Origin of the sequence: Drancourtella massiliensis (assembly GCF_016900655.1) — a bacterium.
Classification (GTDB): Bacteria; Bacillota; Clostridia; order Lachnospirales; family Lachnospiraceae; genus Sellimonas; species Sellimonas catena.
In genome coordinates, this window is record NZ_JACJKH010000012.1 from 1 (window position 1) to 57,671 (window position 57,671).

Annotated in this window: 53 protein-coding genes, 1 tRNA gene, 1 other RNA gene, 1 pseudogene and 2 other annotated features (1 of these 58 running past the window's edge); of the genes and pseudogenes, 11 read left to right on the forward strand and 45 right to left on the reverse strand. The window is 45.7% G+C overall.

The genetic code is table 11. From position 1 onward, the window contains the following. The first annotated feature begins 101 nt into the window (after window positions 1-101). The gene (locus H6A32_RS07895) at window positions 102-1,229 is read left to right on the forward strand and encodes a site-specific integrase (RefSeq protein ID WP_243424879.1); all 1,128 of its coding nucleotides are present in this window, start codon (window positions 102-104) and stop codon (window positions 1,227-1,229) included. A gap of 185 nt (window positions 1,230-1,414) precedes the next feature. On the opposite strand, the gene H6A32_RS07900 is transcribed toward H6A32_RS07895, so the two are convergent. The 10 genes from H6A32_RS07900 to H6A32_RS07950 form a co-directional block, all read right to left on the reverse strand. Next, window positions 1,415-2,266: an RNA-guided endonuclease TnpB family protein gene (locus H6A32_RS07900; protein ID WP_204864077.1), complete on the reverse strand. Its 852-nt coding sequence runs from the start codon at window positions 2,264-2,266 to the stop codon at window positions 1,415-1,417. 362 nt (window positions 2,267-2,628) lie between these two features. Further along, window positions 2,629-2,919, reverse strand: a complete 291-nt coding sequence (locus H6A32_RS07905; RefSeq protein ID WP_204864078.1) for an RDAC family protein — start codon at window positions 2,917-2,919, stop codon at window positions 2,629-2,631. Window positions 2,920-2,986: 67 nt separating this feature from the next. Further along, the gene (locus tag H6A32_RS07910; RefSeq protein WP_204864079.1) at window positions 2,987-3,487 is read right to left on the reverse strand and encodes a DNA-3-methyladenine glycosylase I; all 501 of its coding nucleotides are present in this window, start codon (window positions 3,485-3,487) and stop codon (window positions 2,987-2,989) included. A 32-nt stretch (window positions 3,488-3,519) separates the two neighbouring features. Continuing rightward, entirely contained in the window at window positions 3,520-4,527 is a 1,008-nt protein-coding gene (locus H6A32_RS07915) for a type II toxin-antitoxin system antitoxin SocA domain-containing protein (protein ID WP_087167418.1), read from the reverse strand. Window positions 4,528-4,552: 25 nt separating this feature from the next. Beyond that, window positions 4,553-4,939, reverse strand: a complete 387-nt coding sequence (locus H6A32_RS07920; RefSeq protein WP_087167419.1) for a type II toxin-antitoxin system MqsR family toxin — start codon at window positions 4,937-4,939, stop codon at window positions 4,553-4,555. 129 nt (window positions 4,940-5,068) lie between these two features. Then, window positions 5,069-5,530 (reverse strand): GNAT family N-acetyltransferase, encoded by a 462-nt coding sequence (locus tag H6A32_RS07925; RefSeq protein ID WP_204864080.1) that lies wholly within the window; start codon window positions 5,528-5,530, stop codon window positions 5,069-5,071. A 30-nt stretch (window positions 5,531-5,560) separates the two neighbouring features. Next, the gene (locus tag H6A32_RS07930; RefSeq protein WP_204864081.1) at window positions 5,561-6,244 is read right to left on the reverse strand and encodes a 4Fe-4S double cluster binding domain-containing protein; all 684 of its coding nucleotides are present in this window, start codon (window positions 6,242-6,244) and stop codon (window positions 5,561-5,563) included. A gap of 27 nt (window positions 6,245-6,271) precedes the next feature. Then, window positions 6,272-6,457, reverse strand: a complete 186-nt coding sequence (locus H6A32_RS07935; protein WP_118635766.1) for a hypothetical protein — start codon at window positions 6,455-6,457, stop codon at window positions 6,272-6,274. Between the two features lie 126 nt (window positions 6,458-6,583). Then, window positions 6,584-7,117 (reverse strand): putative ABC transporter permease, encoded by a 534-nt coding sequence (locus tag H6A32_RS07945; RefSeq protein ID WP_204864082.1) that lies wholly within the window; start codon window positions 7,115-7,117, stop codon window positions 6,584-6,586. A gap of 50 nt (window positions 7,118-7,167) precedes the next feature. After that, entirely contained in the window at window positions 7,168-7,356 is a 189-nt protein-coding gene (locus tag H6A32_RS07950) for a DUF6472 family protein (protein WP_087167423.1), read from the reverse strand. 165 nt (window positions 7,357-7,521) lie between these two features. Here H6A32_RS07950 and H6A32_RS07955 point away from each other — a divergent pair, with 165 nt between their 5' ends. Next, on the forward strand, window positions 7,522-7,974 hold the full coding sequence (locus H6A32_RS07955; protein WP_087167424.1) for a GNAT family N-acetyltransferase: 453 nt from the start codon (window positions 7,522-7,524) through the stop codon (window positions 7,972-7,974). Between the two features lie 63 nt (window positions 7,975-8,037). Here the strand turns inward: H6A32_RS07955 and H6A32_RS07960 are convergent, their stop codons facing one another. The 11 genes and pseudogenes from H6A32_RS07960 to H6A32_RS08015 form a co-directional block, all read right to left on the reverse strand. Continuing rightward, complete coding sequence (locus H6A32_RS07960; protein WP_087167522.1) at window positions 8,038-9,141, reverse strand: 5-methyltetrahydropteroyltriglutamate--homocysteine S-methyltransferase; 1,104 nt, start codon at window positions 9,139-9,141, stop codon at window positions 8,038-8,040. A gap of 108 nt (window positions 9,142-9,249) precedes the next feature. After that, window positions 9,250-10,167, reverse strand: coding sequence for a LysR family transcriptional regulator (locus tag H6A32_RS07965; protein WP_087253049.1), 918 nt, complete (start codon window positions 10,165-10,167; stop codon window positions 9,250-9,252). 123 nt (window positions 10,168-10,290) lie between these two features. Next, window positions 10,291-10,881, reverse strand: coding sequence for an alpha/beta hydrolase (locus H6A32_RS07970; RefSeq protein ID WP_204864083.1), 591 nt, complete (start codon window positions 10,879-10,881; stop codon window positions 10,291-10,293). Next, the gene (locus H6A32_RS07975) at window positions 10,854-11,039 is read right to left on the reverse strand and encodes a hypothetical protein (RefSeq protein WP_087167427.1); all 186 of its coding nucleotides are present in this window, start codon (window positions 11,037-11,039) and stop codon (window positions 10,854-10,856) included. Before H6A32_RS07975 ends, H6A32_RS07970 begins: the two co-directional genes overlap by 28 nt. A gap of 52 nt (window positions 11,040-11,091) precedes the next feature. Beyond that, window positions 11,092-11,832 (reverse strand): annotated as a pseudogene (locus H6A32_RS16345) (aldo/keto reductase). A gap of 44 nt (window positions 11,833-11,876) precedes the next feature. Next, a complete protein-coding gene (locus tag H6A32_RS07990) occupies window positions 11,877-12,776 on the reverse strand; it encodes an NAD-dependent epimerase/dehydratase family protein (RefSeq protein ID WP_204864085.1) in 900 nt (299 codons plus the stop codon). 31 nt (window positions 12,777-12,807) lie between these two features. After that, on the reverse strand, window positions 12,808-12,963 hold the full coding sequence (locus tag H6A32_RS16860) for a hypothetical protein (RefSeq protein WP_330677587.1): 156 nt from the start codon (window positions 12,961-12,963) through the stop codon (window positions 12,808-12,810). A 272-nt stretch (window positions 12,964-13,235) separates the two neighbouring features. Continuing rightward, window positions 13,236-14,126 carry a proline iminopeptidase gene (pepI, locus tag H6A32_RS08000; protein WP_087167430.1) on the reverse strand — a complete coding sequence of 297 codons (891 nt, stop codon included), beginning with the start codon at window positions 14,124-14,126 and terminating at the stop codon, window positions 13,236-13,238. 278 nt (window positions 14,127-14,404) lie between these two features. Next, window positions 14,405-15,055 carry a sugar O-acetyltransferase gene (locus tag H6A32_RS08005; protein ID WP_087167431.1) on the reverse strand — a complete coding sequence of 217 codons (651 nt, stop codon included), beginning with the start codon at window positions 15,053-15,055 and terminating at the stop codon, window positions 14,405-14,407. 251 nt (window positions 15,056-15,306) lie between these two features. Further along, window positions 15,307-17,730, reverse strand: coding sequence for a leucine--tRNA ligase (gene leuS / locus H6A32_RS08010; protein WP_204864086.1), 2,424 nt, complete (start codon window positions 17,728-17,730; stop codon window positions 15,307-15,309). 121 nt (window positions 17,731-17,851) lie between these two features. Further along, window positions 17,852-18,072 (reverse strand) — a binding site (T-box leader). Beyond that, window positions 18,049-18,201 (reverse strand): hypothetical protein, encoded by a 153-nt coding sequence (locus H6A32_RS08015; protein ID WP_204864087.1) that lies wholly within the window; start codon window positions 18,199-18,201, stop codon window positions 18,049-18,051. Its footprint overlaps the feature before it by 24 nt. A gap of 120 nt (window positions 18,202-18,321) precedes the next feature. Between H6A32_RS08015 and H6A32_RS08020 the strand changes: the two genes are divergently transcribed. Next, window positions 18,322-18,744, forward strand: coding sequence for a hypothetical protein (locus H6A32_RS08020; protein WP_087253060.1), 423 nt, complete (start codon window positions 18,322-18,324; stop codon window positions 18,742-18,744). A gap of 106 nt (window positions 18,745-18,850) precedes the next feature. Here H6A32_RS08020 and H6A32_RS08025 read toward each other — a convergent pair whose 3' ends face one another. The 5 genes from H6A32_RS08025 to H6A32_RS08045 form a co-directional block, all read right to left on the reverse strand. Beyond that, a complete protein-coding gene (locus H6A32_RS08025; RefSeq protein ID WP_204864104.1) occupies window positions 18,851-19,573 on the reverse strand; it encodes an ATP-binding cassette domain-containing protein in 723 nt (240 codons plus the stop codon). A gap of 10 nt (window positions 19,574-19,583) precedes the next feature. Then, entirely contained in the window at window positions 19,584-20,297 is a 714-nt protein-coding gene (locus tag H6A32_RS08030; RefSeq protein WP_087253064.1) for an amino acid ABC transporter permease, read from the reverse strand. 75 nt (window positions 20,298-20,372) lie between these two features. Further along, window positions 20,373-21,161 (reverse strand): transporter substrate-binding domain-containing protein, encoded by a 789-nt coding sequence (locus tag H6A32_RS08035; RefSeq protein WP_087253068.1) that lies wholly within the window; start codon window positions 21,159-21,161, stop codon window positions 20,373-20,375. A 244-nt stretch (window positions 21,162-21,405) separates the two neighbouring features. Next, window positions 21,406-23,088: a hypothetical protein gene (locus tag H6A32_RS08040; RefSeq protein ID WP_087253071.1), complete on the reverse strand. Its 1,683-nt coding sequence runs from the start codon at window positions 23,086-23,088 to the stop codon at window positions 21,406-21,408. Window positions 23,089-23,227: 139 nt separating this feature from the next. Further along, on the reverse strand, window positions 23,228-25,303 hold the full coding sequence (locus H6A32_RS08045) for an elongation factor G (RefSeq protein ID WP_087167436.1): 2,076 nt from the start codon (window positions 25,301-25,303) through the stop codon (window positions 23,228-23,230). A 409-nt stretch (window positions 25,304-25,712) separates the two neighbouring features. Between H6A32_RS08045 and H6A32_RS08050 the strand changes: the two genes are divergently transcribed. From H6A32_RS08050 to H6A32_RS08065, 4 genes are read left to right on the forward strand one after another with little or no spacing between them, the layout of a single operon-like run. Further along, window positions 25,713-26,804, forward strand: coding sequence for a prephenate dehydrogenase (locus H6A32_RS08050; protein ID WP_204864088.1), 1,092 nt, complete (start codon window positions 25,713-25,715; stop codon window positions 26,802-26,804). A gap of 30 nt (window positions 26,805-26,834) precedes the next feature. Then, window positions 26,835-28,136: a 3-phosphoshikimate 1-carboxyvinyltransferase gene (gene aroA, locus H6A32_RS08055; RefSeq protein WP_204864089.1), complete on the forward strand. Its 1,302-nt coding sequence runs from the start codon at window positions 26,835-26,837 to the stop codon at window positions 28,134-28,136. A gap of 25 nt (window positions 28,137-28,161) precedes the next feature. Then, window positions 28,162-29,031, forward strand: coding sequence for a radical SAM protein (locus tag H6A32_RS08060; RefSeq protein ID WP_242960090.1), 870 nt, complete (start codon window positions 28,162-28,164; stop codon window positions 29,029-29,031). Window positions 29,032-29,063: 32 nt separating this feature from the next. Beyond that, on the forward strand, window positions 29,064-29,768 hold the full coding sequence (locus H6A32_RS08065; RefSeq protein ID WP_191427645.1) for a DUF5714 domain-containing protein: 705 nt from the start codon (window positions 29,064-29,066) through the stop codon (window positions 29,766-29,768). 7 nt (window positions 29,769-29,775) lie between these two features. Here the strand turns inward: H6A32_RS08065 and H6A32_RS08070 are convergent, their stop codons facing one another. The 4 genes from H6A32_RS08070 to tdh all read right to left on the reverse strand — a co-directional run bounded on the left by H6A32_RS08070 (window position 29,776) and on the right by tdh (window position 35,085). Then, window positions 29,776-31,215 carry a TrkH family potassium uptake protein gene (locus H6A32_RS08070; protein ID WP_087167441.1) on the reverse strand — a complete coding sequence of 480 codons (1,440 nt, stop codon included), beginning with the start codon at window positions 31,213-31,215 and terminating at the stop codon, window positions 29,776-29,778. 33 nt (window positions 31,216-31,248) lie between these two features. Further along, window positions 31,249-32,607: a Trk system potassium transporter TrkA gene (gene trkA, locus H6A32_RS08075; RefSeq protein WP_204864090.1), complete on the reverse strand. Its 1,359-nt coding sequence runs from the start codon at window positions 32,605-32,607 to the stop codon at window positions 31,249-31,251. Window positions 32,608-32,792: 185 nt separating this feature from the next. Further along, window positions 32,793-33,995: a glycine C-acetyltransferase gene (locus H6A32_RS08080; RefSeq protein WP_087167443.1), complete on the reverse strand. Its 1,203-nt coding sequence runs from the start codon at window positions 33,993-33,995 to the stop codon at window positions 32,793-32,795. 37 nt (window positions 33,996-34,032) lie between these two features. After that, on the reverse strand, window positions 34,033-35,085 hold the full coding sequence (tdh, locus tag H6A32_RS08085; RefSeq protein ID WP_087167444.1) for an L-threonine 3-dehydrogenase: 1,053 nt from the start codon (window positions 35,083-35,085) through the stop codon (window positions 34,033-34,035). Window positions 35,086-35,326: 241 nt separating this feature from the next. Here tdh and H6A32_RS08090 point away from each other — a divergent pair. Together H6A32_RS08090 and H6A32_RS08095 are read left to right on the forward strand one after the other, a co-directional pair. Beyond that, window positions 35,327-35,413 (forward strand) — tRNA-Ser (locus tag H6A32_RS08090). A 139-nt stretch (window positions 35,414-35,552) separates the two neighbouring features. Next, window positions 35,553-36,395, forward strand: a complete 843-nt coding sequence (locus H6A32_RS08095; protein ID WP_087167445.1) for a YitT family protein — start codon at window positions 35,553-35,555, stop codon at window positions 36,393-36,395. A 225-nt stretch (window positions 36,396-36,620) separates the two neighbouring features. Here H6A32_RS08095 and queA read toward each other — a convergent pair whose 3' ends face one another. The 15 genes from queA to leuC form a co-directional block, all read right to left on the reverse strand. Further along, window positions 36,621-37,646: a tRNA preQ1(34) S-adenosylmethionine ribosyltransferase-isomerase QueA gene (gene queA, locus H6A32_RS08100; RefSeq protein ID WP_087167523.1), complete on the reverse strand. Its 1,026-nt coding sequence runs from the start codon at window positions 37,644-37,646 to the stop codon at window positions 36,621-36,623. Between the two features lie 18 nt (window positions 37,647-37,664). Further along, a complete protein-coding gene (gene pheT, locus H6A32_RS08105; protein ID WP_204864091.1) occupies window positions 37,665-40,082 on the reverse strand; it encodes a phenylalanine--tRNA ligase subunit beta in 2,418 nt (805 codons plus the stop codon). A 21-nt stretch (window positions 40,083-40,103) separates the two neighbouring features. Further along, complete coding sequence (gene pheS, locus H6A32_RS08110) at window positions 40,104-41,123, reverse strand: phenylalanine--tRNA ligase subunit alpha (RefSeq protein ID WP_087167447.1); 1,020 nt, start codon at window positions 41,121-41,123, stop codon at window positions 40,104-40,106. A 107-nt stretch (window positions 41,124-41,230) separates the two neighbouring features. After that, window positions 41,231-41,457, reverse strand: a binding site (T-box leader). A 15-nt stretch (window positions 41,458-41,472) separates the two neighbouring features. Then, a complete protein-coding gene (gene abc-f / locus H6A32_RS08115) occupies window positions 41,473-43,026 on the reverse strand; it encodes a ribosomal protection-like ABC-F family protein (protein WP_204864092.1) in 1,554 nt (517 codons plus the stop codon). Between the two features lie 353 nt (window positions 43,027-43,379). Beyond that, on the reverse strand, window positions 43,380-44,210 hold the full coding sequence (locus tag H6A32_RS08120; RefSeq protein ID WP_087167449.1) for a YihY/virulence factor BrkB family protein: 831 nt from the start codon (window positions 44,208-44,210) through the stop codon (window positions 43,380-43,382). Between the two features lie 40 nt (window positions 44,211-44,250). Continuing rightward, on the reverse strand, window positions 44,251-45,510 hold the full coding sequence (locus H6A32_RS08125; RefSeq protein ID WP_243424880.1) for a SpoIID/LytB domain-containing protein: 1,260 nt from the start codon (window positions 45,508-45,510) through the stop codon (window positions 44,251-44,253). 272 nt (window positions 45,511-45,782) lie between these two features. After that, a non-coding RNA gene (ssrS, locus tag H6A32_RS08130) (6S RNA) lies at window positions 45,783-45,965 on the reverse strand. A 39-nt stretch (window positions 45,966-46,004) separates the two neighbouring features. Beyond that, window positions 46,005-48,236: a transglutaminase-like domain-containing protein gene (locus tag H6A32_RS08135; protein ID WP_204864093.1), complete on the reverse strand. Its 2,232-nt coding sequence runs from the start codon at window positions 48,234-48,236 to the stop codon at window positions 46,005-46,007. Window positions 48,237-48,249: 13 nt separating this feature from the next. Beyond that, window positions 48,250-49,317 carry a DUF58 domain-containing protein gene (locus H6A32_RS08140; RefSeq protein WP_204864094.1) on the reverse strand — a complete coding sequence of 356 codons (1,068 nt, stop codon included), beginning with the start codon at window positions 49,315-49,317 and terminating at the stop codon, window positions 48,250-48,252. Next, a complete protein-coding gene (locus H6A32_RS08145) occupies window positions 49,314-50,276 on the reverse strand; it encodes an AAA family ATPase (RefSeq protein ID WP_242960092.1) in 963 nt (320 codons plus the stop codon). The genes H6A32_RS08140 and H6A32_RS08145 overlap by 4 nt, the downstream gene beginning before the upstream one ends. A 123-nt stretch (window positions 50,277-50,399) precedes the next feature. Then, window positions 50,400-50,741, reverse strand: a complete 342-nt coding sequence (locus H6A32_RS08150; RefSeq protein ID WP_138372741.1) for a hypothetical protein — start codon at window positions 50,739-50,741, stop codon at window positions 50,400-50,402. Window positions 50,742-50,746: 5 nt separating this feature from the next. After that, the gene (gene thrC, locus H6A32_RS08155) at window positions 50,747-52,240 is read right to left on the reverse strand and encodes a threonine synthase (protein ID WP_087254512.1); all 1,494 of its coding nucleotides are present in this window, start codon (window positions 52,238-52,240) and stop codon (window positions 50,747-50,749) included. A 67-nt stretch (window positions 52,241-52,307) separates the two neighbouring features. Further along, the gene (locus H6A32_RS08160) at window positions 52,308-53,615 is read right to left on the reverse strand and encodes a Na+/H+ antiporter NhaC family protein (RefSeq protein WP_087167455.1); all 1,308 of its coding nucleotides are present in this window, start codon (window positions 53,613-53,615) and stop codon (window positions 52,308-52,310) included. A gap of 119 nt (window positions 53,616-53,734) precedes the next feature. Next, window positions 53,735-54,229: a 3-isopropylmalate dehydratase small subunit gene (leuD, locus tag H6A32_RS08165; protein WP_087167456.1), complete on the reverse strand. Its 495-nt coding sequence runs from the start codon at window positions 54,227-54,229 to the stop codon at window positions 53,735-53,737. Between the two features lie 3 nt (window positions 54,230-54,232). After that, the gene (leuC, locus tag H6A32_RS08170; RefSeq protein WP_138372738.1) at window positions 54,233-55,504 is read right to left on the reverse strand and encodes a 3-isopropylmalate dehydratase large subunit; all 1,272 of its coding nucleotides are present in this window, start codon (window positions 55,502-55,504) and stop codon (window positions 54,233-54,235) included. A 246-nt stretch (window positions 55,505-55,750) separates the two neighbouring features. Between leuC and H6A32_RS08175 the strand changes: the two genes are divergently transcribed. Together H6A32_RS08175 and feoB are read left to right on the forward strand one after the other, a co-directional pair. After that, window positions 55,751-55,975, forward strand: a complete 225-nt coding sequence (locus tag H6A32_RS08175; protein WP_087254519.1) for a FeoA family protein — start codon at window positions 55,751-55,753, stop codon at window positions 55,973-55,975. Next, window positions 55,975-57,671: the 5' portion of a ferrous iron transport protein B gene (feoB, locus tag H6A32_RS08180; protein ID WP_087167459.1), read on the forward strand. 352 nt of this gene lie beyond the right edge of the window; the window shows 1,697 of its 2,049 coding nt (coding positions 1-1,697); it begins with the start codon at window positions 55,975-55,977; the stop codon falls past the right edge of the window. The genes H6A32_RS08175 and feoB overlap by 1 nt, the downstream gene beginning before the upstream one ends.

Below are 57,671 nucleotides of genomic sequence, written 5' to 3' on the forward strand. Positions count from 1 at the left end.
ATGGCGGCCTTCCTCCCATGGTAAAACGCAGGCAGTACTATGAGGCTTTGGAGGTGGCTGCATAGTCAGTGATATCCTTGAGAAAAATGTGTCAACTAATCTTGACAATATCACTCCGCAATCCGGGGCAAATCGCTTCCATTACCACGCAGAGAAAACAGACCGTCGCTGCCTATCTCAATGATTGGGTGGAGAGCTATGCAAGAGTGAACTTGCGCCCCTCTACTTATAATGGGTATAAACAGACCATTAAAAACTATATCAATCCGTATATCGGCGGCGTTGCCCTTAATCAGCTTACCCCCGCAATGGTAGACAAGATGTTTCAGCAGATTATCGACAAAGGCTTGAAGCCGTCTACCGCAGCCGGGGCAAAGCGTGTTTTAAGCGTGGCGTTGAGCCATGCACGAAAATACCGCTATATTGAAACCAACGCGGCAAAGGACACGCTTACAAAGTTTGGAAAGAGCGACAAGACCCCCGACCCGTACACGCCGGAACAGGTAAAAGCCCTCATGCAGCGCGTCGAGGGTACGGTTTGGGAAATGCCCGTCATTTTAGGCGGGCTTTACGGTATGCGCCGTTCTGAAATCCTGGGCTTGCGTTGGCGTAACGTGGATTTGGAAAACAACACCTTTGACGTTACCGAGCAGCTACCTTTCAAAGTGCCACCGAAAACAAAAGTCATTGAAGAAATGGCACCGCCGAAATCCAACGGCAGGAAGCTACCCATTACCGAGCTTGCCCGTCCGTTCTTCCTCAAACAGTTTGCCATGCAGGAAGCGCAGCGCGAACAGGCAGAGAAAGACGGCAAGCCCTATTATGACAATGACCTTGTTGTGGCAAAACCGGACGGCGCGCCTATCTCCGCTGCTTGGGTATCTTCACAGTTTGGAAAGCTGCTTGAAGATTTGGATATGCCGCATATCCGCTTTCACGATTTGCGCCATACCGCAGCTACCAATATGCACCAACTGACGGGAGACTTCTACACCGTAGGCGAAATATTAGGACATACGCTTGCGGGTATCGGCGTATCGCTTGGGCTGTCTATGAACTTTGAAGCCGTTACCGCCCGTTATGTGGACGTGCGGCTTGAACGCAAAAAGGAAGTTTTAGACGCTTATCATGGAGCGGTCAAACAGGCAGACCCGGCAAAGGCAGAGAAAGCCGAGCCGAAGAAAGCAAAGAGCGCGGCAAAGAAAAAAAGCAGCGATTTAGAGCTTTAACCGCTGTATCTCTTTACCGCTTCTTATATCGTCTTATAGCCCCGTGTGGGATTTGGGCACCATTTGGGCACCATTTACCGAAAAAGCACCACCAACAGAGGCGACAAAAGAAACGCCGAGAACGCGCAAAAACATAGAGTTTATGCGGGTTTCCGGCGTTTTCTAATCCCTCAACCGACCTAAAATCATCTTACGGCAGAGAGAAAAATTCTACTATTTTTTATCTGTAAGTTTTCAGAGACTATCACTTGATTTTCGCTGATAATCTCATGCGACAGCTTATGCAGATAATCTTTTCTGGCATTTACTATTTTCTCATAACATAACGCAATCTGCCTTTTTGCCTTATAATAGTTACTACTTTCCTTTTCTTTATGCTTTAACTGCCTTTGTAGTTTTACCAGTTTTCTTTCCATCTTCGACAGTATTTTAGGATTCCTGTATTTCCGTCCATCTGACGTAACACATATGTCTTTAATCCCTAAATCCAAACCAATTTTCCCTTCTGTTTCCGGAAATGGTTCATGGTACGTCTCTACTAAAACTGATACATAATATTTGCCGCTTGGAACCTGCGACACCGTTGCTGATTTTATCTGACCTGTAAATTTTCTGTGCAACTCCGCCCTCACTTGTTTTAGTTTTGGCAGTTTTATTTTTCTGGCATCAAAATCTACGCTGATATTTCCATTTGTATAATTTGTCGTATAAGATTTACGGCTGTTATGTTTGCTTTTGAATCTGGGATATCCGGCATGTTCTTTGAAAAATTTCCGGTAGGCCGAATCCATGTGATATATTGCGTTTGTAAGCGCAAATTTATCCACTTCCTTTAACCATTCATATTCCTCTTTTAATTGTCTGTTGCAGTAATTATTGCAGTCAGTTCTGCTCATAGATTTCTTATCTTTCTCATATTTTTCTTTTCGGTATGCCAAGGTCTGATTGTAAACAAAACGGCAGCAGCCAAACGTCTTTTCCAGAACTTCTTCCTGCACTTTATTTGGATAAATCCTATATTTATATGCCTTTAACATTAACCATCACCTCCCCATCAGCCCTAATTTTCTATGTATTTCCTCAGCATTTTTTCTAAAGCATTTCCAATGTTGCCCGGAAATATCTATCCGCCCAAAGTATGTGTTCTTTCAAAAAAGTTTCCCTAAGTCTATCGGATACCGTTCTCATATGTGATGCATCGTGTAATTTTTATCATATTTACAATTTTGCTGACAGACATTGTTAACTCTGTTTCTATCACGTAATAAATACTTGCATCTGTTTTCGATTTCCAGGCTTCCACGAAGCAAGTATATCACGCCTCGCTACTTTTTGCTACCTTGCCCAACAAAACTAATTGTTATTCAAAACAACCGTTTAAAGATCACTTATTTTGTACTCAATCTTTGGAAACACAAGAAAAATAATATCCATCTTCTGAAAAACGGACTTCTTCTCCTTTTGATGCATAATATTCCTGAATACATTTTATCGCAGTCTCTCTTGCTTCCTCTGTCAGACAGCATTCTCCCGGCGGAATGACGCAGGCGGTCTCCTCATTTTTATACCCCACATGAAATCGTGTACCGCTCTCTTCCAATATACCATTTAACAAAACAATATCCTGATACTTGATCATTTTATCCGCCCCGTTTCTATTACTCTTTATCTCTTCTTTTATGTACTGCATCCGACATTTCTAACAGTTCCTGATACCGGAAACACGTTTCCTTATGGTCATTGACGATGCCGCATGCCTACAGATGGGAGTAAACGGTCACCGAACCCATATATTTTAATCCCCGCTTTTTCAGATCTTTACTGATCCTGTCAGATAAGCCGTTTCTGGCTGGAACCTCTCCTTTCTGATGCCCGGTATACAGATATGTTTTCCCTTTTGTGAAACTCCAGATATAATCAGAAAAAGTACCGAACTCTTCCCTGATCTTCTGAAAGCACCTGGCATTATGGATCACCGCCTCAATCTTTCTCCGGGAGCGGATCATACCTTCGGTTTCCATAATCCGCTCAATGTCGTCCTCCCCGTATGCTGCCACTTTATCAAAATCAAAGGAATCAAAGCAGGCACGGAAAATTTCCCTCTTCTGAATCATCATATTCCAGTTCAGTCCGCACTGCATGACTTCCATCATCAAAAACTCAAACTGCTTCTGGTCATCCCGGAGCGGGACACCCCATTCTTCATCGTGATACTTCATCATTTTTTCATTGCACATACACCAGCCGCAACGCTCCATGGCATTCACCTCTCATTCGTTTTCTTCTGTCATTAAACATTCATCAGAATATCCTGAATATATCTTTTCAATCCAATCTCTGAGGAAATCGGATATTTGCTATTTATGAATTCATAATATTTTTTCATACGTTCTTTTGACATCGTTTCTTGAGACTGAATCTGCTCCTCGTATCCTTTACGGGCATCTTTCCATGGCTCTTCACTATGCGTGATCTGTTCCAACACTTTCCCCCCATATAAGCCAAATGTATTAACCACAAGATCGATCACATGCTTTTCATTCTCTGCAAGATCATCTGATATACCATTAAGGACTGCAAATCGTACATCATCAACCGGATTATATTTAAAATCTCTAAACAGATTATAAACTTCCGGATATACCGGGCCGTGTGCCCATGCTTCGCAGTCTTCCTCGAATAATGGATCTCCGAAGAGCACATAGTAAATACTCTGAATGAAATAAAGAAGCTTTTGAAGCATCAAAGGTGTAACCTCTTCCAAACTTTCAAAAATATATGCAATTGCCTGAAGCATTTTATCCGATACAGAAAACAGATTTTCCAGAGAATCCGCTGCCACAACGGCCTTATTATAAGCAGTTGACGCAATTTTCGAACGATTTTCTTTCAAACGGTTCTTCATATATGAGGGTGAAGTTAAAGCAGCTCTGATGATATCTGAGTATTCTTTTGATGGAATCTGTCCTGAAAGATACCTCGTTATTGTCACCTCGCCAAACCCCAATGCAAGAGATAGCGGCGCCTTTCCAAGATTATAAAGCTGCATCAGCTTCTTAATTTCCTCTGTTGACACAATTCCTTCTGTCTTTCGATACTGCTCATCCATCTCCTGTATATTCCTATCAAGAAGCCCCGGAATACTCATTTCTTTTCCACACTCGCTGCAAATCGCTGTCGTAATCGTAAACTGATATTCTTTATCTCTGATTTTCCTTACAACAGTTTTTTTACATAAAACATACTCTGTTTCTCTTCTGCATTCAACGCAGAAATCGATTCTACCCTTCTTTGACATATTCTTACCTCCTGACCCGGAATCTTTATTTGAAGTAATATTTAATCGGATAGCGTTGCTCATGAAATGAAACCACAATCACAAAACAATTCTCCAGCTTATTAAACTTGATATACAAAGATACTGTTTTTTCTCTGCTCCCAAACCGTTCTAATAGAGTAACATCTTTTCCAAAAACATAAAGTCTCTCATATTCATATCCTTTATGTTTATTTTGGAGAACCTCCGAAAAATCTTCCACTGATAAATCCAGTATAATCTTCCTGACTTTCTGTTCATCTAACACATAGTTAAAAAACAAATCCTGATTATCCTGTCTTCTATCATTTCTTTCCAGTCGGTATTTCCCGTTTTTGACTGCCTTTTTTACCTCGGAAAGATAACAATCTATTTCCTTTCTCCCTATATTCAATCTAAAACTCCCCTCATTTTAATGATTGATTTTTTCATTTATTCTATCATTAGATTACATCTATAATCGGTTTTTGTCAATATCCCATCACCGAAAAAGGACTCTGAAGTCCAGAATCCTTTTCGTTTCCTATCTCTCCCGATGTACATACATCCTCGTCATTTCTTCTTCCCCGTCTCCCTGCACCATACAGTAGAATTCCCAGCCATATCGTTCGTAAAAGGAGTCATGGTCTGTGATGAGATAGAGCGTATCAATACCTTTTTCTTTCATGTCCCGGCAGACAATCTCCAGCATCTTTCCTGCAATCCCGCGGCATCGAAATTCTTCTTCCACGTATACCGCGCAGACATTTGGGGTCAGATCTTTTCTATCATGGAAATCATTTTCAATCACTCCGATTCCACCGATGATCTGTTCTTCTTTTACAGCCAGATACCACTGCGGCACCGGATTTTCACTGTTCAGACTTTCTTCTATGCTTTCCAGATATGCATCCACCGGAACATTCCATTTTTCATGAAACCACTGTACTGCTTTCTGCTTCCACTGCGGTTTCTCTCTTAAATTCATGATATGGTACTCACACATCGTTTTTCTCTCCCATGTTTCACTTTACTTCTATTGTTTTTTCGGATAGTTTTGCGTGTATGCACAAACGGCAAAGCATTTCCCGCACAGGTCTGTATCAATTCCGGTGCTGGCGTACATAATCTCTTTCTGCTTCTGATAGCATCGGTTGACATCGACAATCTCTTCCCGCTCCATTCCTGCACTCCAGAGGGTTCCTTTCAGTGCTCCTGCCGGACAGTGCTGAACACAAAGTGAACATCCGCCGCATCTGGATTTCTCCATCGGCTGTGCACATTCTAAAGGCGCATCCGTCAAAAGGGAGGAAATCCTGATAGCTGAACCATATTGCGGCGTCACCAGCAGGCAGTTTTTCCCAATCCATCCAAGCCCCGCCCGGACGGCCACTGTTTTATGCGGAATCTCAGAACGGTTTTCTTCATCTACTTTTACCCGGTCTGTTGTCTGCGCCCAGGCATTGTACCCCTGTTCTTTCAGAAATGTTTCCCCCGCCGTTACAATCGTATTTAATTTCGCATTTAAGCTTCCATACAGCTCATAATATTCTTTTGTCGGAGCTGTTTTTAAATCCTCAATGACATGCTTCGGGATGGGAACCGCAACTGAAATCCCTGCCGGAAAACGGCACAACTGAACCGGGCGCATATCCCCGATTCCGACCAGCGCTGCTCCCTGTTCATAAAGCACCTGTTTCACCTGTTCTGTGATATTCATAGCTCTCACCTTCCTGTGCCGGATCAGTTAGTTTAGGGTAGAATTACTGATTATATAAAATGCCTCCTGGCTTGGCTGAACTTTTTTCTCTTTCGGCTCAAACATCTGATCAAACTCTTCGATTTTATCCATATCGATTTCAAAAGCCGGACTTTCTCTGTAGTACCATGTTCTTCCATCCAGCACTCCCGGTTTTAACTCTTTTACCATCATTCCGGTCGGGAAGATCCCGGAACATACACATTCCAGAATGCTTCCCGGATCAGATTTTCCACCTCTTTATAGTCCTGTTTTTCCTCTTTTCTGATTTTCAACATTTCCATCGTTTTCACCTCGAACTTATTTTAAAATCAATGCCGCAACATCGATGATAAACAGCACTGCCAGAACTCCGGTCAGCACAGAAAATGCCTTCTCCGGAATTTTCTTTGTCAGCCTGACAAACAGCGGCTGCAGCACATACAGAAAAATCATTCCTCCAATACCAAAACGGATACTTGGATTCAGCGCGATCCGCCCCTGAAAGTTAAAGGCAAACCGGGTATAATCCCACATCCAGCCGCCGGAAGTAAATTCCATAATATAACTTCCGATCAATTCTACCACCGTGGTAATCACAACAATTCCCACAAATACCAGAAGCGGCGTCGCCAGAATCTTCCCCAGATAAATCTTCTTTTTCTGAAGACCTCCCAGTGTAAAAATCAAAATCAGTGCTCCGAAGCCGTAGATCACACAATACGGGCCAAACAGCACTCCTCTGTTGGAGAAGCCCCAGCGGTACACAACGACTTCCAAAAACACCTCATAAATCCATCCAATCATAGAATAAAGCATAAAATAGAAAAAATATTCCTGTACTTTTCTTTTCATAACCGTCCCCTTTCGTTTTTTCCTTTTGTCATCTTTTACGGTCTCTTTCTTTACATCTGCTTTCGCACAACCCGGTATTCATCCCCGTTCCGATAATACGGACAGGAATAATGCGGCTCCATACGCAGCCGGACATAATCGTCTTCATCCATCGCGGCATCACAGACATATTCGTCATACTCTTCATCATAAATATAGTAAGCACAGCTGCTACAGCTCTGTGCAGATTGATTTCCCATTGACGTTCCCTCCTCTTCTCTGTCATTTCTGCTATCAGTGTATCATATCAGGGCTTTTAAGAAAAGCAAGGAAACATTCCGTTTCTCATTTTCTTCCATATCTCTTTCTTTTTTCTCTGACTCCTTGTAAAATAGAAAAAAACAGGCGGAGATCAGGAGGGAACAATGGAAATCAAAGAATATTTCAGCACAAAATATCAGGCACACTGGCTTGAGGAAATCAGGCAAAGCGACTGGAGCGCAGGTCAGTTTCTCTATGAACTGTTGAGCAAGAATGAGATCCATGAATTCTGCGGTAATCATGTGAGACTTTTTCTTCTGACAGAAGGCAAAAAGCTGGTCTCATTCTGCACCTTATCAGACATCGATGACATCAAAAATACAGACCTTGGTCCCTGGATCGGATTTGTCTATACCTTCCCGCAGTACAGAGGCCACCGGTATATGGGACTTCTTCTGGATCATGCGTGCAGGACTGCAAAAGAGGACGGCGCAGGAGAAGTGTTCATCGCTACCGGAGAAACCGGGCTGTATGAAACATACGGATATTCCTTTTATCAGATGATGGAAAATGCTGTTGGTGTCATGTCCAGAGTCTACCGAAAAGATCTGTCATGAGAAACAATCTTCATGCATAAAAAAACAGAGCCTGTCCCAAAACAGACCCTGTTTTTTCTTTTTTTACCCCCATACTTCTTCCGCGATCTCTTTTACAAGCGCAAGTTTTGCCCACTGTTCTTCCTCAGTCAGCTTATTCCCGATCTCGCAGGAAGCGAATCCACACTGCGGGCTTAAATACAGCCGGTCAAGGGGAATGTATTTTGCTGCCTCATAAATCCGTTTTTTCACTTCTTCTTTCTCTTCCAGAACCGGTGACTTTGTTGTAATCAGTCCAAGTACTACCTTTTTCTCTCCGGTCACTTCCGCAAGCGGTGCAAAGCTTCCGGAACGCTCATCGTCATATTCCAGATAGAATGCGTCTACCTGTTCTTCTCCGAACAGCGGTTTTGCAATCGGATCGTAAGCTCCGCTGCTGAAGTATGCGGAATGATAATTCCCCCTGCAGACATGTGTTGTAATCACCAGATCCTCCGGCTGATTCTGGATGGCCAGATTGTTGACTTTTACAAATTTCTCTGCACTTTCCTGGATTTCTTCCCTGCTTCCGGCAAATCCTTCCGCCACAAGAAGTCCCCAGGTACAGTCGTCAAGCTGAAGATTCCGGCATCCCGCATCATACAGATCCCTGATCACTTTCCGGTAACCTTCTGCGATATCCTCCATCAGTTCCTCGTCCGTCTTATAAACCTTTCTTGTCTGTTCCAGATTTCCCGGAATCAGCATCTGGGCAAAAAACTGGGCCGGTGCCGGAATCGTCTGTTTTGCCACGGTATGCTCATCTTCCAGCGCTTTGACAAACCGGAAATGCTCTACAAACGGATGTGTGCCCACCCGGATTTTTCCGGTCAGCCAGGTATCATCGAGCATTGCATCTTCTCCCTGAAAAGCGATGCCCTGTTCTGTCTTTTTATGAGCCACTCCCTCAAATCCCCACATAAAGTCCAGATGCCATGTGGATCGGCGGAATTCTCCATCTGTAATCACATGATATCCTGCCTCTTTCTGCTTCTTTACCAGATCCCGGATCGCCTCATCCTCCACAGCCTTTAATTCTTCTGCTGTAATTTTTCCTTCTTCCAGTGCTTTCCTTGCCTCCTTTAATTTTTCCGGGCGTAAAAAGCTTCCTACATAATCATATCGAAACGGTGCATGTTGTTTTGCCATGATGTCTTCCTCCATTCTTTTCCTGTCAGTTTTCTGATGGGTTTCAGTATACCGCTTCTCCGTCCATTTGAAAAATACAAAAAAACAGCGTTCCGCCATAGCGTAAAACTATGACAGACGCTGTCTGTGTGGAATATGCTGTTTTAAAGCTTCCATATATGCTTTCCCGTAACGGCTCAGCGGCATGTTTTTCTGCGTGATGGTGCCGATCCGCATCTTCTCATCCACATCCAGAGGCCGTGCAATGATATTTTCCCCGTTCAGCTCTTTACTGATCACTCCGGAACTGACCGTATATCCGTTAAGTCCGATCACCAGATTAAACAATGTTGCCCGGTCCCGGACTTTGATGTTTTTCCTGCGGTCCAGCGTGCTTAAAATCTCTTCCGAAAAATAGAAGGAATTGTATTCTCCCTGCTCAAAGGAAAGATACGGATAGTCCGCCAGATCGTCAAGCGTTACCATCTCCTCCCCTGCCAGCGGGTGCTCTGCTGACAGAAACACATGGGGTTTTGCCACAAATAGTTCACGGAATACCAGTCCGTTCATCCGGAGCATCTTCTGAATGATTTCTTCATTTTTGGAGGAAGTATAGAGTATTCCGATCTCACTTTTCAGCCGGCTGACATCCTCGATAATCTCGTAGGTCTGGGTTTCTCTCAGCGTAAAATCGTACTTTTTCCCGCCAAATTCACGTATCACATCCACAAAGGCGTTGACCGCGAAAGAATAATGCTGACAGGAGACGGAAAATCTGGAACGCCGTTCTTTCTTGTTCAAAAAGCGCTCTTCCAGAAGGCTGGTCTGCTCCAGAACCTGTCTTGCATATGCGAGAAATTCATCACCCTCATTGGAAATCGTCACGCCCTTGTTGGTGCGGTGAAAAATCGTGATCTGCATCTCCTTTTCCAGTTCCCGGATGGCATTGGTGAGACTTGGCTGTGAAACAAAAAGCTGCCTTGCCGCCTCTGTAATATTTCCTGTCTCCGCCACGGTCACAATATATCTTAACTGCTGTAATGTCATCTTCCGTTACCTGCTTTCTGTCCGGGTACATTTCCCTGATTAAAAGGGCAGCGTCAATCGCTGCCCCTAGCTTAAAAGTATATAGGAAAGATAAGATTTTGTCAATTTGCCTTCTCTGGATTCTTACTTCCAGATCCAGCACAATCCGTTATAAAAATATTCCATCGCATACTCCCCGTTATGAGTGCCGCCTTCCTGTTCGAGGAAATAAAGGTTGCCCTCCCCTTCATTGTCCGCATAACGGAATGTTCCGCTATTTTCGCCTGCCATTGCCTCAATCTGGTTTTTGAAAGAGGAATAGGCAAAATCATCCGTACCGGATGCCGCAAAAATAAAGAAATCATCCCAGTCATGTCCAGAATCCTGTACCATCGACGCCATAACTTCTCCATCGTTCGTAAGGCTTCCGCTGGACGGCATGAAGTAGCGGAAATAATCCAGACAGTACTCAAATGTCCTCCATGTTGCTACAGATCCCATGGAGAATCCACAGAATGCCCGGTGGTCTCTCGATGCCCGCAGCCCTTCCGGCGAAGTTTCCTCCGCATAAGTACTGTAAGTCCCCTCGACAGCCGGAATCAGATCGTTAACCAGCTCATTGTGATAATTCTCGGTCAGCTGAAGTGCCAGAGAATAATCGGCACTGTCCTCTTCACTTTCATTATTGTAAGTCGGGCAGACCACAATCATCGGCTCGATTTTCCCGTCTGCCATGGCATTGTCCAGCACATTTTTAAAATCATTCGGCCGGTCCGGCGTTCCCAGATAGGTCGTCTCGTTGCTCCATCCACCGTATCGCTTTGTTCCTGCTCACATCCTGCCAGAAGCATCAGCGCTGCCAGAAGTCCGACCAGTACTTTGCTCTTTTTCATCGCAATTTCAGCCTCCTGCCTCTTTTTGATTCACTATTTTTGTTCTCAAAAATCAATCGTGAATCTTATAGTTTGCAAGCAGCATCTCTGCAATTCCAGGTGCTTCCGGATCGTGTTTTCCCTTTCCGGTATCCATTGCACGGATTGCGTTCATCTCTTCTTCTGTCAGTTCAAAATCAAAAAGATCGATATTTCCCGCAATTCGTTCCGGATTTGTGGATCTCGGAAGAATAATCAGACCTTCCTGAAGTTCAAAACGAAGAACAATCTGTCCGGCATTTTTGCCGTATTTTTCTGCAATCTTTGTCACTGCCGGATGAGAAAGCATTGCAGCATTTCCACTTCCCAACGGCTGATATGCTTCAATTTTCACATCATGTTCTGCAAGTAATGCTTTTAATTCTTTCTGCTGGAAAAACGGGTTGCATTCCACCTGATTAACTGCCGGAATGGTGGATGCCTGCGGCAGAAATTCTTTCCAGATCTTTGGAGTCATGTTGCTTACGCCGATGGATTTCAGGACACCATCTTCCTTTGCTTCCTCAAGAGCCTTCTATACTCCTGCCACGTCTCCGTACGGCTGGTGCAGAAGATACAGGTCAATATAGTCCATACCCAGTTTTTCCAGAGAAGTCTCCAATCCTTTCTTTGCTGCTTCATATCCATAATCCTGAAGCCAGAGCTTGCTTGTGATAAAAATTTCTTCTCTCGGAATTCCGCTGTCCCTTACTGCCTTTTGTGCTGAGATCAATCTGTTGCTTTCGATTTTATTATAAATCCCGGATCTCCACATCAGAAGTATCTTTTGGTTTGGCAGTATATACCGAAAGGTTTCTTCTATTTCAGATACATGTCAATGTAATCAAAAAACGGCTTCTTCTCCACCTGATCCTGATTCTGTCTGTACCACGCAAAGGCTTCCGAAAGTCCTTCCTCCAATGGTTTTGCATCCGGCATGAGTGCACACTGTCTGGTCACATCCAGCTGGTATTCATACTCGCAGAAACTGAAATAATTTCTCTGTTCAACCGCTTCCTGAACATTTACAAATTCAGCCGTTTTTCCCGCAGCACGGTAACAGAGCCCGGCCCAGTCCCGGACAGAAATCATTTCCGGATTTCCCACATTAAAAATATGCTGTTCCGGTTTTCTCTCCAGTAGAATATCCAGAAATCTGCACAGATCCTGAATGTGGAAAAACTGCAGTTTCAGACTGCCGTCTCCCGGCAGATAAAACGGCCGGTCTGCCATCGCACAGTCAAATACAAAGGCTTCCCGGTAGATATCATTCATCGGCCCGTATAAATACGGCGGCCTTATAATAAATGCATCCGGATCTCTCTTTTGCAGCACTGTCTCTGCCTCGATCTTGTCCGTGCCATATTTTCTCCAGTATGTATTCTCAGCAAGCGGCGTTTCTTCCGCAAACGGCTGCGGGAGATTGTCCGGATAAACTGCGCTGGAACTGATGAAAACATAATTTTCATAACTTCCAAGCGCATCCAGAAGCAGCTCCACTTCTTTTGCCGTATAGCCTGTATCAATCACAACATCAAAATGAAGATCACGAAGACGATCCCCCAGATGATACCGGTCCGCCTCGATCAGCCGCACGCCGTCAGACTGTTTCTTCGTGTTTCTGTTCAGTACACTGACATCATATCCTTTCCCAACATAGTACTCTGCAATGTATCTGCTTACAAATGCGGTTCCCCCTGTTACAAGTACTTTTTTCATACATCCTCCATTTTTCTTATGTAAAGCCGGGTTAAATCCGGCTGCAAAATTCTATAATTTCCTCTTTCCTTTTCTTCGCATCCTCTTTACATTCTACGGAGCATAGTCCAAGGCTTCCGCAGCACTCAATTTCCAGATGTCCATAGAAGTGTTCGAGTGTTTTAATAATCCGTTCGCATTCCTTCATATTTGGTCCCGTTCTTAATACAACAGCATAGCCTTTTTTTCCCGCCCGGACAGACGCATGAGGTTCGTGTGTATTACACCATGGCGTACATCTGTCGATAAAGACTTTAAACTGCCCCGGAACATCCGCCCAGTAGGAAAGTGATTATTTTTACTATCCTATCACAGGCATGTTCTGGACACAAGAGTATTATTTATAAGACAAGGGCACCGCCCTGTCACTTTTCAGATGATAGAGCAGCGCCCTTTATTTACTTCATACATTCAACCAGATTAGTCGTACTGATTCATCCATTTGATGAGTTCTACGCAGTAATCATCATGTCTGTCAACAAAACATGTATGTCTTGCACGTTCCCAAAGGATCCATTTAGAATTCGGGATTCTGTCTGCCATGGTCTTAGCTACAAGTGGAGAACAAAGATCTGAAATACCACTGCAGATCAGAGAAGGAATCTTGATCTGGTCAAGTTTGTCAATGTATTCAAAGTCTTTCAGTGTTCCTGTAGGTGCGAATTCGTTTGGTCCCCATCCTTCAACATAAGACTCAGAACCTGATTTTTTCGGTCTTGTACAGCACTCCGGAGCATCTTCTCCAATCCAGTAGTTGCAATATCTATCCATGTATTCTGCAACTGCAGCATCGTAAGCTTCTCCTGTGAAATCACCTGTTTCAAGAGCATGGTTAATTGCATCCTGCATATCCTGCGGCATCATTTTGATACGGCGAAGACCTTCTCTTTCCCAAAGAGAACTGCTTGGATGGCCGCTTGAAATGATGAAACTCTTAACACCCTTCGGATCATAGTCAACTGCATATGCGATCTGCATCATTCCGCCCCAGGACTGTCCAATGATGTGGCATACATCTAAGTCAAGGTGTTTTCTCAAAGCTTCCAGCTCGTCTAACCATACTTTCTGGTTCCACAGTTCCGGATGTCCGTCCAGATAAGAATTTCCGCATCCGATCTGGTCGTACATAACGATCATACGATCATCATCGTCTGCAACATTGTCCAGTACTTCGAAATAGTTATGAGTAGACCCCGGTCCTCCGTGAAGACAAATCAATGGTGCCTTTCCATTATCTTTTCTTTCCCCAACAATTCTGTAATAAGTCTGATAACCTAAGTACGGCATGTAGCCTTCTGTAATTTTTGCCATGATTATCCCCTTTCTGACATTTTTTTCACTATCTTTAAGTATAATACATTTTGCGAAAAAATGAACCCTTTTTTGTAATTTTTTTCAATTTTGTTAATATTATCCAAAATCATATCCCTGTACCATACAAGATAACCGAATATGAATTGGTATATTTATAGGTGATTTCTATAAAACAAATATCTTTTTCTGCTTTATGCTACCCTGATGGATATTTTTTTGTCAAGTGAAACATTAAGACTGCCTGATTATTTTTCACTCAATAGAACCACCTCTGATCAGATTATACAGTTCAAATTGTACGAAAAATGCTCTCTATCTTCCGGAAGAATCAACTCCTTCTTGCTGTCCTTTTCTGTAATTGGCCTTACCGGTCTGCACGGATTACCAAATGCAAGATAATTATCCGGAATATCTTTTGTCACAACACTGCCTGCGCCAATCACGACATTATTTCCTATATGCACGCCCCCAATTACAACCGTATTACATGCAATCCAGACATTATTACCGATATGAATTTCGTCCGCATATTCTGCCATCGTTGTCTTTCCATCTTCGTCCAGCCCCATCCTCTCCTGAGCAATAAGAGGATGAGAAGTAGCCATCAAAGAAACATTCGGGCCAAAACAGACATTGTCACCAATGAAAATTTTTCCATCATCCATAACCGTCAGATTAAAATTAGCAAAAAAATTTTCCCCGATAAAAGTATGACATCCATAATTAAACTGCACAGGGCCCTGAAAATAAAACACATTTCCCACTTTTCCCAAAATATCGCGAATCACTTCATTTCTGTCGGAATCAAACTCGTCCATCATATTATATTTCTGACATGCAGCATGAGCTTTGTGCTTGATATCCTTCAGCTCCTGTTTTCTTGGATCAAACATTTTCCCCGCAAAAATTTTCTCTTCCTCTTTCATATACCTTCCTCATTTCTTTTTTACTAATTCTTATATTAGCAGAAAGTTCTCCAAACTTCTACAATATTACATCCGCTGATTTTCTCTCCTACAATTCCTGTCTTTGATGTAAGATTCCTTAACCGCTTCTCTCGTCTCCCGGTCTCAACGTTTTAAATGGCCGGTAAAGAATTTCGGCATTTTCTCCCATATTCCGTCAAGCGAGAGAAGAGCCAGGCCCCTGTCTGCAAGGGTTCCTGGCTCTTTCCTGCTTATTTCATTACAATATTGATGATTCTTCCCGGTACATAGATTTCTTTTACGATATTTCCGGTCAGTTTTTCTTTAATTGCTTCCTTGCCGGCAGCAATCGCTTCGTCTTTTCCTGCTTCTGCGGAGATTGTTACAACAGCTCTTGTCTTTCCGTTGATCTGTACAGCCACTTCGATTTCGTCATCTTTCATAGCTTCTTCATCGTAGGTCGGCCATCCCGCATGGAATACGCTTCCTTCGTGTCCCAGCTGCTCCCAGAGTTCTTCGCCCATGTGCGGTGCGAACGGTGCAAGCAGTACTGCGATCGTGGAAAGTGTCTCTTTATCAATTCCGCCTTCTTTCTTGGCAAGATCGATAAACTTGTTGTTGTATTCCATGAATCCGGAAATTACCGTATTCAGGCTGAAGCTTTCCAGACGTGTTGTAATATCGTATACCATCTTGTTGCGGAGTTTGAGCATCTCCTTGGATGGTGTTACGTCTTTGTCTTTGTTGTCCATTACAAGATTCCAGAGCTTGTTCAGGAAACGGTATACCCCGTCGATTCCTCTGTCATCCCACTCTGCATCCAGTTCCGGCGGTCCAACGAAGAGTTCATACATTCTCAGAGAGTCGCATCCGTAATCTCTTACAAGATCGTCCGGAGATACGACATTTCCTTTGGACTTACTCATCTTGATTCCGTTCTTTCCGGTAATCATACCCTGATTGAAGAGCTTGATAAACGGCTCATCAAAATCGATCACGCCGATATCGCACAGGAACTTCGTGTAGAAACGGGAATACAGAAGGTGAAGTACTGCATGTTCCACACCTCCGATATACATATCAACCGGAAGCATCGCGTCCGCTTTTTCTCTGGAAACCAGTTCTTTATCATTATGCGGATCTACGTAACGCAGGAAATACCAGGAGGAACCTGCCCACTGAGGCATGGTGTTGGTCTCTCTCTTGGCCGGCTTTCCACAGACCGGACAGCTTGTGTTAACCCAGGAATCAATCGCAGCAAGCGGAGATTCTCCTGTTCCTGTCGGCTCGTAAGAATCTACATCCGGCAGTGTCAATGGAAGTTCTTCTTCCGGTACCGGTACAGCGCCGCAGTCCGGGCAGTGTACAATCGGGATCGGTTCTCCCCAGTATCTCTGGCGGGAGAATACCCAGTCACGCAGTTTGTAGTTGACGGTCTTTCTTCCGATACCGCGCTCTTCGATCATCACCGGAGCTTCCTTTTTCAGAACAGCGGATTCCATGCCGTTCCATTCTCCGGAATTGATCATGGTTCCGGATGCCTCTGTGTAGGCTTCTGTCATATTTTCAATTTCTTTTCCGTCTTTGGCGATAACCTGAATGATCGGAATGTTAAACTTGGTTGCAAATGCAAAGTCACGGTCATCATGTGCCGGTACGCACATGATTGCTCCGGTACCGTAGTCAGCCAGTACATAGTCGGACAGCCAGATCGGCACTTTTGCCCCGTTGATCGGATTGATCGCGTAGCTTCCTGTGAAAACTCCGGTTTTTTCCTTATCCTGAAGGCGGTCAACATTAGACTTCATGGAAGCGTCGTAGATATATTTCTCCACTGCTTCTCTTGTCTCATCGGTTGCAAGTTCTTTTGCAAGAGCATGCTCTGGAGCCAGTACCATAAATGTTGCGCCGTAAAGTGTATCCGGTCTTGTTGTGTAGACAGTGATCTTTTCATCTCTTCCATCCACCGGGAACTCTACCTCGGCACCGTAGGATTTACCGATCCAGTCTGTCTGCATCTTCTTAACCTTCTCCGGCCAGTCCAGTTTGTCCAGGTCGTTCAGAAGTCTCTCTGCATATTTGGTAATCTTGAGCATCCACTGACGGAGGTTCTTCTTTGTTACTTCCGTACCGCAGCGCTCACATTTTCCATTGACAACTTCCTCGTTTGCAAGTCCGGTCTTACAGGACGGGCACCAGTTGATCGGGAACTCCTTCTCGTAAGCAAGGCCGGCCTTAAACATCTTTACAAAAATCCACTGAGTCCATTTGTAGAAGTTCGGGTCTGTCGTGTTGACCTCTCTGTCCCAGTCGTAAAGAGCCGCGATCTCATTGATCTGTCTCTTGATATTCTTTACATTTTCCGCTGTGGACTTTGCCGGATGAACGCCCATTTTGATCGCGTAGTTTTCTGCCGGAAGTCCGAATGCATCCCATCCCATCGGATGAATGATATAGTATCCCTGAAGCAGTTTGTAACGACTCCATACATCGGAGATGACATATCCTCTCCAGTGTCCGACATGCAGACCGTTTCCTGACGGATACGGGAACATATCGAGGCAGTAATATTTCTCATGTTTTCCTCTCTCATCTTCCTGCACATTCACCGGATGCTCTTCCCAGTGTGCACGCCACTTTTTCTCGATTGCCTTGTGATTATAAGGTGTCGGCATCTTTGATTTCCTCCTTACATAATATAGTAACCATTTTATGCTTTCTTTTATACCCGCAAAAGCTTCCTGACGATCCATTGGATTATCTATAGAATAAAAAAACTTCCGTCTCTGAACATATCCAAGAGACGAAAGCCATGAAAGCCCACGCGGTACCACTCTTCTTCGCCCGTCCGCAGACCGGCGCACTCTCATCTGTAACGGGAATACCCGCTTCCGGCTACTAGAGTTCACCAGAAGAACTCCGAGGCGAGTTGGGAGTGTCTGTCCTGCTGCCTCGCACCATACGGCAGCTCTCTGAAAAAACATCGGCTCTTACTATTCCTCATCTGACGTTTTTCTCTGTACTTTTTTATACCTGTTCATTTTACTCATATCATCTCTCTTTGTCAAGATTTCCACCTTTTTTCCTATAATTTTTCCATATTTGATTTTTTCTGGATTTATTGGAATGTTTTTCGTTATTTTCATTCTTTTCGAGTTTCTTTTGTGGAATTTGACAAAAAAGGATTGTTTAAAATCCCTGATAGGTGTATAATAATCACAAGTCATTTCAGTACGAAAAATATATAGCTAAAGGAGATAATGCATATGGTTAATTTATTGACAGGCCCGAAAGGGAGCGGAAAAACACAGCAGATGATTGAACTTGCCAACAAAGCGGCAAAGGAGTCCGACGGACACGTATTCTTTATCAAAAAAAGCCACCGCGATACATACAGCTTATCTTTTGATATCCGTGCGATCTGCATGGATGACTATGAAGCGATCGACAATATTGATGCCTATCTTGGATTTATTTATGGCATGACAAGTGCAGATCACGATATTAAGGCGATTTTTATCGACGCTATTTTGAAACATGCACATATCTCTCTTGATGATATCCCGGAATTTGTTGAAAAGCTGAAGAAAATTTCAAAAGAGTGTGATCTGGATTTTTACGTAAGCATCAGTGCTGCCAAAGAAGACTTAAAGCTTACTAATACAGATGACTGTGCGTATCTGAATTAATGATGCCGACTGGCGGAACTGCTGCCACCTAGAGTCCTTACCTGATCCGGCAGCATTCCGTTTCAAAAAAAATAAGGAGGCGGTTGATATCCCGCCTCCTTATTTTTTAGAGAACTTTTCTTAAAAAGTCCTGCAGTCTTGAATCTTTCGGCTCATCAAAAAACTGCTTCGGACTGTTTTCTTCTTTGATAATTCCTTCATCTATAAACATGACTCTTGTTCCTACTTCTCTTGCGAAGCCCATTTCATGTGTAACGACAACCATTGTCATTCCATCCTTGGCAAGTTCCTTCATTAAATCAAGAACTTCTCCCACCATTTCCGGATCCAATGCCGAAGTCGGTTCATCAAATAAAAGTACGTCCGGATCCATAGCGAGTGCTCTTACAATGGCAATACGTTGCTTTTGTCCGCCGGAAAGCTGTTCTGGATAGGTATTTGCCTTATCAAGAAGACCTACCCTGTTCAGCAGTTCTTTCGCCTTGGCATCTGCCTCTGACGAACTTAATTTTCCAAGGGCCACAGGAGCAAGTGTAATATTTTCCAAAATCGTTTTATGCGGAAACAAGTTGAAATGCTGGAAAACCATCCCGATTTTTTGTCTGTGATTATCAATATTAACTTTTGGGTCCGTAATATCCGTTCCTTCAAAGAAAATTTTTCCTCCGGTCGGCTTTTCAAGCAGGTTTAGAGAACGAAGAAATGTAGATTTCCCCGAACCGGACGGCCCGATGATGACTACTACTTCTCCCTTATGGATCTCTGTCGTAATTCCTTTTAGAACTTTTGTTTTTCCGAATGCTTTTTCCAGATTTTCTACCTGGATCAAAGTTTCTCCTTTAACGCTCATTGTTCCTTAGTCTCCTTTCCAGCTTATTCATAAAGAATGTCAGAAGGCAGATCAAAGCGAGATAAATCACCGCTGCCGCAAGTAATGGTAAAAGTGCGTCAAATGTCCGGCTTTGGATTACCATAGCTGCTTTTGTAAGATCCTGTTCACCAATATATCCAATAATAGCGGTTTCTTTGATCAAAACAATCATTTCATTTACAAGCGCAGGAAGCACATTTTTAAATGCCTGCGGCATGATAATCAGCCGCATTGTTTGTGCATAACTAAGTCCAAGACTTCTTCCGGCTTCTGTCTGGCCTTCTGGTATGGACATAATTCCTGATCGAACAATTTCTGCTACATATGCACCTGAATTTATTCCAAATGCTATTCCTCCAATAATGATCGAGTTCAAAGAGGAAGATCCGAATACAACCAGATACATGATAAGGATCTGAATCATAGACGGGGTTCCTCGGATGACCGTCAGATAAACTTTGCAGACTGCATTTAAAATCGTAAACTTTCCTGTTTTATCATGATAGGATCGAATGATCGCCACAATAAATCCAATGATAATACCTATCAGCAAAGCCTCCAGCGTAACGATGACTGTAACTTTCAGACCGTTCAAAAGCATCAGCCACCTGTTATCTTCTATAAAGTTTTGATAAAAACGGTCTGCAAATGAATTAGAGGCCAGAAGCGCTCCATAAATCATGGTAAATCCCTCCATATTTTCACTTTTCTCTCGTAAAAACAGGGCTGTTCTCACCAGCCCTGTCTTTGTTGCTCTTTATTTTCTTACAATAACGACCTGACTTGCATTTGCATATGTGTCTGTAAAGTCCACATTTTGTTTTCTTTCTTCTGTCACAGTCATGCCGGCTGCACCGAAATCAGCCTTTCCCGCTTCGATAGACGGAAGGATGGAATCGAATTCCATATCTTCTACCTTTAAGCTGTATCCCATTTTGTCACAGATTGCTGTCGCGATGTCCACGTCGATTCCTACGATTGAGTCTCCATCGTGATATTCATATGGTTCAAATTCAGCGTTGGTTGCCATCACAAGCTCACCTTTGGAATGATCTACATTTTCCGGACTTTCATACTGATAGGATCCAACCTCACCAATGTAGTTGTTGATGATTTTATCCAAAGTGCCTTCTGATTTCAGTTCTGCAAGAGCCTGATTCATAGACTCTAAAAGTTCTGTATTTCCTTTTTTCACACAGATGGCATACTGTTCATCTTCAAACAGATCACTCACGATCTTCAGATCATCATTCTTCTGTACGAATTTTTCTGCCGGCTGAGTGTCGATTACAACACAGTCTAATTTTCCGGTCTTTAAAGCCTGTACGGCAGCAGCGCCTTTTGGATAACGCTTGATCTGGCTCTCCTGGTTTACAATATCAGAACATGTAAGGTCTCCTGTTGTTCCCTGCTGTACTCCGATTGTAAGCGTTTTCAGGTCATCCTGAGTTGAAACTGTTACTTCTTTTTTCTCTGATCCACAAGCTGCCATCGACACAACACACATTGCTGCAAGAGCAGCTGCTACTACTTTTTTCATTTTCATAACTTATCCTCCTACTATTTTGAATAAAGATTCATTTTTTATTTTCTTTGAAATATGTAATCTATATTCTACCACATATACCAAAAAAATCAAGTGTATTTTTATACATTTTTGTGTATAAATTGAATTTTATTTGCATATATGGGCTTTTCTTGCGAATAAAACAATAGCCAGACCGGGATATTCGTCCCTGCCTGGCTATGATCTAACAATCTTGAAAACGTAAGAACCGCCTAATGTCACCCTATTCTTCCTGGGAAACGGTCTCGCCGTTACTGTCCGTTTCGGATGCCTCTTCTTCTGCAATCGGATTCTTCTTCTCTCCATTTAGTGAAAGTACCACATTGGTCTTTTCACCCTCCCGGTATTCCATTGTTACTGCCTGTCCGACATCATATTTAATAATATCAATAAAATCAACGACCGAAACATCGAAAATCTCATCTGAGCCTTCTACCATCACGTAGAAATGGGAATCTCCTTCTACAACACCCTGAGCAATTCTGGTAATCTTGCCTGTAATGGTCTTTGTTTCTTGGGCCATAGCACTGTCGTCTGTCTCGATCCCGTTCTCCTGCATCAATTCGAGATAATTTTCCTCACACTTGCTAACTGTATCTCCGATCGCCACTACCTGGTATTTCTGAACGTTAACCATAGCATATTTCTTTACAAGGCCCGCATCATCTTTAAGTGCGATGAAGTACGTTGGCTCTCCGGAAATATTCAGAAGCAACGGGAACGTCGCGGTATAATGAAGGTTCTGCACCTGCCCCTCCGCCGAGGACATGGCGGAGTTCTCTGTGGCGCCTTCCACCTCATAGAACTTTGTCTCCATCGTCCTTTGATTCATCAGGACAAATCCAACGTTGGACTGGTCTTCATTGACCGATGTCACTCCGGTATATACCCAGACATCGTCATCAATGGCCAGATAGTTATATCCGTCTGTTGTCTTCAGGCAGTCTTTCTGGCTCAGAATACTGTTAAAGAATCCATGTTTGAGCGTTCCGTAATAGTCGTAGAGCTGGATCAGAAGATCCGGATCATAAGCGTGGTCAATCCACTCCGGCACTTCATCGATGGCATAGTCTGTCGTCTCTCCGGTAATCGCATTGCAAAGCACAACCCGTCCTACCGTCTCGCCTCCAAACAGCCCGATATTGAATTTCTTCACCGGAGCAACCCAGTACGGCACACCTTCATCATCAATCTCAAAACTCAGTTCTCCGAAAATATAGGTCGGGTACCGGAAACGGAGATGTCTGTGGATATTCCGGTTAAAATATTCGCTGGTGGAATATTTCATTCCTTCATCGAGCATAACGAGTTCTGTAGACTGTGTTGTCATATCGATCCGGATATAGGCCGGAATTCCTTCAGACTGATTCGTAAACCACTTGATTACATTTGCATAGCGAAGCGGCGATACCCGGACCGGCTTGTCCTGATAGTTGATCTGGCTGTAGAGCTCATCCACTTCAAACTGGGACACCATGTCCACCATGCTTCCCATCTTTCTGTTTCCAAGAAGGGTTGCAGACTCCCGGTCCAGAAGCGGAATCTGGTCAAAGGAAAGTTCCTTGATATCTGTCTGAAAATCCCCTTCCTCCACAGTCAGGAGCTTCTGATACTTTTTCGCGTTGATGATCGGTGAAGAAAGGAGTGTTCCTCCAAGATAAATAACACCGATCAGCACGAAAAGACCGATCAGACCTTTTGCGATCCCGGACTGTTTGATCTCCTCTTTTCGGAACAGTTTTTTCTTTCCAATGTAGATAACCGCAAGAGCCGCAATCACCACAAGCAGGAAAGTCCAGAATCCCGCAGCATGGATATTGATAGCCGGAAGCTTCACATAGTAATAAATACCGGCAAGCAGAATCAGGCCAATTACAGTCAGAACTTTCATTTTTGTCTTTTTCATAGCTTCTCCTCTTCTTTATTTCATTGACTGGTTATGGTAAGCAATTATAACACTCTTTTCTTACGAAAACAAGGGTCCGGCCATACGCTCTTTCCCGCATAGCCGGACCCTCTCTTATGTACGTTCTTTCAAGGTACGATTATTCCTCTGCTGCTCTGTTTGCAATCTCTTTTTCCTGAACGTCGGACGGAGCCTGCTCATATCTTGCAAACTGATATTCATAAGTACCGCGTCCTCCTGTCATGGAACGGAGGTTCGTGCAGTATCCGTAAAGCTCCATCATCGGAACATCGGCTTCAATTGCCTGTTTTCCTCCGTTGACCGGATTCATGCCAAGCACACGGCCGCGGCGCTTGTTCAGATCACCCATAACGTCACCGGTATATTCATCCGGAACTGTTACCTTCAGGGATGCGATTGGTTCAAGAAGTACCGGAGATGCTTCCATGATTCCTTTCTTGAATGCCTGGATCGTTGCGGTCTTAAATGCCATTTCAGAAGAGTCTACCGGATGATAGGAACCATCGTACAGCGTTGCTTTCACTCCGACTACCGGATATCCGGCAAGAGGTCCTTTCTGTACAGCTTCCTGGAGACCTTTTTCCACAGCCGGGAAGTAGTTCTTCGGAACCGCTCCTCCTACGACTTTTTCTTCAAATACGAATGGCTCTTCCAGATCACCGGACGGCTCGAATGTCATCTTGACATGACCATACTGTCCGTGTCCTCCTGACTGTTTCTTATATTTGGAATCAATATCGGATTTCTTCCGGATCGTCTCGCGGAATGCTACCTTTGGTTTCTCAAGAGTAATCTCTACTTTATATCTGGAGGCGAGTTTGCTTGCAATAATTTCCAGATGCTGGTCTCCCATACCGTACAGAAGAATCTGTCTGTTTTCTGTATCATTGACAACCTTCATCGTCACATCTTCTGCCATCATTCTGGAAAGTGCCTGGGATACCTTATCTTCATCTCCCTTGGTCTTGGTCGTATATTTCATGTAGGTATAAGGCTGAGAATACTCGGTTTTTGCGTATGCAATCTGTGTGTTCTTTGTAGAAAGTGTATCTCCTGTCTTCGTAGTGGTCAGTTTTGCAATGGCCCCAATATCTCCTGCAAACAGCTCTGATACTTCAATCGGCTTATTTCCAAGCATCGTGTAAATCTTGCCCGGCTTTGCCTCTGCATCTGTGTCTGCATTGTACAGCACGTCATCACCTTTGATAACGCCGGAGCACACTTTGATGAAAGAATATTTTCCGATAAACGGATCCACCATGGTCTTATATACATATGCACTCTTTGCTTTCGCAAAATCATAATTTGCCTCATAGATGGCATTTGTTTTCCGGTTCATGCCGACACATTCACGGTTTGCCGGGCTTGGGAAGAACCGTACGATATCAGAAAGAAGGTTTGCAACCCCCTGTGCCTGAAGATTGGATCCCATTGCTACCGGAACGATATCTCCATCCATTACTTCCGTACGCATCGCGGAACGGATCTCCTCAATGGAAAACTCCTCTCCGGAAAGATAGCGGTCCAGGAATTCCTCACTGGTCTCTGCCACTGATTCCATCAATGCTTCTCTGTACTGCTGGAGATATTCCATACAGTAATCTGGGATCTCACATTCTTCCCTCTTTCCAATCTCTGTGTAGCGGCGTCCCGCATTCTTGATAATGTTAACGTATCCGACGAGCTTCTCGTTTTCACGGATCGGCATGAAGTGCGGTGCGATCACCTTCCCGTATTTTTCACGGAGTGTCTCCACAACCTGACGAAAACTTGCGTCGTCCACATCCATCTCTGTCACGTAAACCATACGCGGCAGATTGTATTTGTCGCAGAGTTCCCATGCTTTTTCCGTTCCGACCTCTACGCCCGCTTTTCCGGAAACAACAATGACTGCTGCATCCGCAACACTGACAGCTTCTTCCACTTCACCTACAAAGTCGAAGTATCCCGGTGTATCCAGCACATTAATTTTCGCTTTTTCCCATTCGATCGGGATCAGGCTCGTGCCGATAGAAAATCCGCGTTTCTGTTCCTCTTTATCGAAATCGCTGATGGTATTTCCGTCCCCTACTTTTCCCATCCTGTTTACCGCGCCTGATACATAGGCCATCGCTTCTGCAAGACTTGTCTTTCCGCATCCGCCATGACCTAACAAAACAACGTTTCTGATTTCATCCGTCCTGTAAACTTTCATATAGTGCTGCCTCCTTGATTTTCTAGCTCAAATTTTACCGTTCTTGTTTTAACAGTAATCATGGGTATATTGTACTAAATTTTTCGTAATTTTACAACTCTTTTATTGAATTTTCACAATGTTTCTATAACTATTCAGCCATGCGGCCTGTAACAATGAAAACCTGGCGCAAGCTTGCTTGCAGAAGGTTTGAGTTGTTTCAGGACATATGGCGTTTAGCCATAAGCGAAGATTCAGCTGCGTAAGCAGCGAAAAGCAGCGCGAGCTGCGAATCTGAGCTGCATGGCTGAATAGTTGACTATTACTTGAACATTTTGAATATGGATTCTGTCAGATGTATTTTGACAAACATCTGAAAATCTTCTAAAATGGAAGAAATAACAAGATCAGGAAAGATGAGGACTTTATTATGAAAACAGGATTTATCGGGCTTGGATTGATCGGTGGTTCGATCGCAAAGGCCATCCGCCAGTATTTTCCGGAAAGTGAGATCGTCGCTTTTGATAAAAGCCGGGAAACGCTGGCCCTTGCAACTGCCGAATCGGTCATCAATACGGCGGTAACAGTCATTGACGAAAATTTCAAAGGGTGTGACTATCTGTTTCTGTGCACACCGGTCATTTACAATTCTGCCTATTTAAGCCAGATAAAGCCGTTTCTCTCAGAGAAAACGATCCTGACCGATGTCGGCAGCGTCAAGACGCCGATCCATCAGGAGGTGGAAAAACTTGGGCTCTCCGACTTTTTTATCGGAGGGCACCCGATGGCAGGATCAGAAAAATCCGGATATGTGAATTCCAAGGCGGTTCTGCTTGAGAATGCCTACTATATTCTCTCTCCGTCCAGACCTGAACAGAAGGAAAAAATACAGGCCTTCACAGAGTTTATTCAGGCAATCCGCGCGATTCCGGTCACACTGGACTGCAGGACGCACGATTACATCACAGGAACGATCAGTCATCTGCCGCATGTAATCGCCTCCGGCCTTGTCAATTTCGTCCGGGATCATGATACGACGGATGAACTGATGAAACTATTAGCCGCCGGCGGTTTTAAGGATATCACAAGGATTGCATCCTCTTCCCCGACGATGTGGGAACATGTCCTTATGACAAACCGGGAAAATGTCTCCGAAATTCTCGGAAACTACATCAAGACACTGGAGGACGCCAAAAAGCTGATTGATGCGGGCGATTCCCAGGGAATCTACAATTTCTTCGACACTTCACGGAACTACCGGAATTCTGTTCCGGATATTTCCGCCGGGCCGATCAAAAAGCTTTTTGCCATCTACTGTGATATCATCGATGAGGCGGGCGGGATTGCCACCATCGCAACCATCCTTGCCTCCAATAATATCAGTATTAAAAATATCGGGATCATTCACAACCGCGAGTTCGAAGAAGGTGTTCTCAGAATTGAATTTTATGAAGGTGCCGCTCAGGAAAAGGCAGCCCAGGTTCTCCGCAGACACCGCTATACGGTCTATGAGCGTTCCTGATAGCCGAAAATGATATAAGGGAGATTATTTATGAGACAGATCAAATCATCCTCTCCTCTGAAAGGAGAGATTACCATACCGGGAGATAAATCCATCTCCCACAGAAGCATTATGTTCGGAGCCCTTGCAAAGGGCGTGACCTCCGTCCGCCACTTTCTGGAGGGTGCGGACTGCCTTTCTACCATCGGATGCTTCCGTCAGATGGGAATTGAAATCCAAAAAGAATCTGACGGCCGGATTCTCGTCCACGGCAAAGGAATCCGCGGGCTTACCGCTCCTGCCGCCACACTGGATGTGGGAAACAGCGGTACAACTACAAGACTGATTTCCGGAATCCTAAGCGCCCAGAATTTTACTTCTGTACTTTCCGGAGATGCGTCATTAAATTCCAGACCTATGGGACGGATCATCCGCCCGCTATCCATGATGGGCGCACAGATCAAAAGTCTCCACGGAAATGGCTGTGCCCCGCTTCAGATCGACGGACGAATGGATCTTCACGGAATCCACTACGATTCTCCGGTAGCCTCCGCCCAGGTCAAATCGGCCATCCTCCTTGCAGGGCTGTATGCTGACAGAGAGACTTCTGTCCATGAGCCGGCTCTTTCCAGAAACCATACCGAGCTGATGCTCTCCCAGTTTGGAGCCGATCTTCATACAGAGATCCTAAAAGACGGCTCCGCCGAAATCCGGATTTCTCCATGTGAAGAGCTTTACGCCCAGGACATTCTTGTACCGGGCGATATTTCCTCCGCGGCCTATTTTATCGCTGCCGCCCTCTTGGTACCGGGATCAGAAGTTCTGATTAAAAACGTGGGGATCAACGAAACCCGTGCTGGAATTTTAAAGGTCTGCAAAGATATGGGGGCCGATATTACCTATCTCAATCAGAATCAGGGTGCGGGAGAACCGACCGCAGATCTTCTCGTACGCAGTTCCAGTCTTCACGGCGTCTGCATCGAGGGAACGGTAATCCCGACGCTGATCGATGAAATTCCGATGATCGCCGTCCTTGCCGCATTTGCCAAGGGCCAGACCATCATCCGCGATGCGGCAGAGCTGAAAGTGAAAGAAACCGACCGGATCCGGACCGTAACGGAAAATCTGAAGGCCATGGGCGCAGATGTCACTCCAACCGACGACGGCATGATTATTCAGGGCGGGAAACCGCTCCACGGTGCCGAAATCCACCCTTACATGGACCACCGTATCGCCATGGCATTTGCTGTGGCAGGACTTGCCTCTGAAGGGGAGACAACGATTCTGGAAGAACAGTGTGTCGATGTCTCCTATCCGGGATTTTTTGAAGCTCTGCACACACTTACCGTATAATCTTTCGAAAAGAAAGGGGTGTCTTATGATGACCAATGAAGAATTATTCGCCTCCATCTATACACACGATACGATCTATCTGCCGCCAAGCGAACAGGACTGCGCGGCCTTGGAGGTTGCCCTTGGATGCAGCCACGCGAAATGCCGGTTCTGCGACTTTGCAAAGGACCCGTTCCAGATTCATTCCATGGAACAGATCCGGCGGAACATGCAGATCCTGGGCCGTTTCCGCCCGGATGCGTACCGGCTCTTTCTGCTGGGAGAAAACGCCTTTGTTCTTGATTATCAGAAGCTTTGCCAGATTTTTGATATGACAGATCAGTATATGCCGAATATTCACGAATTTTCCATGTATTCCCGCATAGACGACATTGCACGGAAAACGGATGAAGAGCTTCGGATGCTCCATAAGATGGGACTTTCCACCCTCCACATCGGACTGGAAAGCGGAAGTGATTCCATCCTGCTTGAGCAGAATAAAGGAGTCACCTCCATGGATATGCTTGTACAGCTTCGAAGGCTGGAGGCTGTGGGAATCGAATATTATGTCACCATTATTCTTGGACTTGGCGGGCGCCGTTTTTCCGTCCACCATGCCCTTGCCACCGCCCGGCTGCTAAACCAGCTGCACCCGGCGGATATCTGGTGTCTGAAGCTGAAACTCTGGCCGGACACCCCGCTTTATAAGGATGCAAAGAAAGGGCACTTCGACATGATGAACGATGCCGAGATGCTCTGGGAGGAACGGATCATGCTGGAAAATCTGACCGTCAAAGACTGCATGTTCCATGACACTACCGTCCTCAATACCTATACCATCCAGGGACGCCTTCCGGAAGAAAAAGCTTCTCTTCTGGATGCGATCGATATGCTTCTGGCATCCTGTGGATTTTAAATGTAAAAATGAAAACCAGGGAGAATAAACATATGAAACGGAATCCAAACGCCTGCTTAATCTGCGGCAAAGAATTGATTTATACAGAACACGCAAAAGAAATGGAATGTTCCATCTGTCATCAGACGTTTTTATCCAATGCCTGCTGTGAAGATGGACATTTTGTCTGCGATTCCTGTCACGAAGCAAAGGGACTTGAAGCCATCCGGGACTTCTGCCTTTCCACGGATCTGAAAGATCCGATTCAGATCGCACAGCAGATCATGCAGAATCCTTTTATCTATATGCATGGACCTGAACACCATATCCTCGTCGGCTCCGCCCTTCTGACCGCTTATAAAAACTGTGGAGGCAGTATCGATCTTGAGGAAGCGCTCTCTTTAATGGAAGAACGTGGCAAACAGGTGCCTGGCGGTGTCTGCGGCTTCTGGGGATGCTGCGGTGCCGGAGTCAGCACTGGAATATACTGCTCCATCCTCTCAAAGGCAACTCCTCTTGCCGGTACTTCCTGGGGACTTTCCAATCAAATGACCTCCAGGTCTCTGGAAAACATTGGAACTCACGGCGGTCCAAGATGCTGCAAACGGGATTCATTCCTTGCTATTTTAAGTGCAGTAGAATTTACAAAAGAGCATTTTCAGGTGGAACTCCCGGTTTCCTGCAGCATCCGCTGTTCTTTCCATGAAGAAAACGGACAGTGTCTGAAAACCCTCTGCCCGTTCTATCCACTTTCCTGATATGTAATCAAAACTTTTTCCATGCTCCCGGATGGAATAATAAAAGAAGCGGAAACAGTTCCAGCCTTCCGGCGAGCATGTCAAAGATCATAACGAGTGTCGTTCCATTGCTGAACGCACTGAAATTTCCTGTCGGCCCGACCATTTCAAGTCCAGGGCCGACATTATTTAATGTCGTTGCTACTGCTGTAAAATTTGTTACCAGATCGAAATCATCAATTCCAACCAGCAGTACCGAAAACGCAAAAATCAGAATATAAATAATCATATAGACATTTGCAGCCCTGAGTACTTCGTGTGAAATCAGCCGTCCGTCCATCTGAAGTTTCTTGACTCCGGTAGGATGTACAAGCTGGTTCAGTTCTTTTCTGATGGTCTTTCCGAGAATCAGAATACGGGATACCTTGATTCCTCCTCCGGTACTTCCCGCACATGCCCCTACAAACATCAGCATGACCAGAATGGTCCGGGGCACCTGTGCCCAGAGGTTAAAGTCTGTCGTTGCATACCCGGTCGTTGTAATAATAGATCCCACCTGAAAAGCAGAATGCCGGAAAGCCTCTTCTGCGGTCGGATAGGAAGACCGGATATACAAAAAGATCACAAGCACGGCCGCCGCAATGATCCCAAAATACCATCTGACTTCCTCGCTTTTTAATGCTTCTATCGGTTTTTTCAGAAGCAGAAGGAAATAAAAATTAAAATTAACACCGAACAAAATCATGAAAGTTGTCACTACATACTGCAGATACGGCGAATATCCGGCAAGACTGTCGTTCTTAATTCCAAAGCCGCCGGTCCCGGCCGTTCCAAATGTGATGGTAAGTGCGTCAAACAAAGGCATCTTCCCGATCAGAAGAAGTATGATCTGAATGATTGTCATGACAATATAGATCTGATACAGAACTTTTGCCGTACTCTTGATTTTGGAAGTCATTTTTGTGACGGACGGTCCCGGACTTTCCGCCCGCATCAGATTGATATTTTTTCCTCCGCTCAGCGGCAGAATCGCCATAATGAAAACGAGTACTCCCATTCCGCCGATCCAGTGGGTAAAACTTCTCCAAAAGAGAATACAGCGCGGCACTACCTCCACATTCGTCAGAACGCTGGATCCGGTGGTTGTAAATCCGGATACTGCCTCAAACAACGCTTCCACCGGATTTGGAATCACTCCGCTTATCACAAATGGTACCGCCCCCACGATGCTCAGTACAATCCATCCAAGGGCAACGCTGGCAAATCCTTCCCTGGAATGGAAGTCTTTGTTTTTGGGTTTCCGAACCGTCAGCGGTATTCCGATTACCAGTGCAGCTGCCATTGTAATCAAAAAAGAAATTCCGCATTTTTCCTGATAAATCACCGCCACAAGACAGGAAGGAAGCATAAACGCTGCCTCAAAATTCAGTATCCACCCTACGATATACATTACCATAGAATAATTCATAGTCTTTACTCCTTTTCCCCGTCTGGTCTCTCATTAATATTTCAGAATATCCGTAATGTCGTGAAGACCCTTGTGAGTTGTCACGATAATCACGGAATCCCCTACTTTCAGCATGTCCTGTCCACGGGCCATCTTCAGTTTTCCATATCTGCTGATATAACATACAAGCAGATGATCCTTTAACGGAAGATCCATAAGCCTCTGGTTTGTGACACTGGAATCTTCCCGGATGACAAACTCCAGCGCTTCCGCCTGTCCGTCCAGGATTTTGTAAAGAGTCTCCACATTGCTTCCAAGGGAATTCTGCATCGCTCTTGTATAGCGGACAATGTGATCCGCCGCAAGGTTTTTCGGATAGATAACGCTGTCAATATCCAGTTCATCCACTACTTCCTCGAAGTGAATCCGGTTGACCTTGGCAATCAGTTTTGCGTTCGAGTATTTTCGTGCAAGCAGTGCAAGCATCAGGTTTTCCTCATCCATATTGGTCAGCGCCACAAAGGAATCCGTATGCATCAGACCCTCTTCCAGGAGAAATTCCTTGTCAGTTCCGTCTCCCTGAAGAATCGTAGCTTCCGGCAGCTGTTCACTGAGCATCTCACACCGCTCTTTATTCTGTTCTATAATTCTGACATCCACCCTCATTTCGAGAAGCTGCTTTGCAAGATAGTATGCTATCGTGCCCCCGCCTACAATCAGTGTACTTTTTGCCTGATGGGTCGGAATCCCCATTTTGCGGAAGAACTTTGCCGTCTCCTTCGGCACTGCCATCATGGATACCAGATCGTTGTTCTTCAGAACAAAATCTCCGTTCGGGATCACAACCTGTCCCTGTCTCTCCACGCCGCAGATCATAATATCACACTTCATTTTGGAAATAATATCCGCGACCTGAAGTCCATCCATATGGAGTTCCGGATTCATCCGGAATTTGATCATTTCCACCCTTCCTCTTGCAAATGTATCAACCTTCTTGGCGTACGGAAGACGAAGTAGCTGGGAAATCTCCTGAGCGGCCGTCAGCTCCGGATTGATAACAACCGACAGGCCCATCTGGCGCTTGATAAAGTTTACTTCCTTGCTGTAAATCGGATTTCTTACTCTTGCGATTGTCTGGCACTTTCCCGTCTTCTTCGCGATCAGGCAGCAAAGAAGATTCAATTCGTCTGAACCGGTAACCGCGATCAGAAGTTCCGCATCCATGACACCGGCATCCACCTGTACCTGATGGCTGGCACCGTTTCCCACAATCCCCATCGCATCAAACTCTTCTTCCGCCTCTTCCACTTTCTTTTGATTCAGGTCAATAATCGTAATATTATGATTTTCAGAGCTAAGCTGGTCTGCAATTGTTGTTCCTACTTTTCCAGCTCCTACAATAATGATATTCATGATTCCTCCTGCGTAAACAAAAAAATTTTATATAATTTTTATGAAATCTTAATCATTATACTCCTTTTCCGCAGAAAAGCAATATCTTTCTCCAAGATTTTACATTGACCCGGACCGTACTTTTCTTTTCATGCAAAAAGACGCCTTCCGGCGTCTTTCTGCTATCATGGCTACACAATATAATGTTATTTGTTCAGTCCCATTTCTTCACGCACTTCGATGAAGCATTTTACGATGAAATCGATATCTTCTTTTGTATGGCTTGCACATACCTGTGTACGGATTCTTGCTTTTCCCTTCGGTACTACCGGATAGGAGAATGCTACGACATAAACACCTTTTTCCATCATTCTCTTAGCGAATTCAGCAGCTGTCTTCTCATCGTAGATCATAACCGGCACACATGGATGTGTTCCCGGAATAACGTCAAATCCATTTTCATCCAGTTTCTGGCGGTAGTAAGTAGTAACTTCCTCCAGATGGTCACGGAGTTCTGTGCTTTCGCTTAACATATCAAACAGTTCCATACTTGCTCCGACAATTGCCGGTGCAAGAGAGTTGGAGAACAGATACGGACGGCTCTGCTGACGAAGCAGGTCAATAATTTCCTGACGTCCGGATGTGTATCCGCCTGATGCTCCGCCCAGGGCTTTTCCAAGTGTTCCCGTGATAATATCTACACGGCCTTCTACTCCACAGTATTCTGCTGTACCACGGCCTTTTTTGCCTACAAATCCAACTGCGTGGCTGTCATCTACCATAACAAGTGCATTGTATTTGTCAGCAAGATCACAGATACCTTTCAGGTTTGCGATGATACCGTCCATGGAGAATACACCGTCTGTAGCGATCAGTTTGATTCTTGCTCCGGCTTCATCTGCCTCTTTTAATTTTGCTTCCAGATCTTCCATATCATTGTTTTTGTAACGATATCTCTTTGCTTTACAGAGACGTACTCCATCGATAATGGAAGCATGGTTCAGTTCATCACTGATGACTGCGTCTTCTGCTTTCAGAATTGTCTCAAACAGACCGCCGTTTGCGTCAAAGCAGGAGGAGTAAAGGATAGTATCGTCTGTTCCAAGGAAATCAGAGATCTTTTTCTCCAGCTGTTTATGAATGTCCTGTGTTCCGCAGATGAAACGTACTGAAGCAACACCGAATCCTCTTTCATCATAAGTACGCTTTGCAGCGTCGATCAGTCTCTGGTTGTTACCAAGTCCCAGATAGTTGTTTGCACACATGTTGAGGTACTCTTTTCCATCTTCCAGAACTACTTTTGCTCCCTGAGGAGAGCAGATCGGAGCTTCCCCTTTGAAAAGGCCTGCTTCTTTGATTTCATCTACTGTTTTTGTATAAATGCTTAAAATATCATTTTTACGTGCCATTTGAATCTATCTTCCTTTCTTATCTTCGATCGCTTGCCTAGTCATTGATATGAGACCAGTCAAGTACTACTTTTCCTGAATTTCCGGAGATCATTGCCTCGAATCCTTTTTCGTAATCTTTGATGTCGAAGCGGTGTGTAATGATCGGGGAAATATCAAGTCCTGCCTGAAGCATTGTGGACATCTTGTACCAGGTATCCCATACTTTTCTTCCATAGATACCGCGGATATTCAGACCGTTGAAGATTACTGTCTCCAGATCGACTTTCGTTTCTGTTCCCTGAAGTCCGAGAAGCGCGATCTTTCCGCCGTGTTTCATATTGTGAATCATATCAGAAAGTCCTGCCGGGCTTCCGGACATTTCAAGACCTACGTCAAACCCCTCTGTCATACCAATTTCTTTCATGACGTCTGTCAGTTTTTCTTCTTTTAAGTTTACTGTTCTTGTTGCCCCAAGTTTTGTTGCAAGATCCAGGCGATACTGGTTCAGGTCTGTAACAACAACGTGTCTTGCTCCTGCAAATTTTGCGATTGCCGCTGCCATAATTCCGATCGGTCCTGCGCCTGTAATCAGAACATCCTCTCCCAGCATATCATAGGAAAGAGCTGTATGTGTAGCGTTTCCGAACGGATCAAAAATCGCATACATCTCTTCCGGGATATTCGGATTGCACGGCCATACATTGGAAGCCGGAATTACAAGATATTCTGCAAATGCACCATTTCTGTTGACGCCAACACCTTTTGCATCTTTGCAGTTTTCCTTGTGTCCTTCCAGGCAGTTCCGGCATTTGCCGCATGTGATATGTCCTTCACCGGATACGAGATCTCCGATCTTGAATCCCTGTACTCCAGGACCTACTTCTACGACTTCTCCGACATACTCATGACCTGCTGTCAGTCCGATCGGAATCGTATGCTGTGCCCATTCATTCCACTGATAAATATGTACGTCTGTACCGCAGATAGCCGTTTTGTGGATTTTGATCTTTACATCATTTGGTCCTACTTCCGGAATCGGTACTCTTTTCATCCATAAACCTGCTTCCGGTTTCTCTTTTACCAATGCCCACATCATGTTATCGCTCATTTTTGAATTCCTCCGTTCTTTTGACAAACTGCCTAATTTCTATCTTAATAATACTCCCTCCTTTGTAAAATTTCAAGCATTTTTTCCGTCTCTGACAAACATTTTAATCTCTCTTGTCTTTTTCTCGCATACAAAGACAGTTGTCTTTCTACAAAAGGCAAGTTGATTTTTTTCCGGATTTTCTCTTTTCTTTTTATAGATCTTTTGATATAATATATAAGCTGATTCTATCAGCGACTATGGAGATGTACTCAAGTGGTCGTAAGAGGTCGCACTCGAAATGCGATAGGTCCGCAAGGGCGCGTGGGTTCGACTCCCACCATCTCCGCTTTCAAAAAGCTCTCCGGCAGTTACAGTCCTGCCCGGGAGCTTTTTTCAGTTCAACGCATTAACTTGACGTTCCGTGCTTTCAGATTGTACTATATAGTACAGATCGAAACTAATCAAATCCCTGGAGGTACTATATTATGAAGAAAAAACTCTTGTCTTATCTCCTGATCGTAGTAGGAGGCACCATGACGGCTGCCGCATTTGGTCTCTTCGTACTGCCTCAGAATTTTGTGGCAGGAGGTGTGACAGGTCTGTCTGTTATTCTGCAGAACCTGCTTCCGCTCCCTCTGTCTGCGATTGTACTTTGTATCAATATCCTTTTGTTTCTTGTCGGATGGCTGTTTGCCGGGAAGGAATTCATTTTTAAAACATTGATTATGACTTTCCTGTTTCCGGTCCTTCTGGATGTCTTCTCCCAGATCGACCTGTTTCTTCCGTTATCTCAGGATCCTTTTCTGAGCAGCCTTCTTGCCGGATGTCTTCTTGGAATCGGAAGCGGCATTATCCTGCGGGCAAATGGTTCCAGCGGCGGATTTGACATTCTCGGTGTTGTTCTCAATAAGAAGTTTCGCATTCCTGTCTCTGTTGTCATGTATGTGTGCGACTGCACCGTGATTCTTCTGCAGGCAGTCTCAAAGCCACTTCTTCAGACAGTTTACGGAATTATTGTCATACTTGTTACCAGTATCATGGTTAATAAGGTCATCACCTACGGCCGTTCAGAAGTCCAGCTTCTGATTTTTTCTTCCGAGCATGAAAAGATCCGTCAGGAACTTCTGCATACCTTTGATCTTGGTCTGACTTTCCTTCAGGCAGAGGGCGGATATCATCTGGATCCATCCAAGGTGATCCTTACCATTCTGCCGTACCGGAAGATCAACGATGTAAAAAAGATGATTTATACGATTGATCCTACTGCTTTTACTGTCATCGACAACGTCAACTACGTTGGAGGCCGTGGTTTTACTATATCCAGATAGTATTTCCGGATCGTAAAGACTTTTTTAATAGTTTCTTTCGTTTTTTAAGAATCCTTTTATCCGGCGTACACATTCCTTTCATATTTTTCCGGTATAGTATGTATTGTAATAGTTATTTAACTATGAAACCAAACATAAACCTTCCAACCCTCAAAAGAAAAAACTGGAAGCAGAATCCAAAGCCCATAGATTTCTGCTTCCAGTTTTCTTTTTTTATACTGTCTGTTACCGGATCAGCATGGCATCCCCAAAGCTGAAGAAACGGTAGCGTTCTTTTACTGCTTCCTCATATGCATGAAGCACATGCTCCCTTCCTGCCAGTGCGCTGACCAGCATAATCAGAGTCGATTCCGGGAGATGGAAATTCGTCAGAAGGCAGTCCAGTACTTTAAACCGATATCCCGGATAGATGAAAATCTCTGTCCATCCGCTGCATTCTGACAGTGTTCCGTCAGGTTTTGCCGCCGACTCCACCGTGCGGCAGCTTGTCGTTCCGACACAGATCACCCGGTGTCCTTCCCGTTTTGCACGATTGATCTTTTCTGCTTCAGAAGCCTCAATCCGGTAAAACTCCGAGTGCATATGGTGTTCCTGAATATTCTCCACTTTCACCGGGCGGAAGGTGCCAAGCCCGACATGAAGTGTCACATGAGCGATCTCGACACCGCTTTCTTTGATTTCTTCCAGAAGCTCCGGCGTGAAATGCAGGCCTGCCGTCGGAGCTGCCGCGGATCCGCTGTGTTTTGCATACACGGTCTGATAGCGGTTTTTATCCTCCAGCTGATGGGTGATATACGGCGGGAGCGGCATCTGTCCAAGCTGATCCAGAATCTCCTCAAAGATTCCTTCGTAGGAAAACTGAATCAGGCGGTTTCCTTCATCCACCACGTCCAGCACTTCTCCGATGAGAAGCCCTTCGCCAAAGCTGATTTTCGTCCCGGGCTTTGCCTTTTTTCCGGGTTTTACAAGGGTTTCCCAGATGTCATTTTCTTTTCTCTTTAAAAGCAGAATCTCGATCTTTGCATTTGTTCCCACTTTGGACCCGATCAGCCGGGCCGGAATGACTTTGGTATCATTGATCACCAGACAGTCTCCCGGCTCCAGATACTCTTTGATGTCCCGGAAGGTTCTGTGCTCAATCTCACCGGACTCCTTGTCAAGGACAAGGAGTCTCGAGCCGGAGCGGTCCTCCAGCGGGTCCTGCGCGATCAGTTCCTGCGGCAGTTCAAAATAAAAGTCTTCTTTTTTCATCATGATGACGATTCCTCTTTACTGTCTCAGTTCGATGCCCATGCTCTCCAGACCGTTGAGAATCTTTTTCATGGCTTTCGTCACGTCTGATTCCTCAAGCGTTCTGTCTTTCGCACGGAATACAATCGAATATGCGATGGATTTGTATCCTTCTTTGATCTGAGCGCCTTCATAAAGGTCAAACAGATTGTAGCTTTCCAGAATGTCTCCGCCTCTCTGCTCAATCATCGCCTCGATCTGCCCTGCAAGGATCTCTTTTGGAACTACCATACTGATATCTCTTGTCACAGCCGGGAATTTTGCGATTCCGCTGTATTTCCGGTCAAATGTTGCGCGTGCAACCACTTCCGGCATATCGATGACTGCAACGTATGCACGTCCGCCAATGCCATAATTGTCCGCAACTTCCGGATGAACTTCTCCAAGATAACCGACAACGGTTCCTTCATAAACAATATTTGCCTGACGTCCCGGATGCAGGAAGGATTTGCCCGCGTTCGGATCGTACTGTTCTTTTTTGCGCATGCCGATCTTTTCAAAGAATTCTTCCACAACACCTTTCATGCTGAAGAAATCGCCTTCTCCGTACATTCCAAGTGTAAACTGCATCCTCTCTTCCGGAAGTTCGGTAAGCGGCAGTGATTTCGGAAGATAAATATTTCCAAGCTCATAGAGTCTTACATCTTTGTTTCTCCGGTTATAGTTCGTTGCAAGAGAAGTCAGCATTCCGTTCAGGGAAATGGTACGCATAATGCTGTAGTCCTCTCCAAGCGGATTGGAAATCTGGATTGCCTGACGTTCCGGCGCATCCTTAGGAAGCAGGAGTTTATCAAATACTTTCGGACTCTCGAAGGAATATGTCATACCCTGGCTGAATCCGCAGAACTCCGCGATTTCTCTTGCGGAAGCTTCGATTCTCTGCTTGAAGGAAAGCTTTCCTGTTGTCGCTTCTCCCTTCGGAAGGGTAGTCGGAATATTGTCATAGCCGTAAAATCTTGCCACTTCCTCTGCCAGGTCCGCAAGGCGGAAAATGTCATGGCGGAAGGTCGGAGCCACGATTTCGTTTCTCTCTTCATCGTAGGCAAGTTCTACTTTTGCAAGGTATCCGATCATCTCTTCTTTAGAAATATCTGTTCCAAGAAGACGGTTGATGGCATCTGCATCAAACGGAACACGAACAGGCTCTTTTACCTTTCCATATACATCTACAGTTCCTCCGACTACTTCACCTGCGCCCATCTCTTCTACGAGCTGGCATGCACGGTCGATCGCTGCCTTTGCATTGTTCGGATCCAGTCCTTTTTCAAATTTTCCGGATGCATCGGTACGCAGTCCTACACGTTTGCTGGACTTACGGATATTTGTCCCGTCAAAGCATGCTGCCTCAAACAGAACGGTGTGCACGTGATCTGTGATCATGGAATTTTCGCCTCCCATGATTCCGGCGATTCCGATGGATTTTTCGCCGTCGCAGATCATCAGTACGTCTTTGTCAAGGTGTCTCTCCTGACCGTCCAGTGTCGTGAATGTCTCACCGTCTTCTGCATTTCTGACAATGATTTCTTTTCCTGCGATGGTATCCAGATCGTAAGCGTGCATCGGCTGTCCGTATTCTTCCATCACGTAGTTTGTGATATCAACAAGATTGTTGATCGGGCGGATTCCGACAGATGCAAGTCTTCTCTGCATCCACTTTGGAGACGGTCCGATTTTAATATTTTTTACGACTCTTGCGCAGTATCTGGAGCAAAGATCCTGATTCTTGACAGTCACTTTGATATAGTCAGAAGCATTCTCCTCATTTCCGGTCTCTTTAACAACCGGCGGATGGAAGCTCTTTCCGAATGTTGCCGCTGCTTCTCTTGCGATTCCAATCACGCTGAAGCAGTCCACACGGTTGGATGTGACTTCATATTCAAATACCGCATCATGAAGTCCAAGTACTTCAATGGCGTCTGCACCAACTTCCACATCATCCGGGAAAATATAGATTCCGTTTTCCGGTGCTTCCGGATACATTTCTTTTGTAGAACCAAGCTCTTCGATGGAGCACATCATGCCGTAACTGTCCACTCCGCGCAGTTTTCCGGCCTTGATTTCAATTCCGCCTTTCGTTTTACTTCCGTCGTGTCCGCCTGCTACACGGCCTCCCACGAGAACAACCGGAATTTTCTGTCCTTCTTCCACATTCGGCGCTCCGGTTACGATCTGAATTGTCTCGCTTCCGATATTCACCTGGCAGATGACAAGCTTATCCGCATCCGGATGCTTTTCGATCTTCTCAATCTGCCCTACCACGATCTTGTCCAGATCTTCATCCATCTTTTCATATCCCTCCACCTTGGTACCGGACAGTGTCATGGCGTCTGTGTATTCCTGCTCTGTCACGTCCAGATCCGGGACATATGCTTTAATCCATGATAATGATGTATTCATGATCTTTTTTCCTCCCTTATCCTAGAACTGCTTTAAGAATCTGATGTCGTTTTCGTACAGCAGTCTCATGTCGTCGATCTCATATTTCAGAAGGGCAATTCTCTCAAGCCCTACACCGAATGCGAAACCGGTATATTCATCCGGGTCAATTCCGCACATTTCCAGCACGTGTGGGTGTACCATTCCGCAGCCAAGGATCTCGATCCATCCGGATCCCTTACAGAAACGGCAGCCCTTTCCGCCACATTTGAAGCATGTCACATCCACCTCGGCGCTTGGCTCTGTGAACGGGAAATGATGCGGACGGAATTTTGTCTTTGTCTCCGGTCCGAACAGCTCTTTTGCGAAAACTTCCAGCGTTCCTTTCAGATCCGCAAAAGAAATATTTTTATCTACTACAAGTCCTTCGATCTGATGGAAAGACGGAGAATGCGTTGCATCCACCTCGTCAGAACGGAATACCCGTCCAGGAGAGATCATACGGATCGGAAGTTTCCCCTGCTCCATGACACGAGCCTGTACCGGGGAAGTCTGTGTTCTGAGCACGATATCCTTATTGATATAGAATGTATCCTGTTCATCTTTTGCCGGATGATCTGCCGGGATGTTGAGCTTCTCAAAGTTATAGAGATCGTATTCGATCTCCGGTCCTTCGACTACTTCATATCCCATACCGATGAAGATCCGCTCTACCTCTTCCTGGGCAATAGTGTTCGGATGACGGTGTCCCACTACATTCTTTTTGGATGGAAGCGTAACATCGATCACTTCAGCTTTTAATTTTTCTTCCCGGATCTTTGCATCCATCTTTTTCTTTGTCTCATCCAGAATACCTTCGATTTCCTGGCGGACTTCATTGACCATCTGTCCGACTTTCGGACGTTCCTCTGCCGCTACATCTTTCATTCCTTTGAGAACTGCTGTCAGTTCTCCTTTTTTACCTAAAAACCTGACACGTACATCATTTAATTTTTCCGGCACATCTGCAGACTGGATCTGCTTTAATGCTTCTTCTCTGATGCTCTGAAGCTTTTCTTTCATGATTTTCCTCCTTTACTCATCAACCAAGGCAGCCTGTACCGAACAGAAGGCTTTTCGTATTCAGGAAAGTCCAATCCTTTCCGGTAAACAAAAAAAACTCCGCCCCAAAAAGGGACGGAGAATCAATCCGCGGTACCACCCTGATTCCTGCCGTCAAAAGGCAGGCTCTCTTGTATGCGTAACGTGCACTACACGTCATTTCTTACTCTCTGTTCAGAAATGCAGCTCCTGTGGGAAATTCGGCATATCTGTCAAATCGAAAGGAGCTTCCAGCCTGCGGCTCCTTCTCTCTGTCGGAGATCAGATATCCTACTGACACATTCACAGCCTTTACTGTATCTTCTTTATTTTAAACATCCCCCTGCTCTTTGTCAAGTCCGGAACTCTCGAAAACTGCTTTAAATCCGGCGGTTTGAGGATCTTTTTCGAAACGTACAGCGCTCTTTGCAATCCGTTCGGTAAATACACTGTCGTGTTCTACAAAGATCATGTATGGTTTCCGCTCAAGAATCAGATTCTCAATCTGAATTCTTGTGAATATATCAATGTAGTTTAACGGCTCGTCCCAGATATATAGATGGGACGGCTCGCAGAGGCTCTTTGCAAGAAGCACCTTTTTACGCTGACCCTCGCTGTACTCCTCCAGACGCTTGTCAAACTGGTCTCTGGAAAAATCAAGCTTCCTCAAAACAGCCCGGAACAGCGTTTTATCAAGTCCCGCCTCCTCTTCCAGCTCCGCCAGCGTTCCTCTCATTTCAGAAGAATCCTGGCTGACAACCGAAATCTTCAGGCCGCTTCCGGTCTGAATTCTTCCCTCATCCGGCTGATAGATCCCTGCAATCAGCTTCAGAATCGTCGTCTTCCCACAGCCATTCGGCCCTTTCAAAGCGATCCGGTCTCCCCGCCGGATTTCCAACGAAAAGTCTTTCAAAATCTGACGGTCCCCGCGGGCAAACGAAATCCCTTCCACGGAAACAAGACGATCCTTCTCATAATCCAGTGGAAACATTTTCAGTTCCTCCACCGTCTCGATGTCCTTTAAAAGCCCTGCCTTTTCTTTAGCCGTCTTCTCCATCCGGTGCTCCAGCACCTTGGACCGCTTCATCATCTTCGCCGCCTTATGGCCGATTGCACCCCGGTCCGGCTTCAGTCCTCCCACTTTATGACCGATCTTTTCTTTCTCCTTATTACCTGCCCATCTTCCGGCCTCCCTTGCCGCCGCCTCCAGATGGCGGATCTCCTTTTTCAGCTTCTGATTCTGCTCCAACTCCGCCTGATCCCGCAGACTCTTTTCTCTCTGCCATGTCTGGAAACTTCCCTTGTAGATCCGGATGCTGCTGCGCTCAATCGCCATCGTATGATCCGTACAGGCATCCAGAAGCCTCCGGTCATGGGAAACAAGAAGGAATCCCTTCTTCCTGCTCAGATAAGAGGCCAGCATCTGCCTCCCCTCCTCATCCAGATGATTTGTCGGCTCATCAATCAGAAGGAACGCATGCTCCTTGGCAAACAGCACCGCAAGCTGTAGCCGGATCCGCTCTCCCGGACTAAGCGTCCCATAAGGCCGCTCCAGGATGGCCGAATCCATTCCCATCCATTCCATCTCTCTTAAAACTCTCCAGAACTCATAATCCGGATCAATTTCCTCCAGGACCTCCAAAGAAGACTTCCTCACATCCCGGATATCCACCGGAAAATACTCCGCCGTCTCCGACATACGGATCCTTCCCCGGTACGGATACGCACCCGATAACAGCTTCAAAAACGTCGTCTTTCCGGTCCCATTCCGACCAATCAGCCCCGTCCTCCAGTCCGTATCCAAAAGCACACTCACATGCTCAAAAATCGACTCAAAATGCGTATCATACGAAAAAGTAAGATCTGTAATCTGTATCTGCGACATCTCATCATCCCCTTTCACCATGCACACACTGCAAAAAAGCCCGACTTTAACTTAGGCTATACCGGGGACGTGTTCCGGTGCATCGGAACACGTCCCCGAACATCGCCAAAAGAAAAAGAGTCATGAAAAGAACAGTTCTTCTTTTCATGACTCTTCTGGTCATCTTTTCCTCTTGTTTCTATAATGAAAAAAGAATGTCTCTTCCTGCAATGTGTACGGGCAGAATCCGCCTCCGGCGTCTTCTGTGTACGTTATGTTTCATTGTCTTAACATTTACAGGAAGTAATGATCATCCTTTCACCTCATTTCTTATTTCTTTGCCTTTCCAGTATACGGTGTGCTGCCGCTGTCTGTCAAGCCTTATCCAGATTATCTTTGAAAATGGTAATGTTGATCACGCCACCAAGCAAAATCATGTACATACAGAAGTACAGCCAGAGCATGACAAGGACAATGGTCGTCAAACTCCCGTACATAGTGGAAAATCCCTCAAAAATGTCCAGATAGACAGAGAAAATCAGGGAAATAATCTGCCAGCCAATTGCGCTGAAAACAGATCCTGGTATCTGATGCTTCCATTTGGTTCTGATTTTTACGTCCGGCAGAAAGCGGTACAAAAGCATACAGAACAGCATCATTACTCCGACTGTCAAAGAGGTTCGGATTCGGATCAAAAAGTCAACTGCCTTTTGCAGCACCGGAGCGTTTATTTCTACGAAAATGCTGATCCGGTTTCCGAATACGGCAAGGAGAAGGCAGGAAATTATAACCAGAAGAAACAGCACCGTGTAAACGGATGCTCTAAGTCTCAGATAGAAATAGTTTCTCGTCTCCTTGCTCTGATAAATACAGTTGAGTCCGGACGTTATCGCAAGCACCCCTCTTCCAGCCGACCACAATGCGACAAGGATCGTCACTGGAATGATTGCTGTGGACTGGCTGTATACTTCATTGATAATGGATATCAGGAAGGGCGTGACAGTCTTCGGGAATACCTCCGTAACCGCCGTCATCACATCGCCTCTTGTAAGCGGCGTATACTGTACCATTGTCATTAGAAGCAGGATAATCGGAATCAGTGACAGGACAAAGAAAAACGCAGACTGAGCAGCATACGCCCCGACATGGCTTTGTGCCGCTCGATCCAATATTCTCATGATCCGGTCCCACTGTTTTTTGATCATATTCTACCTCATTCTGTCCTTTTTTCCTGTTATCATACCATCAATCCGCTGTAATTTCCACACTATCATAAAACATTCCAAGGATTGTTATATAATCTTTCCCTTTTTTTGCCATTTCATTCGCCCCATTCTGGCTCATTCCGATTCCGTGTCCATATCCGCCTCCTTTAATGTGAAAACTTCCCCCCCGCTTTTCTACTGTAAAAAATGCACTCGGCAGCAGTTTAGCAGATGCTGCCTCTGTGCCGTCCTGTTTCTGGATTTTATACCCGTTTCCACCAAGTGCGCTACGGATTTTATTTTCCGTTCGGATCACAGCGCTTCCTTTGGATCCTGTTACTTTCATTTCCAGTGCCACATCTCCTTCCCCCCTTTTTGTAATTTCGATCTGCGAAATCGTACCGACATCCTGTCCGGTATTCAGTCCAAAGAGATTGGAAACGGTCTCAACCGGGATATCACAGCTCCAGGAAAACCACGGCAGATCTTTTTCATAGCAGGTTCCGTTTTCCTCCACCCTGGTCCCCTTCAGGTATGAATTAGCATCTGAAACTTTCGTGCCCCACGCCTCTACATTGGTGGTTCTTCCACAGGAAGTGGAAAAATAATACGCTTTCACCACAGTGTCATGATACTTCAGCTTCTCTCCCATTGTTGCGTCCACCGCGGCAATCGTCTTTTCCTGCTCGGCAGAATTTCCATAGACCTGATAAGCTGTACTGTCGTCCACATTGGCTTTATATTCCGGATACGCCTGCCCTTCCATATGACAGTAGGCATAGCTTCTTGCGCAGACTGCCTGTGCCTTTAGTGCCTCTTCTTCATAGGAAGCCGGCATCTCACTCGGCACTACTGCATACAGGTATTCTTCCAGAGGAATCTCGTTGATGACAGCAATTCCCTGAGCGGTAGAAAACAACTCCAGTTCTCCCCTGTAGGAAGGCACTCCGTATCCTCTCTTCAGACTGGAAATCGTAATCTTATCTCCCTCTTTTTTTGTTTTTACACGTATGGTTCCGCCCTCAAACAACGGATCATCCGGGGCAATCGTCACGGTCTCGCCCTCTTTGGCTTCCCGCTTTCCTCCGGCTCCTTCGAGAAGAAGTCCTCCCCCTGCCGATACGGCTACATTTGGATGTACTTCATCCGTATACCCTCCGGTCTTTAAAAGTACCCGTATGACGGGCTGCTCCTGCTCCTCTTTTCCTTTTTGCTCCTCCGGCGTCTTCTTCTCTTTTGTTTCTTCTTTCTTGGAAACCGCTTTCTTTCCAGTCTCCGCTTCATATCCGCCCGAAACCATATGCACCAATCCTACGCACAAAAAAAGACTCAGTATAATCCCGCCAAAATAATATAAAAAATTACCGTTCCAGTGTTTTTTCATCTTACGCACCTTGTCCGCCGCATTTATCCTAATGTATGTCTCATCTGTTTTTTATATGTATGTTTCCGAAGCGGCATCCTTATCCAAAGCACCTCCTCAAAGACATGTCGAAAAAAGCCGTCCTTTTCGGAAAACTTCCGCTATAAAGTAAAAAGCAGCCGTATCACGACTGCTCTTTCTCTTTCGTACGCACCCCCAAAATGCCGGCTCCTGTATTTTGACTCCTAGCAGTCCGCTAGGTGGGCAACCGCATCTGCTTTTCTGCCTTCCACTGATGTAATGAGGCCTGACATATTACAGAGATAATAGGAATCCCGTTTAAAGTTTTGTAGGTTCAAAATTACAAGAGTTATCGAACATTTCAGGTTAGATTTATTATACCGTATCCGCTTTCATCTTTCAATATTTATTTAGAATCCTTTTCCAAACACAAACAGAAATTTCTGGAAGAGATTTTTGGACGCCATACTTTTCTCCCGTACAGAAATACAGAGTTTTTCCAGTTCTTTGAGATCTCTTTTCTCCGGATTTCTGTTTCCAAAAGCTGTTTCCAGCAACCGGATGATGATCTTCCTGCTCCTCTTGTTGGAAATATGATAGGTTTCTTTCAGGATCCGGCAAATCTCTTCCTCGTCCTCCGGAATCGGTTTCTTCCTGTCATACTCCATCATCTGATAAAGAATCCGGTACAGCCTGAGATATTTGTTCCGCAAGTCTTTCTGCATCCGGACGCTTCTCCATTTTCTTCTTCGTGCAAAAAGAAGTAAACAAAGCGCTGCCAGGGCGGCAGATACCGGGATTATCCAGATTCTTCCGGAAAGCATCTCCTCTCTCGTTCCATCTCCGTTTTGATTTTCTGATGACTGTCCTGTTCCGTCCTGTACATCTGTCTGCGTATCCGGCTGTGGTTCCTGCTGAGACGTAGAATCCTGCTCCGGTGTCTGCGGTTCTTCTGTCTGCGGATCCGTCTCCCCCACTACACTTACAGGCCCGTCCGGCTCTGATGTTCCTCCCGCAGAATTCTGCCGGTATGCCGGCGTCATTTCTGCCGGAAGCCATCCGCAGCCTTCTACGTAAACCTCCGCCCAGGCATGTGCCGTACTGTCATCGAGTTCAGCCAGATACATTCCGTCTTCTGTCTCTTCAAACTCTGACGGTCTTGCGATATATCCGGATACAAAACGTGCAGGGATTCCATTCATTCTCAGGAACAGCACACCTGCTGAAGCAAAATGAACGCAGTATCCCTCGTGGCTTTCTCCAAGAAAATATTCAACGAAATCCTCTCCATCCGGTGTTCTCCCCGGGCTTTTTGTATAATCTGCAACTGTTCCAAGATAATCCGCCACCTCCCGGACTGTGCTGCGAAGTGTTCTTCCTCGAAGAATCCGTGCCGTATCCTCCCACTTTTCACGGAATTCTTCAGGCACCTGCAGATAGGCTTCGTTTACAAAGTCTGTATAGGCTTCTCTATCTTCTGTCTGCTCATATGCCACATTTTCCGGACTGATTTTCAACTCTCCGATATCGCCTGCCAGAACGGCTTCCACCGCATAGCTTCTTCCCCGGCCTTCCACATAGGTATCTCCATAAAAATCATCTGTCTGGCTGTTTTTATACGGAAGGTACCGGTACGCTCTGCTTGCCCCTCTTCTTGTAATTTCAGCTGTCACACTTTGATATCCGAGCTGTCCACTGTTTTCCCGCACTGTCTCATACTCTGCATTTCGTGCTCTGCTGATCTCTTCTTCGGAAAGTCCTCCTGTTTCCTTTGATTTTACCCACCGGCTGTCACGGTAATCCGTTCCGATATATCCCTGAAAATAAACGTCCTGCTCCGGCCGTTCTGAAAGGGTTACCTCAAGCTGAAGTTCACCGCTTTCCACCATTTCATCAAAAGTTCCCAGTTTCCCGTCCGACACGCCGCCGTATGCAGCCCGCGTAAAGAAGTCCTCGATCCGGTCCTGCCATGCTGCCGGATCCGCAAAAAAGGTTTCCATCTGCTGTTTCGGAATCAGCACGCCGGTTGCCAGTGCTGCAGCGGCCGCAATGACAAGCGGGCGTTTTGCGCTGACCGGACTTGCCATCACAAGGCAGAGAACCGCACATCCAAGCAGCGCCGCTCCCTCCGCCCTGATTGTCATTCCGGTAAAAAACGGAAAGGAAAAGACTGCCGCATAGAGAAGAATCACAACCATGCGTAGCTTCCGGACGGATCCTGCCAGAACGCAGACTGCCAGAAACAGGCCGCAAAGTGCCAGCATCCCCGCTGCCATGGTCCTTTCGTCCGCCTGGACCCGTACTGTACTTTGTATTTCCCTGAAATACTGCTGAATCTGCAGCACGGAATTTCCGATGACCTCTTCTTTCAGCCCCTCCTGTATGGCCTCTCTTTGCACAAACCAGAACCATACCACAGGAAGAATTCCCACAGCACATCCTGCCCATACATATTTTTCCATCCACACATACGGAAACCAGCAGATCACAAACATCAGCATTCCGATTCCGAACATGCGGATATCAGCTGCCGGATCGAATACCGATCCGAAAGCAAAGTATACACCGCTACTTCCTGCTGCCGCAGACAGAAGAATCCAGATTTTTTCCCATCGATTACTATCTATCTTTTTTGTGTTCATACTCCCTGACCACCTATATTTCCAATACCGTCCTGTTTAATTCTTCTACAAATGTTTTCTCGTGAAAGAAAACCGGCATCTCCTCTCCGCACTGAATAGACAGATCTCCGCCAATACGCACCGCTTTCAAGTACGGTTCAAAAAATTCGTGCCGGTACAGATCTTCGTCAAGTCTGTCAAGTTCGGAAACCTGCGTGGAAGAAAGCGCTAAAAGCCAGTCGTAAAAAGTCTCCTCGTTCTTCACCAGAAACCTTTTAAAAACCTGTGTCCTGCTTTCTTTCCAGACCGCATAGAACCGGCAGGATTCCTCTACCATCGCCCGTCCGGCTGAAGCCGCCAGATTCAAAAACACATTGCCCGCCTCTTCTGTCATTTTCGACTCACCCGGATCCAGAAGAAGAATGACAGCCGCTCCTAGAGGAAAACTGAATTCCTTCATGTACATCTCATCTGTTCTCGCGCTCAGCTTCCAGTGAATCTGGGCAATTCTGTCTCCCGGCTGATATTCATGGACGTCAAACACCTCGGACGTATCGTCCCCGCCCCGGTCTTTTGCGTACTCTTCGCCTTCTGTCACAAACAGGCGGACCGCTTCGCTGATCTCGGCAAGCACCGGATACGCCTTCGGCACAATGTGAATCTCCGCAGGGACAGACTGCAACTTCCGGATCCGGATCCTGAACATACCGGAAGCATCGGTCGTCACCGCTTTTTTCACTTTGACTTCATGCTTTCCACAAGCGCTGGCCTCATATGGAAACAGAAAGGTATGCTTCTCCCCTTTTTTCAGGTTCCGCACCGTCTGCTTTTTATGTTCAATCTGTACTTTGAGAAACGGGATCCGAAACACTCCGCAGTTTTCCACTACAAAAGGAATATTCAGCGTTTCTCCTTCTTCCGCCATCTGAAAATCCCCCTGCGGGCAGATCCGGATCTTCGCTCCCATCATTCTGGCCTGAAGGCACAAAATAACCGGAAATACAAGTTCTACCGCAAGTATATATCTACCGTCCGGCCACTCGTAAACGAGATTCAGATAAACTGTTGCGAGAACGGCAGCCAGATACAACCATTTTTTCATTCTCTTCTCCCTTTTCCGGCCTTTGGCTGCGTGATCATGGCAAGAATCTCCTCGATCACCTGGGAAGATTCCATCCTGGCCGCCCTGGCCCTGGCACTTAAAAACAGCCTGTGAACCGCCACATCCGGGAACACCTTCGCCACATCCTGTGGAATACAGAAAGTCCGTCCTTCCAGATAGGCATACGCCTTCGCCACTTTTGCAAGCGCAATCGTACCCCTCGGACTGATTCCAAGCCTGACCATCTGATGGTTTCTGGTTGCCTCCACAAGCCGTCCGATATACTCATAAACCGCATCATGCACATAGACCTGTTCCACTTCCGCGCGCATCTCAAGAAGCATCTCCGTTCCGACTACCGCCTTGACCGCATCTGCCGGATTCCCTTTCTGACTGCCCTTTACGATCTCAATCTCTGCCTGGATATCCGGATAGCCCATGGAAATACAGATCATGAACCGGTCCAGCTGTGACTCCGGCAGCATCTGTGTCCCCGCAGAACCAAACGGATTTTCCGTCGCGATCACAATAAACGGATCCGGCACCGGGTATGTCTTCTGATCCACCGTCACCTGCCCCTCCTCCATAACTTCCAGAAGCGCTGACTGTGTTTTCGGTGACGTCCGGTTGATCTCATCCGCCAGAAGCAGGTTACACATCACCGCTCCCGGCTGATAGACAAACTGCTGGGTCTGCCTGTCATAAAGAGAAAAGCCGACAATATCCGCCGGCAGCACATCCGGAGTAAACTGCACCCTGTGCCGGTCCAGGCCCATACTTTTTGAAAATGCGACCGCCATCGTCGTCTTCCCGACTCCCGGAATGTCCTCGATCAGGACATGTCCGCCCGCCAGAATTGCGGCCATTACCTTTTTGATACAATCCTGTTTTCCGATGACAGCCTTCTGCACCTCCTCGATCACAGAAGCGGCCGCCATCATTCCATATGTTTTCTCCATACCCTGTCCCCTTAGCTTTTTTTCCATTATATCATATCCGTGGTCCATCACACTATCTCCCATACAGATTTAACAAAAAAAGACTCTGCGGAATGTTTTCGCAAAGTCTTTCACATGATTCGTTTATGAAAAATATTTTTTCCGTAGTTTTCCTGTTGTAATTCCAAACCACACAAGCACAACCATCACAATTACAAAGGTGCCCCAGAAAATGGCCATATTGTCGACACCAAGACTGGTGCAGGCCAGATCACAGATCCCCCAGAGGGTCACTACGATCCCCAAAATCATCACTTTCGGTGCCGCCTCTTTTATGTATGCCTTGGTGTCTTTACATTTTTTCAGGTTCACTTCCTTCGGAAGCAGAACACTTTGAAAAATCTCTCCTTTTTTTATCATTTTCCAATACCCGGCCATACAATACAGTCCGCAGGCCAGGGCAATCAGTCCCCAGATCGAATCCATCCCTGTCACCTCAGTCCTAAAATTTCTTTCACTGCCGCTTCCATCTCCTGTGCATCGCACTCTCTCGTATGGCGGATTTCGGCATTTCTGATCTCCTCTACCGCCTTCGGGATCTCTGTCCCGGAAAGCCGGCTCAGTTCATCGGCAAGGGCAATGCCTTCCTGACCTTCATATTCGCCTGGCCGTATGGCGTTAAGAACGCTTTCCGCAAACTTGTATGGACTTGCCGTTGATGCGATGATCGTCTTTGCCGGATCGTTGCTGTCTCTGCGATACGCTTCGTACACCGCGGCAGCAACCGCTGTATGAGTATCCATCACATATCCTGTATTCTCGTAGGTGTCGCGGATGGCTTTCTTCATCTCGTCCGCCGATGCATACCCGGCAGCAAAATCGGACAGCTCTGCTTTCATCTTTCCGGTAATTCCGTAACGTCCGTTTTCGTTTAATTCCTTCATCAACTCACGGTTTTTCGCCTCATTTCTTCCGGAAATCAGGTAAATCAGCCGTTCCAGATTACTGGAAATCAAAATATCCATAGATGGAGATTCTGTCAGGATAAATTCCCGGTTTTTATCATAGGTTCCGGTCTCGAAAAAGTCAAAGAGCACTTTATTTTCATTGGAGGCGCAGATCAGCTTTGCAATCGGAACTCCCATCTGCTTTGCAAAGTAGGCGGCAAGAATATTTCCGAAATTTCCCGTCGGTACAACGACATTGACCGCCTCTCCTTCCTGAATCTCTTCATGTTTCAGGAGACACCCGTAAGCATGGACATAGTAGACAATCTGCGGGACAAGCCGTCCGATATTGATGGAATTTGCAGACGAGAACCGGAAGCCTGCTTTCTGAAGCTCTTCTTTGAGTTTCTCATCTTCAAACATCTTTTTCACACCGCTTTGTGCTTCATCAAAATTTCCGTGAATGGCAACGACCGCCGTATTGTTTCCTTTCTGTGTCACCATCTGGAGCCGCTGCACATCACTGACTCCTCCCTTTGGATAAAAGACGATGATTCTCGTTCCCTCCACATCTGCAAATCCGGCAAGGGCTGCCTTTCCTGTATCTCCGGACGTGGCAGTCAGAATCACGATTTCGTCAGTGACGTGATGCTTTCTGGCAGCTGTTGTCATCAGGTGCGGCAAAATGGAAAGAGCCATATCTTTGAACGCGATCGTCGGACCGTGGAACAGTTCCAGATAATAGACTCCGTCCACCTTCGCAATCGGTGCAATCTCTTCGTTATCAAACTTGTCATCGTAGGCTGCACGGATACATCCTCTAAGTTCCTCTTCCGTAAAGTCGGTAAGAAACTGCTTCATCACGACATAGGCAGTTTCCTGATAGTCCATCCCGGCAAGATCCGCAAGCGGAACAGGAAGCTTCGGAATATATTCCGGCACAAAGAGCCCTCCTTCATCGGAGAGTCCTTTTAAGATTGCCTCCGAAGCAGTCAGCATGACATTTTCGTTTCTCGTACTTCTATAAAACAACTCCATGGCGTTTCCTCCTTGTCCTTTTCTGATCTGCAATTTTCAGAAATTATACCATAAACTATTGGAACATTCAATCGATTTTCCTTTTCCGGAACAGGATAAAGAGCACTGCGCTCAGTGCCATCAGAACCGGATAGTACAGATACGGCATAATCTCAAACGGAGTCAGCTTCGTAAGACTTGCTGCTGACAAAAGCTGGGCGCCGTATGGGATGATCCCCTGTCCAACGGAAGTAAAAATATCAAGAAGTGAGGCGGAACGTCTTGGCTCAATGCCGTACTCATCACTGATATCCTTTGCGATCGGGCCGGTCATGACAATAGCAACCGTATTGTTTGCCGTGCACAGGTCCACCAGAAAGGCAAGACCTGCAATACCAAGCTCTGCGCCACGTTTTTTCTTGATTCTGCTTTTAATCATCTGCAGCAGAAAGGTAATTCCTCCCATCTCCCGTACAAGGGAAACAATGCAGGCCACGACAATGGAAATCACCGTTATGTCATACATCCCCATGATTCCGCCGCTTCCATCCGGTCCCTGCGCTACAACCTGGAACATCTCGGAGACCGCAATCTCTCCGGATAATACTCCCACAGCAAGAGATAGTACAGTTCCCGTCATCAGCACAAGAAACACATTCACGCCGATCAAGGCGCCTACCAGAACTACCAGATACGGAATAATCTTCCAGATACTGTATATCAGTTCCTCCTCCATCTGAAAATCCTGCCCGGATGTCAAAACGAAGAATATCCCGATCGTGACTACTGCCGCCGGCAGTACAATCAGAAAATTCTCACGGAATTTATCTTTCATCTCACATCCCTGTGTCTTGACAGCCGCGATCGTTGTGTCGGAAATCATGGAAAGGTTATCTCCAAACATGGCTCCGCATACGACCGCACCGATACAGATGGCTGCATCATATCCGGTCTTTTCGCTGATACCCGCTGCGATCGGAGCAAGAGCCGCAATCGTTCCCATGGATGTTCCCATGGAAACCGAAATAAAGCATCCGATCACGAACAGTCCTGCAACCGCCACCTGGGACGGCAGGATGGACAGTCCAAAATTTACCGCGCTGTCCGCCCCTCCGGCAGCTGTTACCGCACCGGAAAATCCGCCTGCGCAAAGGAAAATCAGACTCATGGTGATAATGTTGTCCTCCCCCACTCCCTTTGCGATAATATGAATTTTTTCGTTAAAATCATGTTTCCGGTCCTGCACAAAAGCTACAAACAGCGCCAGCAGAAATGCAAGCACAGCAGGCATTGCATAAAAATCACCGCTGATAAAACCGGACCCAAGAAATAGTATCAGAAATACCCCAATTGGAAGAAGTGCCAGCGCACTCCCCTTTTCTGTTCTTTCTGTCATTCGTTTCCCTCTCTACTTTAGATTTTGTTCGTTACAGAGTCTGACGGGAAAAGGGCGGCATGCCTTCCAAAAGTGCTGCCGCCCTTTTCACCATCCATTTTCCATATGTTAAACCGGATTTATCCATTCAGCTTCTGATTTGTGTAATTTACAAGGCCTCCGGCTGAAATGATTTTCTGCATGAATTCCGGGAACGGCTGTCCCTGATATTCAGTCCCTTTTGTCCGGTCAAAAATTTTCCCACTGTCAAAGTCGATCTCCACTTCATCCCCCGCTTCAATCTCCTCGGCCGCTTCTTTGCACTCAATAATCGGAAGTCCGATATTAATGGAATTCCGGAAAAAAATCCGTGCGAATGTTTCTGCAATAATGCAGCTGACTCCCGCTGTTTTCAGACAGAGCGGAGCATGTTCTCTTGAAGAACCACATCCGAAATTCTTTCTTGCAACAATGATATCTCCCGGCTGAACCTTGCCTGCAAACTCCGGATCAATATCTACCATCGCGTGGGATGCCAGTTCCTGCGGGTCAAACGAATTCAGATATCTTGCAGGAATGATAACATCCGTATCCACATTGTCTCCGTATTTAAATACATGTCCTTTTGCTTCCATGTTCTATTCACCTGCTTTCTCTGGATTTGCGATATAACCTTTGATGGCACTTGCCGCAGCCGTCTCCGGAGAAGCAAGGTAAATCAAAGAGTCCACATGTCCCATACGTCCCACAAAATTTCTGTTTGTTGTGGAAACACACTTTTCACCTGCTGCCAGAACGCCCATGTGTCCTCCCATGCACGGTCCGCAGCTCGGCGTGGAAAATGCGCATCCTGCATCCACGAAAATCTCCGCTATGCCTTCTTTCAGACATTCCTTATAGATCGCCTGCGTACCCGGAATTACAATCACACGCACACCCGGATGTACTTTATGACCTTTGAGGATCGCCGCCGCTCTTCTCATGTCTTCCATTCTTCCGTTCGTACAGGATCCGATTACAACCTGGTCGATCTTGATCGGCTCCATAGTCTCGATCTCATCAATTGTGTGCGCATTGCCCGGAAGATGCGGAAATGCAACCGTCGGTCTTACTTCGGAAAGATCAATCTCGATCACTTCATCGTACACTGCATCCTCATCCGGAGTGTAGATCTTATATTCTTTGTCCGAATGCTCTTTCATATACGCTTCTGCCTTCTCATCCACAAGGAAGATTCCGTTCTTCGCCCCTGCTTCGATGGCCATATTTGCCATGGTGAAACGGTCATCCATGGAAAGTTCGGAAAGTCCTTCTCCTACGAACTCCATGGATTTATACAATGCTCCATCCACACCGATCTTTCCGATGATATGGAGAATAATGTCTTTTCCACTAACATATTTTCCAGGTTTTCCCTTCAGTACGAACTGAATTGCGGATGGCACCTTGAACCAGAGCACTCCGGTCGCCATTCCTGTCGCGATATCCGTTGTTCCAACACCGGTGGAAAATGCTCCCAGCGCGCCGTATGTACAGGTGTGGGAATCCGCTCCGATGATACACTCCCCTGCTACCGTGATTCCTTTTTCCGGGAGGAGCGCGTGCTCAATCCCCATCTGTCCAATCTCATAATAGTGCGTCAGTCCCTGCTCTTTTGCAAATTCCCGGATTGATTTGGAATTTTCCGCTGATTTGATGTCTTTATTTGGAGTAAAATGATCCGGTACCAGTACAACTTTGTCCTTATCAAATACCTTGTCCGCCATCTGCCTGAATACCGGCACAGCCATCGGACCGGTAATATCATTTGCCATTACAACGTCAAGCTTCGCCTCAATCAGCTGTCCTGCCGCCACCCTGTCCAATCCTGCATGCGCTGCAAGGATCTTCTGCGTCATTGTCATTCCCATGTCTTTTGCGCCTCCTCTTTTTCTGGCTTCTGCCTTTCCTCATATTCTATCATAGATATCTACAGATGTGCAAGAAAAAATCAGAGTGCGATCTGTTTTTGGGTTTTACCTTGCTGATCACCGACAGTTAAATGCAGGAAATTTCCTTTTGAAAGAAACACATCCGGTCTTTTTTATTTACGCCTTGCGAAATTTATTATATAATATAGAATGCGTGTATAATTTGTCGATTAAAGGAGAATGAATATGACATTAAAAATGGGGAAAAACCAGCACACCTATATTGTCAGATCCATTCAGCTGGAGCTTTCGCTGGAACGCAGGCTCGAATCTCTCGGTCTTACCGAGGGGGCTTTGATTACCATTTTGAATAATGATAAAAAGGGAGCTATGACTGTTCGGTTCCGTGGGACAAGATTTGCCCTCGGTAAGCGGATTGCTGACCATATTGAAGTGGAGGAGGCAGAATAATGGGTGATATCATCAATGTGGGATTCATAGGTAATCCAAACTGTGGAAAAACAACTCTGTTTAACGCCTATACAGGGGCTAATCTGAAAGTGGCAAACTGGCCGGGCGTAACAGTCGAAAAAAAAGAGGGAATGACCGAGTACGAAGGGGATCGTTTCAAATTGATCGACCTTCCTGGAATCTACAGTCTGACTTCTTATACAATGGAAGAAACCGTATCAAGAGAATGTATTATGAGTGATGACGTCGATGTCATCGTTGACGTTGTGGACGCCTCGTCTCTGGAGCGCAACCTTTATCTGACTCTCCAGCTGATCGAGCTTGGAAAACCTGTCGTTCTTGCACTGAATATGATGGACATCGTAGAAGAACGGGGCATGGAAATCGACCTTCACCGTCTTCCGGAAATGCTTGGTATCCCTGCGATACCGGTTTCCGCGAGAAAACGGACCGGTCTTTCCATCCTGATGCATGCGGTCAAACACCACGAAGGGCTGACCGGCCAGGATCCGCTGATCCACCACCACCAGGAAAAAGAGGCAAGTTCTTCCCACCGCCACAACCATCATGCGGAATATGCCATGGTATACAGCGATGAAATCGAAGATAAAATCGATATACTTATCGAACGGCTCTCCGCACAGGATCCTGATCTTTCAAATAAAAGATGGCATGCCATCAAGCTTTTGGAGCATGACCCGGTCGTCATGAAAAATCATCCTGTCATGCTGGATGATGTAGCTTCTGAAAGTCTGGAAAAAGATATCATCAATCAGAAATATGATTTTATAGAAGAAATTATTCAGGAGGTTCTCGTCAACAAAAGCGCAAAAGCAGAAATGACAGAAAAAATTGATCGTTATCTGACAAGCCGCTATCTTGGCCTTCCGATTTTTCTTCTGATTATGGCTTTTGTATTTTTTGTAACGTTTACAGTCGGTGACTGGCTGAAAGGATATTTTGAGCTGGCTCTTGTCTGGTTCTCGGATCTGGTGACCGGCGGACTTTCCGCAGTCCATACGAATCCACTGATTCAGTCTCTTGTCGTGGATGGAATTATCTCCGGTGTAGGCGGCATCCTGACTTTCCTGCCGAATATTTTCATCCTGTTTCTGGCACTTGCCTTTCTGGAAGACAGTGGGTATATGTCACGTGTCGCATACGTCATGGATGATCTGATGAGCCGTCTCGGACTCTCCGGCCGTGCTTTCATCCCGCTCCTTCTTGGATTCGGATGTTCGGTTCCCGCTGTCATGGCATCCCGTGCTCTGGAACACCGGAAAGACCGGCTGAAGACCATTCTTGTTACACCGTTTATGTCCTGCAGTGCAAGGCTTCCAATTTATGTCCTGTTCTCTTCCATGTTTTTTGGAAAATACAGCATGCTCGTATGCTACTCCATGTATCTGCTTGGTATTGTGGTGGCCATCACGGCGACTTTCGTCATTTCAAAATTTGACGGTAGTAAAGCGGAACACGCACTGCTCATTGAACTTCCGGAGTACAAGACTCCAAATGCTCACACGATTGCCATCTATGTATGGGAAAAGGTAAAGGACTATCTCTCCAAAGCAGGTACCGTCATCTTCATCGCCTCCATTATAATGTGGGGTGTCATGAACCTTGGACCGCATGGCTTTGTATCCGATATTTCCGAGAGTTTCGGGGCAATCATCGGAAAGGCCCTTGTCCCTTT

Excerpts from the sequence above, each read along its gene's own strand:
- H6A32_RS08045 (WP_087167436.1), bottom strand. The coding sequence starts at position 25,303 with ATGAAAGTTTACAGGACGGATGAAATCAGAAACGTTGTTTTGTTAGGT.
- H6A32_RS07930 (WP_204864081.1), bottom strand. The coding sequence starts at position 6,244 with ATGAATATCACAGAACAGGTGAAACAGGTGCTTTATGAACAGGGAGCA.
- H6A32_RS08035 (WP_087253068.1), bottom strand. The coding sequence starts at position 21,161 with ATGAAAATGAAAAAAGTAGTAGCAGCTGCTCTTGCAGCAATGTGTGTT.
- H6A32_RS08080 (WP_087167443.1), bottom strand. The coding sequence starts at position 33,995 with ATGGCACGTAAAAATGATATTTTAAGCATTTATACAAAAACAGTAGAT.
- H6A32_RS08065 (WP_191427645.1), top strand. The coding sequence starts at position 29,064 with ATGAAACGGAATCCAAACGCCTGCTTAATCTGCGGCAAAGAATTGATT.
- H6A32_RS08040 (WP_087253071.1), bottom strand. The coding sequence starts at position 23,088 with ATGAAAAAGACAAAAATGAAAGTTCTGACTGTAATTGGCCTGATTCTG.
- pheS (WP_087167447.1), bottom strand. The coding sequence starts at position 41,123 with ATGAAAGAAAAGCTTCAGAGCATCAGAGAAGAAGCATTAAAGCAGATC.
- queA (WP_087167523.1), bottom strand. The coding sequence starts at position 37,646 with ATGAAAAAAGAAGACTTTTATTTTGAACTGCCGCAGGAACTGATCGCG.
- H6A32_RS07910 (WP_204864079.1), bottom strand. The coding sequence starts at position 3,487 with ATGGAGCGTTGCGGCTGGTGTATGTGCAATGAAAAAATGATGAAGTAT.
- H6A32_RS08125 (WP_243424880.1), bottom strand. The coding sequence starts at position 45,510 with ATGGTTTCGGGCGGATATGAAGCGGAGACTGGAAAGAAAGCGGTTTCC.
- abc-f (WP_204864092.1), bottom strand. The coding sequence starts at position 43,026 with ATGTCGCAGATACAGATTACAGATCTTACTTTTTCGTATGATACGCAT.
- pheT (WP_204864091.1), bottom strand. The coding sequence starts at position 40,082 with ATGAATACATCATTATCATGGATTAAAGCATATGTCCCGGATCTGGAC.
- H6A32_RS08070 (WP_087167441.1), bottom strand. The coding sequence starts at position 31,215 with ATGAATTATTCTATGGTAATGTATATCGTAGGGTGGATACTGAATTTT.
- H6A32_RS16860 (WP_330677587.1), bottom strand. The coding sequence starts at position 12,963 with ATGAAGGAATGCGAACGGATTATTAAAACACTCGAACACTTCTATGGA.
- H6A32_RS07935 (WP_118635766.1), bottom strand. The coding sequence starts at position 6,457 with ATGATGGTAAAAGAGTTAAAACCGGGAGTGCTGGATGGAAGAACATGG.
- H6A32_RS07950 (WP_087167423.1), bottom strand. The coding sequence starts at position 7,356 with ATGGGAAATCAATCTGCACAGAGCTGTAGCAGCTGTGCTTACTATATT.
- H6A32_RS08160 (WP_087167455.1), bottom strand. The coding sequence starts at position 53,615 with ATGACAGAAAGAACAGAAAAGGGGAGTGCGCTGGCACTTCTTCCAATT.
- pepI (WP_087167430.1), bottom strand. The coding sequence starts at position 14,126 with ATGGCAAAAATTACAGAAGGCTACATGCCGTACTTAGGTTATCAGACT.
- aroA (WP_204864089.1), top strand. The coding sequence starts at position 26,835 with ATGAGACAGATCAAATCATCCTCTCCTCTGAAAGGAGAGATTACCATA.
- H6A32_RS07970 (WP_204864083.1), bottom strand. The coding sequence starts at position 10,881 with ATGGCAGACGGGAAAATCGAGCCGATGATTGTGGTCTGCCCGACTTAC.
- H6A32_RS08020 (WP_087253060.1), top strand. The coding sequence starts at position 18,322 with ATGGTTAATTTATTGACAGGCCCGAAAGGGAGCGGAAAAACACAGCAG.
- H6A32_RS07905 (WP_204864078.1), bottom strand. The coding sequence starts at position 2,919 with ATGCAGTACATAAAAGAAGAGATAAAGAGTAATAGAAACGGGGCGGAT.
- H6A32_RS08030 (WP_087253064.1), bottom strand. The coding sequence starts at position 20,297 with ATGATTTATGGAGCGCTTCTGGCCTCTAATTCATTTGCAGACCGTTTT.
- H6A32_RS08095 (WP_087167445.1), top strand. The coding sequence starts at position 35,553 with ATGAAGAAAAAACTCTTGTCTTATCTCCTGATCGTAGTAGGAGGCACC.
- H6A32_RS08050 (WP_204864088.1), top strand. The coding sequence starts at position 25,713 with ATGAAAACAGGATTTATCGGGCTTGGATTGATCGGTGGTTCGATCGCA.
- H6A32_RS07900 (WP_204864077.1), bottom strand. The coding sequence starts at position 2,266 with ATGTTAAAGGCATATAAATATAGGATTTATCCAAATAAAGTGCAGGAA.
- H6A32_RS07990 (WP_204864085.1), bottom strand. The coding sequence starts at position 12,776 with ATGAAAAAAGTACTTGTAACAGGGGGAACCGCATTTGTAAGCAGATAC.
- H6A32_RS08145 (WP_242960092.1), bottom strand. The coding sequence starts at position 50,276 with ATGGAGAAAACATATGGAATGATGGCGGCCGCTTCTGTGATCGAGGAG.
- H6A32_RS07925 (WP_204864080.1), bottom strand. The coding sequence starts at position 5,530 with ATGTGTGAGTACCATATCATGAATTTAAGAGAGAAACCGCAGTGGAAG.
- leuD (WP_087167456.1), bottom strand. The coding sequence starts at position 54,229 with ATGGAAGCAAAAGGACATGTATTTAAATACGGAGACAATGTGGATACG.
- H6A32_RS08140 (WP_204864094.1), bottom strand. The coding sequence starts at position 49,317 with ATGAAAAAATGGTTGTATCTGGCTGCCGTTCTCGCAACAGTTTATCTG.
- H6A32_RS07960 (WP_087167522.1), bottom strand. The coding sequence starts at position 9,141 with ATGGCAAAACAACATGCACCGTTTCGATATGATTATGTAGGAAGCTTT.
- H6A32_RS08150 (WP_138372741.1), bottom strand. The coding sequence starts at position 50,741 with ATGGATTCGATCTGGGGACTGATTGCCCTGGCCTGCGGACTGTATTGT.
- tdh (WP_087167444.1), bottom strand. The coding sequence starts at position 35,085 with ATGAGCGATAACATGATGTGGGCATTGGTAAAAGAGAAACCGGAAGCA.
- H6A32_RS08175 (WP_087254519.1), top strand. The coding sequence starts at position 55,751 with ATGACATTAAAAATGGGGAAAAACCAGCACACCTATATTGTCAGATCC.
- thrC (WP_087254512.1), bottom strand. The coding sequence starts at position 52,240 with ATGGAGTTGTTTTATAGAAGTACGAGAAACGAAAATGTCATGCTGACT.
- leuC (WP_138372738.1), bottom strand. The coding sequence starts at position 55,504 with ATGGGAATGACAATGACGCAGAAGATCCTTGCAGCGCATGCAGGATTG.
- H6A32_RS07915 (WP_087167418.1), bottom strand. The coding sequence starts at position 4,527 with ATGTCAAAGAAGGGTAGAATCGATTTCTGCGTTGAATGCAGAAGAGAA.
- trkA (WP_204864090.1), bottom strand. The coding sequence starts at position 32,607 with ATGAATATCATTATTGTAGGAGCTGGAAAAGTAGGAACAACAATTGCA.
- H6A32_RS07975 (WP_087167427.1), bottom strand. The coding sequence starts at position 11,039 with ATGAAAAAGAGCAAAGTACTGGTCGGACTTCTGGCAGCGCTGATGCTT.
- H6A32_RS08120 (WP_087167449.1), bottom strand. The coding sequence starts at position 44,210 with ATGATCAAAAAACAGTGGGACCGGATCATGAGAATATTGGATCGAGCG.
- H6A32_RS08060 (WP_242960090.1), top strand. The coding sequence starts at position 28,162 with ATGATGACCAATGAAGAATTATTCGCCTCCATCTATACACACGATACG.
- H6A32_RS07965 (WP_087253049.1), bottom strand. The coding sequence starts at position 10,167 with ATGACATTACAGCAGTTAAGATATATTGTGACCGTGGCGGAGACAGGA.
- H6A32_RS07945 (WP_204864082.1), bottom strand. The coding sequence starts at position 7,117 with ATGAAAAGAAAAGTACAGGAATATTTTTTCTATTTTATGCTTTATTCT.
- H6A32_RS08015 (WP_204864087.1), bottom strand. The coding sequence starts at position 18,201 with ATGAAAATAACGAAAAACATTCCAATAAATCCAGAAAAAATCAAATAT.
- leuS (WP_204864086.1), bottom strand. The coding sequence starts at position 17,730 with ATGCCGACACCTTATAATCACAAGGCAATCGAGAAAAAGTGGCGTGCA.
- H6A32_RS07955 (WP_087167424.1), top strand. The coding sequence starts at position 7,522 with ATGGAAATCAAAGAATATTTCAGCACAAAATATCAGGCACACTGGCTT.
- H6A32_RS08005 (WP_087167431.1), bottom strand. The coding sequence starts at position 15,055 with ATGAAAGAGGAAGAGAAAATTTTTGCGGGGAAAATGTTTGATCCAAGA.
- H6A32_RS08135 (WP_204864093.1), bottom strand. The coding sequence starts at position 48,236 with ATGAACACAAAAAAGATAGATAGTAATCGATGGGAAAAAATCTGGATT.